This is a genomic window from Rubripirellula lacrimiformis, from assembly GCF_007741535.1.
GTDB lineage: Bacteria > Planctomycetota > Planctomycetia > Pirellulales > Pirellulaceae > Rubripirellula > Rubripirellula lacrimiformis.
The window spans coordinates 6,286,179-6,343,849 of sequence record NZ_CP036525.1; the positions used below are offsets into that span (position 1 = coordinate 6,286,179).

At 58.2% G+C, this 57,671-nt stretch carries 42 protein-coding genes and 1 tRNA gene (1 of these 43 only partly in view); 20 read left to right on the top strand and 23 right to left on the bottom strand.

Features of this window, described 5'->3' with window-relative positions:
• Positions 1-190 precede the first annotated feature (190 nt).
• Positions 191-484, top strand: a complete 294-nt coding sequence (locus K227x_RS22005) for a lipopolysaccharide assembly protein LapA domain-containing protein (RefSeq protein ID WP_145172955.1) — start codon at positions 191-193, stop codon at positions 482-484.
• A 133-nt stretch (positions 485-617) separates the two neighbouring features.
• Here K227x_RS22005 and K227x_RS22010 read toward each other — a convergent pair whose 3' ends face one another.
• Positions 618-905 (bottom strand): hypothetical protein, encoded by a 288-nt coding sequence (locus tag K227x_RS22010; protein WP_218933441.1) that lies wholly within the window; start codon positions 903-905, stop codon positions 618-620.
• Between the two features lie 442 nt (positions 906-1,347).
• Between K227x_RS22010 and hflX the strand changes: the two genes are divergently transcribed.
• The 3 genes from hflX (at position 1,348) to K227x_RS22025 (ending at position 4,758) form a co-directional block, all read left to right on the top strand.
• On the top strand, positions 1,348-2,760 hold the full coding sequence (gene hflX / locus K227x_RS22015; protein ID WP_145172961.1) for a GTPase HflX: 1,413 nt from the start codon (positions 1,348-1,350) through the stop codon (positions 2,758-2,760).
• 108 nt (positions 2,761-2,868) lie between these two features.
• Positions 2,869-3,645: an SDR family NAD(P)-dependent oxidoreductase gene (locus K227x_RS22020; protein ID WP_145172963.1), complete on the top strand. Its 777-nt coding sequence runs from the start codon at positions 2,869-2,871 to the stop codon at positions 3,643-3,645.
• 117 nt (positions 3,646-3,762) lie between these two features.
• Positions 3,763-4,758, top strand: a complete 996-nt coding sequence (locus K227x_RS22025; RefSeq protein ID WP_145172965.1) for an NADPH:quinone reductase — start codon at positions 3,763-3,765, stop codon at positions 4,756-4,758.
• Between the two features lie 63 nt (positions 4,759-4,821).
• Here the strand turns inward: K227x_RS22025 and K227x_RS22030 are convergent, their stop codons facing one another.
• The 4 genes from K227x_RS22030 to K227x_RS22045 form a co-directional block, all read right to left on the bottom strand.
• Positions 4,822-6,879, bottom strand: coding sequence for a sulfatase-like hydrolase/transferase (locus K227x_RS22030; protein ID WP_145172967.1), 2,058 nt, complete (start codon positions 6,877-6,879; stop codon positions 4,822-4,824).
• 182 nt (positions 6,880-7,061) lie between these two features.
• Entirely contained in the window at positions 7,062-8,036 is a 975-nt protein-coding gene (locus K227x_RS22035; protein WP_315854362.1) for an RluA family pseudouridine synthase, read from the bottom strand.
• Positions 8,037-8,136: 100 nt separating this feature from the next.
• On the bottom strand, positions 8,137-9,030 hold the full coding sequence (locus K227x_RS22040; protein WP_145172972.1) for a YfgM family protein: 894 nt from the start codon (positions 9,028-9,030) through the stop codon (positions 8,137-8,139).
• A 266-nt stretch (positions 9,031-9,296) separates the two neighbouring features.
• Positions 9,297-9,656 (bottom strand): DUF2237 family protein, encoded by a 360-nt coding sequence (locus K227x_RS22045; protein WP_145172974.1) that lies wholly within the window; start codon positions 9,654-9,656, stop codon positions 9,297-9,299.
• 168 nt (positions 9,657-9,824) lie between these two features.
• Between K227x_RS22045 and K227x_RS22050 the strand changes: the two genes are divergently transcribed.
• Entirely contained in the window at positions 9,825-12,185 is a 2,361-nt protein-coding gene (locus K227x_RS22050; protein ID WP_145172976.1) for an ATP-dependent helicase, read from the top strand.
• Between the two features lie 20 nt (positions 12,186-12,205).
• Positions 12,206-12,598, top strand: coding sequence for a hypothetical protein (locus K227x_RS22055; RefSeq protein WP_145172977.1), 393 nt, complete (start codon positions 12,206-12,208; stop codon positions 12,596-12,598).
• 265 nt (positions 12,599-12,863) lie between these two features.
• On the opposite strand, the gene K227x_RS22060 is transcribed toward K227x_RS22055, so the two are convergent.
• Positions 12,864-15,551, bottom strand: a complete 2,688-nt coding sequence (locus tag K227x_RS22060; protein WP_145172979.1) for a hypothetical protein — start codon at positions 15,549-15,551, stop codon at positions 12,864-12,866.
• Between the two features lie 329 nt (positions 15,552-15,880).
• Between K227x_RS22060 and topA the strand changes: the two genes are divergently transcribed.
• Together topA and K227x_RS22070 are read left to right on the top strand one after the other, a co-directional pair.
• Positions 15,881-18,586, top strand: coding sequence for a type I DNA topoisomerase (topA, locus tag K227x_RS22065; RefSeq protein ID WP_145172980.1), 2,706 nt, complete (start codon positions 15,881-15,883; stop codon positions 18,584-18,586).
• A 90-nt stretch (positions 18,587-18,676) separates the two neighbouring features.
• Positions 18,677-18,856: a DUF6800 family protein gene (locus K227x_RS22070; RefSeq protein ID WP_145172981.1), complete on the top strand. Its 180-nt coding sequence runs from the start codon at positions 18,677-18,679 to the stop codon at positions 18,854-18,856.
• A gap of 340 nt (positions 18,857-19,196) precedes the next feature.
• Here the strand turns inward: K227x_RS22070 and K227x_RS22075 are convergent, their stop codons facing one another.
• Both K227x_RS22075 and K227x_RS22080 read right to left on the bottom strand, forming a co-directional pair.
• Positions 19,197-20,102, bottom strand: coding sequence for a hypothetical protein (locus K227x_RS22075; protein WP_145172982.1), 906 nt, complete (start codon positions 20,100-20,102; stop codon positions 19,197-19,199).
• Between the two features lie 76 nt (positions 20,103-20,178).
• Positions 20,179-20,598: a hypothetical protein gene (locus tag K227x_RS22080; protein ID WP_145172983.1), complete on the bottom strand. Its 420-nt coding sequence runs from the start codon at positions 20,596-20,598 to the stop codon at positions 20,179-20,181.
• A gap of 110 nt (positions 20,599-20,708) precedes the next feature.
• Between K227x_RS22080 and K227x_RS30765 the strand changes: the two genes are divergently transcribed.
• Positions 20,709-20,891, top strand: coding sequence for a hypothetical protein (locus tag K227x_RS30765; RefSeq protein WP_218933442.1), 183 nt, complete (start codon positions 20,709-20,711; stop codon positions 20,889-20,891).
• A gap of 89 nt (positions 20,892-20,980) precedes the next feature.
• Complete coding sequence (locus K227x_RS22085; protein ID WP_218933443.1) at positions 20,981-21,415, top strand: DUF695 domain-containing protein; 435 nt, start codon at positions 20,981-20,983, stop codon at positions 21,413-21,415.
• Positions 21,416-21,606: 191 nt separating this feature from the next.
• Here the strand turns inward: K227x_RS22085 and pyrE are convergent, their stop codons facing one another.
• A complete protein-coding gene (gene pyrE, locus K227x_RS22090; RefSeq protein WP_145172985.1) occupies positions 21,607-22,161 on the bottom strand; it encodes an orotate phosphoribosyltransferase in 555 nt (184 codons plus the stop codon).
• Positions 22,162-22,353: 192 nt separating this feature from the next.
• Complete coding sequence (locus tag K227x_RS22095) at positions 22,354-23,667, bottom strand: L,D-transpeptidase family protein (RefSeq protein ID WP_246146035.1); 1,314 nt, start codon at positions 23,665-23,667, stop codon at positions 22,354-22,356.
• Between the two features lie 290 nt (positions 23,668-23,957).
• Here K227x_RS22095 and K227x_RS22100 point away from each other — a divergent pair, with 290 nt between their 5' ends.
• The 3 genes from K227x_RS22100 (at position 23,958) to K227x_RS22110 (ending at position 26,980) form a co-directional block, all read left to right on the top strand.
• Complete coding sequence (locus K227x_RS22100) at positions 23,958-24,188, top strand: FeoA family protein (protein WP_218933444.1); 231 nt, start codon at positions 23,958-23,960, stop codon at positions 24,186-24,188.
• Between the two features lie 152 nt (positions 24,189-24,340).
• Entirely contained in the window at positions 24,341-26,722 is a 2,382-nt protein-coding gene (gene feoB, locus K227x_RS22105; RefSeq protein WP_145172988.1) for a ferrous iron transport protein B, read from the top strand.
• Between the two features lie 51 nt (positions 26,723-26,773).
• On the top strand, positions 26,774-26,980 hold the full coding sequence (locus K227x_RS22110; RefSeq protein WP_145172990.1) for a hypothetical protein: 207 nt from the start codon (positions 26,774-26,776) through the stop codon (positions 26,978-26,980).
• Positions 26,981-27,164: 184 nt separating this feature from the next.
• Here the strand turns inward: K227x_RS22110 and K227x_RS22115 are convergent, their stop codons facing one another.
• Positions 27,165-28,913 carry a S41 family peptidase gene (locus tag K227x_RS22115; protein WP_246146036.1) on the bottom strand — a complete coding sequence of 583 codons (1,749 nt, stop codon included), beginning with the start codon at positions 28,911-28,913 and terminating at the stop codon, positions 27,165-27,167.
• A gap of 555 nt (positions 28,914-29,468) precedes the next feature.
• Between K227x_RS22115 and K227x_RS22120 the strand changes: the two genes are divergently transcribed.
• Together K227x_RS22120 and K227x_RS22125 are read left to right on the top strand one after the other, a co-directional pair.
• Positions 29,469-31,271 carry a peptidylprolyl isomerase gene (locus K227x_RS22120; RefSeq protein ID WP_246146037.1) on the top strand — a complete coding sequence of 601 codons (1,803 nt, stop codon included), beginning with the start codon at positions 29,469-29,471 and terminating at the stop codon, positions 31,269-31,271.
• Positions 31,272-31,620: 349 nt separating this feature from the next.
• Positions 31,621-32,922, top strand: a complete 1,302-nt coding sequence (locus K227x_RS22125; protein WP_145172994.1) for an aminotransferase class I/II-fold pyridoxal phosphate-dependent enzyme — start codon at positions 31,621-31,623, stop codon at positions 32,920-32,922.
• A gap of 125 nt (positions 32,923-33,047) precedes the next feature.
• Here K227x_RS22125 and K227x_RS22130 read toward each other — a convergent pair whose 3' ends face one another.
• The 4 genes from K227x_RS22130 to K227x_RS22145 form a co-directional block, all read right to left on the bottom strand.
• Positions 33,048-35,276: a protein kinase domain-containing protein gene (locus K227x_RS22130; RefSeq protein ID WP_145178282.1), complete on the bottom strand. Its 2,229-nt coding sequence runs from the start codon at positions 35,274-35,276 to the stop codon at positions 33,048-33,050.
• A gap of 298 nt (positions 35,277-35,574) precedes the next feature.
• Positions 35,575-38,058, bottom strand: coding sequence for an efflux RND transporter permease subunit (locus K227x_RS22135; RefSeq protein ID WP_218933445.1), 2,484 nt, complete (start codon positions 38,056-38,058; stop codon positions 35,575-35,577).
• Positions 38,059-38,120: 62 nt separating this feature from the next.
• Complete coding sequence (locus tag K227x_RS22140; RefSeq protein WP_145172998.1) at positions 38,121-39,275, bottom strand: trans-sulfuration enzyme family protein; 1,155 nt, start codon at positions 39,273-39,275, stop codon at positions 38,121-38,123.
• Positions 39,276-39,413: 138 nt separating this feature from the next.
• Entirely contained in the window at positions 39,414-40,724 is a 1,311-nt protein-coding gene (locus K227x_RS22145) for a trans-sulfuration enzyme family protein (protein ID WP_246146038.1), read from the bottom strand.
• Positions 40,725-41,131: 407 nt separating this feature from the next.
• Here K227x_RS22145 and K227x_RS22150 point away from each other — a divergent pair, with 407 nt between their 5' ends.
• Both K227x_RS22150 and K227x_RS22155 read left to right on the top strand, forming a co-directional pair.
• Positions 41,132-42,544, top strand: a complete 1,413-nt coding sequence (locus tag K227x_RS22150) for a hypothetical protein (protein ID WP_145173000.1) — start codon at positions 41,132-41,134, stop codon at positions 42,542-42,544.
• A gap of 348 nt (positions 42,545-42,892) precedes the next feature.
• On the top strand, positions 42,893-43,600 hold the full coding sequence (locus K227x_RS22155) for a DUF1559 family PulG-like putative transporter (RefSeq protein WP_218933446.1): 708 nt from the start codon (positions 42,893-42,895) through the stop codon (positions 43,598-43,600).
• 69 nt (positions 43,601-43,669) lie between these two features.
• On the opposite strand, the gene K227x_RS22160 is transcribed toward K227x_RS22155, so the two are convergent.
• The 5 genes from K227x_RS22160 to K227x_RS22180 form a co-directional block, all read right to left on the bottom strand.
• On the bottom strand, positions 43,670-44,017 hold the full coding sequence (locus K227x_RS22160; protein ID WP_145173004.1) for a histidine kinase: 348 nt from the start codon (positions 44,015-44,017) through the stop codon (positions 43,670-43,672).
• Positions 44,014-44,862 carry a sugar phosphate isomerase/epimerase family protein gene (locus K227x_RS22165; protein WP_145173006.1) on the bottom strand — a complete coding sequence of 283 codons (849 nt, stop codon included), beginning with the start codon at positions 44,860-44,862 and terminating at the stop codon, positions 44,014-44,016. Before K227x_RS22165 ends, K227x_RS22160 begins: the two co-directional genes overlap by 4 nt.
• A gap of 76 nt (positions 44,863-44,938) precedes the next feature.
• The gene (locus tag K227x_RS22170) at positions 44,939-45,619 is read right to left on the bottom strand and encodes a hypothetical protein (RefSeq protein ID WP_145173008.1); all 681 of its coding nucleotides are present in this window, start codon (positions 45,617-45,619) and stop codon (positions 44,939-44,941) included.
• A 68-nt stretch (positions 45,620-45,687) separates the two neighbouring features.
• Positions 45,688-47,184 carry an oligosaccharide flippase family protein gene (locus K227x_RS22175; protein ID WP_145173010.1) on the bottom strand — a complete coding sequence of 499 codons (1,497 nt, stop codon included), beginning with the start codon at positions 47,182-47,184 and terminating at the stop codon, positions 45,688-45,690.
• 223 nt (positions 47,185-47,407) lie between these two features.
• The gene (locus tag K227x_RS22180; protein WP_246146039.1) at positions 47,408-49,831 is read right to left on the bottom strand and encodes a DEAD/DEAH box helicase; all 2,424 of its coding nucleotides are present in this window, start codon (positions 49,829-49,831) and stop codon (positions 47,408-47,410) included.
• 554 nt (positions 49,832-50,385) lie between these two features.
• Here K227x_RS22180 and K227x_RS22185 point away from each other — a divergent pair.
• Positions 50,386-51,477, top strand: a complete 1,092-nt coding sequence (locus K227x_RS22185; RefSeq protein WP_145173014.1) for a hypothetical protein — start codon at positions 50,386-50,388, stop codon at positions 51,475-51,477.
• Positions 51,474-52,511, top strand: a complete 1,038-nt coding sequence (locus tag K227x_RS22190; RefSeq protein WP_145173016.1) for a hypothetical protein — start codon at positions 51,474-51,476, stop codon at positions 52,509-52,511. The genes K227x_RS22185 and K227x_RS22190 overlap by 4 nt, the downstream gene beginning before the upstream one ends.
• 225 nt (positions 52,512-52,736) lie before the next feature.
• On the opposite strand, the gene K227x_RS30770 is transcribed toward K227x_RS22190, so the two are convergent.
• From K227x_RS30770 to K227x_RS22200, 3 genes are all read right to left on the bottom strand, one after another.
• Complete coding sequence (locus K227x_RS30770; protein WP_218933447.1) at positions 52,737-52,874, bottom strand: hypothetical protein; 138 nt, start codon at positions 52,872-52,874, stop codon at positions 52,737-52,739.
• A gap of 431 nt (positions 52,875-53,305) precedes the next feature.
• A tRNA-His gene (locus K227x_RS22195) sits at positions 53,306-53,381 on the bottom strand.
• Between the two features lie 412 nt (positions 53,382-53,793).
• Positions 53,794-55,470 (bottom strand): sigma-70 family RNA polymerase sigma factor, encoded by a 1,677-nt coding sequence (locus K227x_RS22200; protein WP_145173018.1) that lies wholly within the window; start codon positions 55,468-55,470, stop codon positions 53,794-53,796.
• Positions 55,471-55,769: 299 nt separating this feature from the next.
• Here K227x_RS22200 and K227x_RS22205 point away from each other — a divergent pair, with 299 nt between their 5' ends.
• Positions 55,770-57,671, top strand: partial view of a [protein-PII] uridylyltransferase family protein gene (locus K227x_RS22205; RefSeq protein ID WP_145173020.1) — the 5' portion only. It continues 1,269 nt past the right edge of the window; 1,902 of the gene's 3,171 nt are visible here — the first part of the coding sequence; its start codon is at positions 55,770-55,772; its stop codon lies off the right edge, out of view.

Genomic DNA, 57,671 nt, shown 5'->3' on the forward strand with positions numbered 1-57,671 from the left:
AGCGGAGGTTAGATTGATGGACGCCCGAAACGGAGCGTTCAACGAGATGCTCTTGGTGTGCCAGTCTTCCCTTGGTGGGAACATTGGCCGCTGGCAGGGCTCCGTACCGGCTGGCCAACGACATCATCAATGCTAGCAAACCAATGCACCTGCGTACAGTAATTTAAAATCGGCTCTTGGGACAATTCGCATGCAGAAAATTCGCTGGTTCTTCCTGATCGTTGGCATCGTGCTGGCCTTAGCGATGGCTCTCCAGAACAACGAACCCGCCGACATTCGGCTACTTTGGCTCGACGCCCAGTTCCCGCTTTCGGTGCTGTTGATCGTGGCGACGGCGGTCGGATTCCTGTTCGGGGCTCTGTTGACCGCGTCGATGCTGCGTAGCCGAAAGGCGGCTGCGAAAGCCAAAGCGGCAGCCAAGCCAGAATCAAAGCCAAAGCTGGAACCATCGCCTTCGAATCCATCAACCGATTCGCCGCTGTAATAAGCCGCTGTAATAAGCCGCTGAAACAAAGCGGTCCACCGACGGGCTCAGGCAGGCGAGTTGGCAACGATCCGGATCAGCCGAGTCCGGTTCAGACACCGGTTTTGCTGGGATTTGGCGTTACCGATCCGGATTAGCGAGCCTTGCGACGGGCAGCAATTTCCTCGCGCCGCTTGGCAGCCAACTCGTACCGCAGCAGCACCAAACGGGCCAGATCGCCCATGTGCTGGACTCCGCCTTCGCTGCGAAGTTGGTTCTTCCGATTGGCCGGAATCGATTCAACCGAGGAACTGCTGCGGGCCTGGACCGCGGCAGTCTTGGAAACTCGTTTCGGCGAAGTGGGTGGCATGGTGGGGACCACGGGCACGATCGCGGGCGAGCCAATTTCGGTGGTCGCATCGAACAACAACATTTGAGTCATCGGTAAGTCTCCGGCAAAAATTTCGTGACCGCCAAGCCACCTTTGGCTCGACGGAACCATTTTTCGCACGCCCCCATGACACGTCTGGTCACAGGGTCAGGTGAAAACTTTTCCGGATCGACGGGATCCCTGGCACCGTGGGGCTGGCCAGAACACCTTTCCAGCAGGGAATTCTGGCGAATCCCACTACAAAAGGATCTTTCCTGGAATCGAACTTCCCCCGCACGGCGTGCGATGGAGCGACAAAATGGGGACCGCCGACCGAACCTGATCGCCGGGAAAATGTCCTGTTTTCCAGTCTGGAACTCGAAGCCCAACGCAGGTGCGTTTTTCGAACACAGGCTATAATGAAGACCGGCTGGAAACGATTTCAGCCTGACACGTCCCGGGACCCGCGTTGGAATTGATCATCGCGGCCAAAATAGGAGCCCCCCTTATCACTGTGCGTGAACCTCACAAGGTCCAAGACGACTCGCCCGAACGCAGTATCTTGGCGCGGCTGATCATGCTTGACGAACCCGTCGAAGCCGATCCGCTGGAAGAACTTCATGGACTGGCAACCACCGCCGGAACCGAGGTTGTTGACGAATTGGTCCAACGCCGACAAACGGCTGACCATTCGACTTATCTGGGCAAAGGCAAGGTCGAAGAACTGCGGCTGATGGTCGAACGCCATGAAGCCGACATGATCATCTTTGACAATGACCTGTCGCCTGCGCAAGTTCGAAATCTAGAGAAGGCCACCGGCGTCAAGGTGCTCGATCGCACCGAGTTGATTCTGGATATTTTTGCGGCCGGTGCTCGCACCCACGAATCCCGGCTGGCCGTCGAATTGGCTCAGTTGGAATATTCGTTGCCACGGCTGAAACGAATGTGGACTCACCTGTCGCGTCAAGCCATGGGCGTCGGCATGCGTGGCCCCGGTGAAAAGCAATTGGAAGTGGACCGCCGGATCGCGCAGAAACGCATTCACGATCTGAAGGCCGAATTGGCTCAGGTCGAAAAACGTCGTCAGCGACAGGTCGCCGCGCGGAAAGAGGCGCCCACGGTATCGTTGGTCGGGTACACCAACGCGGGCAAGAGCACGTTGATGAACGCGCTGACCGAAGCCGGCGTGTTGGCACAAGACAAACTGTTCGCGACTTTGGACACTCGCACCCGACGCTGGCAGTTGCCCGGTTGGGGAACGGTGCTGCTAAGTGACACGGTCGGCTTCATCCGCGACCTGCCGCACTCGTTGGTCGCCAGCTTCAAGTCGACGTTGGAAGAAACACGTCAAGCGGAACTGCTACTGCACGTGGCCGACGCCAGCAGCCCGACGGTGTTCGAACAGATCACGGCCGTCTACGAAGTGCTGAAAGAACTCGGCATCGAAGAAAAAGATACGCTGTTGGTGCTGAATAAAATCGACGCGATCGAAAACCCGGCGGTGCTGAACCGCGTGCTGGACCGCTATCCCAATGCGATCCCGGTCAGTGCACGCAGCGAAAAGGGACTGCAGTGTTTGATCGAATCGGTGGGCGAAGCGCTCGGCCGCGAATTCTTGGACATCGAAGTCGATGTGGACGTTGCCGATGGCCGACTGCTGTCGTATCTATCGGCCAAGGGCGAAGTGCTTTCCCGTGACTTTGGCGACCACATCACGACGGTCCACGTCCGTATGCCCGTGGGTGCCATGGGTCCGATCCACAAATCGGCCAAGGCGATCCGCCCGATCCCACGCGAAGATGGCCAGCCGATCGTCCGGGATCCCAAGGACGTTGACGCGATCGGTCCCGAAGCGACGGATGCGGAATCCAGCGATCAGGATCCCAATAGCCCGGCATGCAATGATTCGACCAGCGACGTCGCTTAGCGCCGCGTCTGGATTGGCCCCGCGAGTTTGCCGTTTCGGCGCTCGCGGTCGGTTGATCGAGTGAGCCGACGGTGGTGGTATCAGTCAATTTCGATGGAGCGGTCTTGTATGCGATTCGACCCCAACGGTGCTGTCGCGGTCGTGACCGGCGCTAGCAGTGGAATTGGGCGATGCTTGTGCGAGCGGCTCTGTGATGCCGGCGCATCGGTTGTCGCCGTGGCGCGGCGCTCGGATCGATTGGCTGAACTATCCAATCGATCTGCCCCCGGATCGATCACCCCAGTCGTTGGTGACGTCACGTTCCCCAAAGTCAGGCAGCAGATCCTGGATGTGGCGAATCAGATTCGCGGCGGGGAAGTCGACCTGTTGATCAACAATGCGGGGATTGGCGCGATCGGTGCATTCGCCGACGCATCCCCCGAACGTCTTCGTCAGGTGATGGAGGTCAATTTCTTTGCACCGGCCGAATTGACTCGCATCTTGATTCCCAGTTTAGGGCGAGGTCGGGCGCCGGTGATTTGCAATATCAGCAGCGTGCTGGGGCATCGCGCGGTCGCCAACAAAAGCGAGTACTGCGCCAGCAAGTTTGCGATGCATGGATGGAGCGATTCGCTGCGGGCTGAACTAGCCCCCGACGGCATCCAAGTCACCTTGGTCAGCCCCAGCACGACCAAAAGCGAATTCTTTGATTCGCTGGTCCACACATCCCCGGATCAGTCATCAGCCAGCATCGGCAGCTGGTCACCCGACCGGGTCGCACGGGCTGCGTTGGCCGCCATCATCGCTCGCCGCAGCGAGGTGATTCTAAGTCTGGGTGGCAAAGCGTTGGTGTACGCCGATCGCTTGTCGCCGCCATTGATGAACCGGATTTTGCGTCGGCGATAGCGCAATACCGGATGCATCGGAAATGCTCGCCGCCGTATAGTATCGGGCGGCATGCCCCTGCGGTTGGGCGGTGCCATTTTGCCTTCCATCCGTCTTCCGAATCGAACTGCGAACGCCATGAAAGCTGCTTACATCGAATCGACTGGTCCTGCCGACGTGATTCAGTACGGCGATCTTCCCGACCCCCAAGTCGGCCCTGGCCAAGTGCTGATCGCCGTGCGGGCTGTTTCGGTCAACCCGATCGACACCTACGTTCGCAGCGGCGCGGTGGCGGCTGATCTGCCGCGACCATTCATCCTTGGGTGCGATGCCGCAGGCGTGATCGAAGCGGTCGGCGAAGGCGTTCACCATGCATCGGTGGGAGACCGCGTCTGGTGTACCAATCAGGGCTTGCTGGGTCGCCAGGGGACGTTTGCAGAGAAGATCGTGATTTCCCAGCAGTGGTGTTTTCCATTGGCAGACGCGGTGTCGTTCGAAGACGCTGCGGCATGCGCGCTAGTCGGCGTGACCGCTCACCTTGGCCTGTTTCGTGAAGCCGAACTACAGGCCGGGGAAACGGTTTTGGTGATCGGCGGTTCCGGCGGTGTCGGGTCGATGGTCGTCCAAATGGCACGATCGGCCGGGGCCCGCGTGATCGCGACCGCCGGCAGCGAAGCGAAGTGTGATGCGGTCCGCAAGATGGGCGCAGACGTCGCCATCAACTACCACACCGAATCGATCGAAGAAGTCGTCAAGCGGGAAGCTCCCCGCGGCGTGGACGTGTTCTGGGAAACGCGCCGCGAACCCGACTTTGACATGGCCGTTGACTTGATGGCAGGACGCGGGCGGATGGTATTGATGGCCGGCCGCGATGCTCGCCCGCCGTTTCCCGTTGGCCCGTTCTACGTCAAAGAATGCTCGCTGCATGGATTCGCGATGTTCAAAGCAACAGCCGTTGAAATGCGAGCCGCCGCCGAAGACATCAACCACCATCTAGCGATGGGAAAAATCAAGGCAAACATCGGCCGCACCCTATCGTTAGCCGACGCTGCCCAAAGCCACCAATTGCAAGAACAAGCGACGCTGCACGGCGGCAGTGAACTGATGGGCAAGATCGTATTGACCGTCAACTGATCACAGCCGCCCAAACGGCCCCATGAACGGATTCACAACTGTCCGCGGAAGATTGCCGCGGCTTTACAGTTGGCGATACAGGGCGTCCGAAAGATCGCCGCCGGACCAATCCAGTTTCACCTGGGGCATTTGGCCGTCGGTCACCAAACTGGTCATCCGGATGGGATGCAGTCCAGCGGCCAACCGAATTGTGGTTGACCTTGTTGCATCGGCTTCATGCCCGAAATCATGGTCGATCAAAATTGCATCGTGAATTCGAACGAACGAAGGTGTCGACGAGGTCAAGTCAAACGTGTAATCACCGGTCTGCGGCACCTTCACGAAGCCGGACCACTGGATCGCGCCGGCAGCGGGTTGCCCGTCCAGTTTTGCCATCGACCGGTCCGCGGTGAACGATGCTGACGTTCCCACTGCGATTTGCTGCAAAGATTTGACTTCGGGAACGTAGGCGAAGTTTCCGGGAAAGAAGGATTGGTCCAGCCCTGGAACCACCGACGCAATTTCAACCGCGGGGATCGCGACATCGTCATACGGACGGGGCGCCGAAGGGTTGGGACGGCGGACCTGCAACACGCGGTCGTGCATTGTCTTTTGCAGGGCATCGAATCGCGGGGAAGTGCCGGCCAGGTTCGTTCGTTCGCCTGGATCGCGAACGACATCGTAGATTTCAAACGGATCATCATGGCTTTGGATGTCGACACGGACGCCCTTCATTCCATCGACAAAGATCGCTTGCTGTTGGCGACGCCGGTGTCCTTGCCGCGACTTCTGAAACGCGTCGTAGTTGGGCGTGCGACCGCTTTGCTGATATTCGACATAGACCTGACCGCCGTGCGAATCGGCTTGCCCCAACAATAGCGGTTGCAACGAAACACCATCGCACCGGGCCGGCGGTGTGGCGCCAGCGATGTCGGCAAAGGTCGCCAACCAGTCATGGAATTGGCTGGGGTTGTGATCGATCGTCGCGGCCGGAATGTGCTCGGGCCACCACGCCAAAGTGGGAACGCGAATCCCGCCTTCCCAAAGATCGCGTTTGATTCCGTCCAATGGTCCAAACGAATCAAACGCCGTCGGTTGGTAGGGCTGATCTTGCAAATACGATTCGGCGTGCGGACCATTGTCGCTGCTGATCACGACGATCGTGTTCTGATCAATGTTCAGATCACGCAATGTCTGCAGCAGGTCACCAACGCAATCATCGATCCGCCGCACCATGGTTGCGAATCGTTCATCCACATCCTTCCAACCGTTGCCGGTGTAATCAGGATGTCGGTACGAATCAATTTCACCATGGGCGGTGTTGATCATGCGTCCCGGTTGGCCGGTCCACTGCACACCCCCGGTCAGTCCGCCACCGTCGGGATAGGCGCCCGTGGGAACCTGAAGAGCGGCATGCGGAGTGTCGTAGGCCAGGTACAAAAAGAAAGGTTGATCGGGTTTCGATTCAGTGTGCTGTTGAATCCAGTGCTTGCTTTTGGCGGTGAACAGGTCCGTCGTGTAGCACTTCGCCAGGTCGGCAGACACTTCGTCATCGTTGGACCAAACCTCTTTGGGGGCACGGTGCTTTTCGCTGTCGCCAAGTGGCCATGATTCGTGCGGATAGTGGATGTGCCCGTCCACGTGGCGAACGTAGCCAAAGAAATCGTCAAAGCCACGTCGGGTTGGATAGGCCGGCCAGTTTTTCGCCGAGTCACCCTCGCCCTGCAGTCCATACTTGCCAACCAATGCGGTGCGGTATCCAGCCTGCTGCATGACCGATGCAATCGTGTGGTTGGATTCCAGCATCTTGTCGAACTGGTTGTCGCGAACCTCGGCATGTCCCTGGTGGGTCCCGGTCAGCAGCGAACTGCGACTGGGGGCACAAACCGGAGCCGGGCAATAGTGGTTGCGAAGCTGCATGCCTTCGGCCGCCATCTGGTCGATGTTCGGCGTATGGATGCGTTTTTCGCCCGCCGCTTCGTTCTGATAGAAGACGCCGAAGTCACCCCAGCCCAGATCATCACAAAGGACGAAAATGACGTTCGGGGCAGCGGCATCCTTGTCGGCAGCCTGCACGCCCGCAGCCGGCAAGAGCAAGACGCTTAGGAATAAAACAGGCAGGACGCGATCGAGCAAACGCATGGTGAAATGACCGGTTTTCAGCGGAATCAGAGCAGTGCAACACAGTGTGCACCAGCATAATTCAAACGCTGATCACCCGGGGGACGGATGAAAAATTGGTCGCCGCCCGCACTGCACTTCGTTTCAGCGCGCGGCTCTGCGTTTCAGCACGCGGCTTCATCAAAGGCCAGGTTGCCCGCACGCTACGGCAGCATTCCGATGACTCGCTGGATGTCATCGGGCAGCGGTGCTTCGAAGGTCTGTGGTTTGCCGGTCTGCGGGTTGATGATCGTCAACTTTCGCGCGTGCAAAGCTTGACGGTCCAGCACCACAGGATCCTCGTCTCCACCGCGACGTCCGGTCTTCAACAACGCCTCGGTCACTTCACTGTGCCCACCGTACAACCGGTCGCATAGGATCGGTGTTCGCAGGTGCGCCAGGTGAACGCGCAATTGGTGCGTTCGCCCCGACTTGGGCACCAGTCGCACCTGGGTGTACCGACCGTGTCGCGAGATCACTTCGTAGAACGTCGACGCTGGCTTGCTGGTCACATGGCCATCGCGGATCGCCATTTTGTCCCGCTGATACGGGTGACGTCCAATCGGCAGGTCGATCACGTCGCGGTCGCGATCGATCGGTGCGTTGGTGATCGCAAAATATTCCTTTTCCGTCGTCCGGTCATGGAACTGTTGCGACAAATGATTGTGGACCGCATTGGTTTTGGCGATCACGATCACGCCGGACGTATCACGGTCCAGGCGGTGGACGATACCGGGGCGAGTAGGCCCACCGACGTCCGACAGCGAATTGAAACGATAGGCCAGCGCGCTGGTTAGCGTTCCTGTCCAATGGCCGCGAGCCGGGTGGACGACCATGCCAGGCGGTTTATTAACGACCACCAATCCATCATCTTCGTACAACACGTCCAGCGAAATATTCTCGGGAACCGTGTCGTCAGTCGGCAGCGGCGGAACCTTGAACCGGATTCGTTGACCCTGTTTCAGTTTCAAGCTGGGCCGACAAACGCGCCCGTCCACTTCGGCGCCATTGTTTTGAACCGCCGCACGAATCTGTGTGCGACTGAACCCGTCGCATGATTGGGTCAGGAACAGATCGATCCGTTCGCCTTCGCCCGATTCGGGAACAACGAAATCCCGGTAGACCGTTTCGGCAACGATCGCTTCGCCATCAACGCCGTCACCGAGTTCATCATGGGTGCCCGCGTCAGCGGAATCACCCGTGGATCCTGGATCGCCCGGCGAACCGTCACCGCGTGGACTATTCGTCACTGGCGGCTTCTGCTTTTTCGGTTCCTGCTGCATCGGACTCTGTCGAATCGGTTTCGGCAGGCTTGGTTTCCGCAGGCGAATCGGTTTCGGCAGCTTCGGTTTCCTTGACGCCTGTTTCGGCACCATCGTCGGCAGGCAATTCCAGGCCGTCTTCGGCTTCCATCACGTCGGAATTGCCACCACCTGGGAGGTTCAGGTCGGGGAGATCCAAATCGGGCAGATCGGGAAGTGCCGAACTGCCGGGCAGTGCGGGTGGCAGGGACGGGTCAGCAGGCGAGAAATCTTGGTCAGCGAACCAAGCCAGGAAGTCCTTGGTCCCCGGTTTGCCGAGGTCGGCAATCCGGTCTTCGCAGATTTCCGTCATCTGCTTCGATTCGCCAATTCCGATTGTTTTTTTGTATTCTTCGATCGCTTCGTCCAGTTCGCCCAAGGATTCGTGGGCGCGAGCGAGTCCGAAGTGACCTCGCGAAAGGAGCAGTGGATCCTTGCTGCCGGCCAGTGCGTTCTCGTACGCAATCTTGGCATCTTCCAGCAACGTGACCGCGTTATCGCGATCCGTGAACAGCGAATCGACGCCGTCGGACAAGAACTGGTTGGCTTGATAAATTTTTGCCCATTCGGCAGCCAAGGTTCCCGCAAAATCTTGGCTAACGCTTTCCAAAACTTCCGTATCGGGGCTATTCATCGCCTCAATCAGGTTCAGCGTCGCGTCGCTACGCTGGCCTGTTTGCTGGCTGGTGTAAAGCATCCAGCCGATTCCAGCGACGATCAGACCGCCAACCACGATGGCGATCAGGCGGGAATGTGGCTCAATCGCTTGGTTTACGCGGTGTAGCCAAATCGCGAGGTCGTTCTGCTGGAGTTCGTGACGTCGATCGTTCATGATCTTCCGTGGTCTTCGATCAGAATAGGCAAACGGGTGATTCGAGCCCGGAAGTATAGAAATGGCATGACTTTAGCGTCAAGGCGGAAGACGCCAGGTTCGCGGCCGGTTCGCGATTTCAACGCTCGTTGACACCCATTCGCTGCCTCGGGGGGGCAGTTCGGACGCCGGGGGCCCGATTCAACAGGGGATCAGCAGCGTTCTAGCCGTCGGCAACACCTCATCGGCATTCGCCAATCGGCAACAGCGAAATCCGTCGGCAGCAGCTAATCGACTGCATATGCCTTCAGTTCGTCCAGGCTTGCGAATTCGAGTGTCGATATGTGGCAGGCTTCCAGCACGACGGCGGGCGCGGCTCCGGCGTCAAAAGCCTCTTTCCAGCGTGCGGCACACAGACACCAACGATCGCCAGGTTTCAGGCCAGGGAAGCGATACACCGGCATCGGCGTGCTGAGGTCGTTGCCGCGTGCCTTGCTGAACTCGAGGAATTCCGCAGTGACTTGGCAGCAAACGGTGTGCAATCCGGAATCGTCGCCGCCGGTGTTGCAGCAGCCATCCCGGTAAAATCCCGTCATCGGGTCGGTGCTGCAGGTGACCAAATCAGTCCCAAGTACGTTTTTCGCCATAAGGATTTCTTCATTCGTCTGCGGGTGAAAAACGCATCGTAACACGTCGTCCCTATCGATTCGCCATGCGCGCCCATGGCGGCCCTAAAAACAATCGACTCACAGCGGTATAGTACCCATTGGATCACGCGGCGTTGTTCGGCAGCTAGGGGGACGAAGGGACCAAGAATGGATGCGATATTCGAAAATTTGACCGAGGCTCAACGAGAGGCTGTCGGTCATATCGAGGGCCCGATGCTGATTTTGGCTGGCCCGGGATCGGGAAAAACACGCGTGGTCACCCACCGGATCGCCAACATGATCCACCAGGGGGTTCCGCCGTGGCAGATCGCGGCGTTGACGTTCACGAACAAGGCGGCCGACGAAATGCGGCATCGCGTTGATTCACTGGCCCCCAACCAACCGGTCTGGATGGGCACCTTTCACCGATTCTGCGCTCAACTGCTGCGCCGCTATGCCACGATGGTCGGGTTGGCCGAGAACTATTCGATCTACGACACCCAGGATTCGAAACAGGCGATGAAGCGAGCCGTCATGGCCGCCGGCGTGTCCACCACACACGCATCGCCCGACCAGATCGCGTCGTCGATCAGCCACGCCAAGAACCGCTTGATGACTCCGGAAACGATGCAGGGCCAAATCCTGCGCCCGCTGGACGCGCTTGCGGCCAAGGTCTACCCGGTCTACCAACAGCAACTGTTGACCGCCAACGCGGTTGATTTCGATGACCTGCTGCTGCACATCGCCAATCTGCTCCGCGAGAACCCAGAGATCCGCAGCGAACTGGACAACAAGTACAAGTACATCCTGGTCGACGAATACCAAGACACCAACTTGGCGCAGTACGCCATCGTTCGTGCGCTGTCGATCGATCAGCCCAACCTGGCGGTCACCGGCGACCCGGATCAATCCATCTACGGATGGCGGGGTGCCGACCTGAACAACATCCTAGATTTCGAAAAGGATTATCCGTCCGTCAAAACGGCCCGGCTAGAAAAAAACTATCGCAGCACGCCCAACATCCTGCGTGCCGCCGATCAATTGATCCGGCACAACCGAAAACGCAAAGCCAAGGACCTGTTCACCGACCATCCCGAAGGGGACGCGGTGGTGCTGCGGATGTTCCAAGACGGCTATCAAGAAGCCGACGGGATCGCGGACGAGATCGTTCATGCGATTGCCGAAGAAGGCATGAAGCCATCGGACTTCGCAATTTTCTGCCGCATGAACGCGTTGACCCGGTCGCTGGAACACGCCCTGCGCAGCCGGTCGCTGCCCTACCAGATCGTCAACGGTGTGGAGTTCTATCAGCGACGTGAGATCAAGGATCTGTTGGCCTACCTGCACCTGGTCAACAACCCCAACCACGACGTGGCGTTGATGCGAGTGATCAATACACCGACGCGTGGGATCGGGGCCAAGACGGTCGAACGCATCCGGGACTTTGCCGACTACAACGGCATCCCGATGCTGGAAGCTGCCCGGCGGGCCAAGGACATCGAAGGGCTGGCCAAACGAGCCGTCACGATGATCGGCAAGTTCATCAAAATCTATGACCGCTTGGCGATCAAGGCGACCGCGCCGCTAGAAGATCTGATTCGATTCCTGGTCGAAGAAACCGAGTTCGAAGCCTACCTGGAAAAAACGGCGGTCGAACAGCAAGACGCCAACCCGATGTCCAACGTCGACGAACTGATCACGGCGGCAGTCGAGTTCGATCGACAACACCCCGAAGACGGATCGCTAGAAGCTTTCCTGGAACAGGTGGCGTTGGTGGCCGATACCGATGCGATCGATGGCGAAACCGACCGCGTGACGATCATGACGCTGCACGCCGCCAAGGGACTGGAATACCCGCGAGTTTACATCATCGCCGTCGAAGACGATCTGTTGCCCCACAAACGATCCAAGGAAAACGAGGCGCAGTTCGAAGAAGAACGCAGGCTGCTGTTCGTCGGAATCACGCGAGCCAAAGAGCGTTTGCAATTGAGCTGTTGCAAGCGACGCGCCGTGCGTGGCGATACGCGTCCGGTGATCCCCAGTCCATTTTTGAACGAACTTCCGTTGGACGAAATTCGGCGGATCGAAAGCACGGGCAATCGCGACTGGTTCGACGAAGAAGAGGACTATGACCAGAGCTATCCCGAGTCCTGGGATTTGCCAGACGAAGACGGATCGCCCGGCGGTGACCTGGATGCGGTTTCGGAAACGGCACCTGTGATCGCACCGGCTGGTTTCGAGATCGACGAAGTGTCCCAGCTTCCAGCCGAGGAACTCGCCGAGGTGATGAAGCCAAAAAAGAAAAAGAACATCGTGGTGGCGGGGCTGAAAACAGGCGCCGATCTGTTGACCAGCGGAACCACGCCGCTGATGTCGTACCGGGAAGGAGTGCTGGTACGACACTCCGAACACGGCGAAGGCACGATCATCGAAGTCACCGGCCGCGGCCCCAAGCGGACCGCGAAAGTGATCTTCCCCGACGGCGAATTCAGCTTCCGATTGGCGTTCGCAAAACTGGAACTGGTTTAGGCAGCGGACGCGAGTTGGTCGTGAGCGACGAAAAATCGAGGCGTTCTCGATGGTCGTCCAATGACCAATTTGCATTGTTCAATTTGCAATTTGCATTCTTCTCGCACGATTCGATCAGGGGAGATTGCAAATTGCAAAATGAACATTTCAAAATGCAAATTGACCGTGGCAACGAAAAAGAGGCGGAACACGCCTGCGGTGCTGGGACATTGGGCGATGTGGACTTGGGTGTCCGCTTTGCTGGTCTTTCGATTTTCAGTTGCCCGTTCGGTCGACCTACAAAAAAAACCGACCGACAACCTTTTCAGATTGCCGGCCGGCTTTATGGTTTGCTTCGATCGTTCGGCGGCAAAATGGAGCCGCTGGGAGAAACGCGAAGATCTCGACGTGCTTCTGCACAAGTCTTTAGTTGATCTTGGCGAACCCTAAAAATGATCCCTCTGCCGAAAACTACTGGACCGAAGCAGTGCAGGCTTTGTTCAAAGCCAACACTTAGATTTTAGACTCGCCTGGGCGGTCAGCAAAGAGCATCGGCGTTACTTTCGCCCAACATGAAGCCGGAATGCGAAAGTTTTTCGATCTTTCACACTCCGGGCAATTTCTGTCTCCCGCCATCGGCAGGCCCGCAGCACGACCCTAGGGGGCTGGTCAGGCGGCTAACCGGCTGATGATGGCCGACTATTCCTCGTCTCGCTTGATTTCTTCGAATCCAGCAGCTTCGTCGAGGGCTTCGTAGTAACCGCGGCGAATTTCGCCGATGTCGCTGGCCACCATGCGAGCCATCATGCGATTGACGGGCTGCTTGAACTGGCGGCGTAGTTCTTCGATCGAAGGGTCAAACTTCGTTGGCTCGACCACGTAGATCACTCGCCCCGGTTGGTTCGGAGCGACGCCGACCTTGCCTTCCTCGGTCTGGAACACAGCCTTCATGAACTTGTCGCCGACGGAATCGAGTTCAGGAACGTTCCCGATCGTGGCACCTTGGAAACCGAACGAATCCATCCATGTGAAGGGGCCGAGGCCCTCTTTGAAATTGTCCTTCTTGTCAGCCGGGACGACTTCGGCCAGCGGTTTGCCAGCCTCGGCCTTCTTGGCCAACTCGGTCGCAGCTTCGGTTGCCAACTTACGCGCTTCGTCCAAGCGGATCGCCATCACGACTTCATCGCGAACTTGGTCCAACGTCGGCGTGTAGGCTTCGGTTTCCTCGGTTTTCCATGTGACGTAGATCTTGCCCGACTGATCGTCGGCAGTCCGCACAGGCGAAAACAGCGGCTGTTTCGGCAACTGAGTCTGGCCGTTATCGAAGCCGTACATCATCACACCAAAGCTTGGTCCCCGACGTCCGAATTGGGTACCGACTTCGAACGAGTTGGAGATCGGTTCGTCAGCGATCGACACTTCGGTATGAGGCCCGATCGATTCGAGTTGCAGTCCCAATTCTTTGGCCAATTTGGCCAGGTCTGGGCGAGCTGGCGGATCGACTTCTTTGCCGATTGCCAGGTTGCTGCGGTGGATGCCCAAACGGCTGAAGTGGTTCCGCATGGTCGAGGTGACCGTCGTGATCGCTTTGTCCATTCGGTCGCGAGCAACCGGCCCGGCCAATTCGGCCGCGATGCTGTCCCGGACGTCTTCGAAGGATTGGATCTTAGGAGCGGTCGGCTTCGGTTCGTCTGCGGTTTTGGGTTCTTCCTTGGTTTCCGCAGCTGGCTCTGCTTCCTCGGCTGGGGCAGGTTCCGCTGCGGCTTCTTCCTGCTTCATCTCTGCCGGTTCATCGGCCGGCTCTTCCGACTTTGGCTCGGCCTCGTCTTCGGCTGCCTTGTCTTCGGCTGCCTTGTCGTCCGTTGCCTTGTCGTCCGTTGCCTTGTCGTCCGCAGGCTTCTCTTCCGTTGCCTTTTCCTCAGCAGGCTTGTCGTCGGCAGCTTTTTCGTCCGCAGGCTTGTCGTCGGCAGCTTTTTCGTCGGCAGGCTTGGCTTCGTCGGCAGGCTTCTGGTCGGCGGCAGCTTCGTCGGACTTTTCGTCGTCTTGGAACGCAACCAATCGGACTTCCGATCGGCGGGTAGCTTGCGACGAATCTTCCTTGGCGGGTTCTTCGGCGGCGGCTTCTTCCACGACTTCCTCAGCAGCTTCTTCCGCTTTCTTAGCCGTTTCTTCGGCGGCCTTTTCGGTGGTTTCCGCTTCTTCGGCAGCTTCTTCTGCCTTCTTTTCGACAGCCTCTTCCTTGGCCGTTTCAGGATCCGCCGTCATTTCTTCTTCGACGACTTCCTGGGTTGGCTTCTCTTCTTCCTTGGCCGGTGGGGCTTGTGTTTTTTCTTCGGCGGCCACTTCAGCGGTTTCTTCTTCCTTGATCATTTCGATCTCGGCGCTGGCTTCTTCCGTTTCGGTTTCCTTCATCAGATCACCGACGGTGGGCTGAGCGATTTCGTCGACGGGCAATTGGAAATCGCCGCCGCTGAGACGTCGCTCGTATTCAGCCTTGATTTCGTCTTCGCTTAGCTTGGCGATTTCTTCGTCCAAGAAAGTTTGGTAGTTGCCGACCAAGTATTCGAATTTGGACGAATACCGTTTGTGAAAACCGGCCTCGGTCGACTGATCGCTAGCGTCACGATCTTTTCCGTCTTCGTAGACTTCTTGGATTCGCGATTCCGGCGGCTCGGCGTCCGTCTTTTCGATGTAATCGTTCACCAGCACGCCGTAGGCGTTGATCGTGGCGTTCTGATTCAATTTCAGGAAATTACGCCATTGTTCATCGGGCGTCAGCAACGGCCCCTGTTTGCCGAACAGACCCGAGTTGCCGCGTCGCAGGTAGACATCGGCCAACAAGTGATTGCGAAGCTGTTCGTACAGGTGGGGCGGCCCCATGCGGTTGCTGGTCGACTGCATCAGCATCGAGGTTCTTTCGCTGGGGCTGAAGAGCCCGTCGGTGAACCGTTCCAGCCAAACGTCCAGAGCGTTGTCGTCCAGTTCGAAACCAGCTTTTCGAGCTTGGTCGGCGAACATAAACGTACGGATGGTGCCTTCGTCGCTGGGGTTTTCGTTGATTCCCAGCGATCGAATTTGCTTGGCTTGGGCGTCATAATCGAACCCCGAAGTGCGGGGGACACCGCCACGGGCGATCGTTTGATTGGCTAGGTCAGCCAGAAATCGCACCGTTGCGGCATGATTTTGTGTGAAATAACTGACCCGATTTTGCGTCAAATCCATCCCGTCGTACTTGGCGACGACGACATCGTTGCCGGCGCCGGCCTGTTTTTGCAGGTATGTTTGCAGGATCGGCAGCACGACGAACGAGACCAACGCGAGCAAAGTCGCGAAGATCATGAACGGTTTCAGGTTCCGTCGGAACAGTTCAAAAGGACTGGTGCTCATGAGAAAAAGAACTTTCGGCCGCGATGGTCTGGCGGTAACTGGGCAGGGGGAATACGGTTTCCGTCGATCCGGAGAGAAATCGGCCAGTCGGCTTGACAACTGGGCCGGACCGTTCAACTCTCTTTGGACACGGGGGACTGCCTCGGCTAAACACTGGGTTCAACAGAGGGACATGCCGACGGCGTGCACCGACACGAACCGGAAAGCGTATCGCCGGCGGTTTTGAAGGGTCAAGCCGAGATTGATGCTTTGCAGCCTGACTACCTCCAGATTCGTCCCTCCGGACATCCCGTCCACCCCATTCTCCTTTTACCTTTTGATGTGTTTGCATGGCCAAAAGCACGGGCAAAGCGTTAGTGATCGTCGAATCGCCGGCGAAAGCACGAACGATCGCTAAATTCCTTGGCGCGAATTACTTGGTCGAGGCCAGTATTGGCCACGTTCGGGATTTGCCGGCCGGTAAAAAGGAGGTGCCAGAGAAGTTCAAGGCCGAACCGTGGGCCTATCTGGGGGTCAACACGGACGCCGATTTCGAACCGCTGTACATCGTTCCGGACGAAAAAAAGAAACAAGTTAAAAAGCTGAAAGATGCTTTGAAACAGGCCGACGAACTCTATCTGGCGACGGATGAAGACCGCGAAGGGGAAGCGATCAGCTGGCACCTTCAGGAACTTTTGAAGCCCAAAGTCCCGGTTCACCGCTTGGTATTCCACGAAATCACCAAGGAAGCGATCCAAAACGCCCTGTCGGCTACCCGCAAAATCGACGACTCGCTGGTCAAAGCCCAGGAAACCCGCCGGATCCTGGACCGCCTGTACGGATTCGACATGTCGAACCTGTTGTGGCGAAAAATCGGCAAAGGAACCAGCGCCGGACGCGTCCAATCGGTCGCGGTGCGGTTGATCGTCGACCGCGAACGCGAACGAATCGCTTTCGTCGATTCGACCTACTGGGACTTGGGCGCGGTCTTTGCGACCGCCGCTGGCGAACCGCTGCAGGCGACGTTGTCGACCGTCGACGGGCGACGAATCCCGCGTGGAAACGATTTCGATTCGACAACCGGTCAGTTGAAAAACCAAGACCTGTTGCAGATGAACGAGGTCCAAGCCAACGAATTGGCCGAAAAACTTCGCAAAGCAGACTTCAAAGTCACCAAAGTCGAAGTCAAACCGTTCACCGAACGACCACGGCCGCCGTTCACGACCAGTACGCTGCAACAGGAAGCCAACCGAAAACTTGGCTTCACCGCAAAACGGACGATGAGCGCAGCCCAACGGCTGTATGAAAACGGTTACATCACTTACATGCGTACCGACAGCATGACGCTTTCGAAAGAAGCGATCTCGGCCGCACGGAACCTGGTGACCAGCGAATATGGCCAAGACTTCCTGCACCCTGACGTCCGCGTGTACAAGGGGAAAGTGAAGAACGCCCAGGAGGCTCACGAAGCGATCCGCCCCGCCGGTACGCCGTTCCGTGTTCCCGAAACCATCCGCGGCGAACTGGATTCGGATCAGTTCCGGTTGTTCGATCTGATCTGGAAACGGACCGTTGCGTGCCAGATGGCGGACGCCAAAAAGCAACGCATCAGCATCAGCATCGAAGGTGGCGGAGCAACGTTCACCGCCAGCGGTACCAGCATCCTGTTTGAAGGGTTCCTGCGAGCCTATGTCGAGGGCAGCGACAATCCGGAACTGGAACTGGCCAACAAAGACACGCTGTTGCCCAACGTCCAATCGTCGGACCCATTGGACGCCAAAGAACTGGAACCCAAGGGGCACACCACCCAGCCGCCAGCCCGGTACACGGAAGCCTCGCTGACGCGGACGCTGGAAGAAAAAGGCATCGGGCGACCGAGTACGTACGCATCGATCATCGGCACGATTACCGACGAACGACGCAATTACATCGTCAAAAAGGGTTCCGCCCTGGTCCCGACCTGGCGTGCGTTCAGCGTGACGCGATTGATGGAAACGCACTTCGGAACGTTGGTGGATTACGAATTCACCGCCGAACTGGAAGACTTCCTCGATTCGATCAGCCGCGATGAAGGGGACCGCGATGACTACCTTCGCAAGTTCTACTTCGGCGACGATTCGACCGACAAACACAACGTCGGGCTGAAGCACCGCCTAGTGGAAAAGCTGGACAAGATCGATCCCAAAGAATCGGCGATGTTTACTCTGGGCACGCCCACCGAAGGGGAACACCTCGAAGAGGTCTTCGTTCGCGTTGGCAAGTTCGGTCCCTACCTGGAACAGGGCGATCGGACCGCATCGATCCCGGACGGTTTGCCGCCCGACGAAATGGACCTTCAAAAAGGCTTGGAACTGCTGGAAGCCGGCCAGGTCGAAGAGGAACCGATCGGCTCGGACCCCGAAACGGGCAAGCCAATCTACCTGAAAGTCGGCCGGTTTGGGCCCTACATCCAACTGGGCGAACCGGACGATCCAGAGAAACGAAACCAAGGGCTGCTGCAGGGGATGGAGGTCGCTGACCTGACGCTGGAATTGGCGTGCAAGCTGCTGACGCTGCCACGCACCCTGGGCGAACACCCCGAATCCAAGGCACCCGTCCAAGCGTTCGATGGCCGCTACGGGCCATACATCAAGTGCGAGAAAGACACGCGTTCGCTCCCAGCCGGTGTTTCGCCGCTGGAAGTGACTTTCCAGGAAGCCTTGGACCTGCTGAAACAACCCAAGACCCGCGGCCGGGGAACCCCGAAAGAGCCGCTGAAGATGTTCGAAAAACCTTCGCCGATCACAGAAAAGGAAGTCAAAATCCTCGAAGGCCGGTTCGGCCCCTACGTGACCGACGGAGAAACCAATGCCAGCCTGCGAAAGGGCATGGAACCGAAGGAAATGACCTTCGAAGCCGCTTTGGACCTGCTGGCTGAACGAGCCGCCAAGGGGCCAACGAAGAAAAAGAAAAAGAAGGCGACGAAGAAGAAAGCGACCAAAAAGAAGGTTGCAAAGAAGAAAACCACGAAGAAAAAGGCCGCCAAGAAGAAGGGCGTTGCCAAAAAGAAGGCTTAGTGGCCCAGGGTCGCCAAAACGACCTCTTCCCGTAATCCACGGGGCCAATTACACTTCGGCCCCAAACTAAACCACTCGGAGATGATATAGATGCCGTCCGGAATTGAACGCGTTCGCGAAATCCGTCGTTTACGCACCCGCAGAAAGAAAGTTGCGAAGCTGTTGGCTCGCGCCAAAGCCGGAACGATGGAAAAGTCGGAAGTCGCACGCAAACTGCGTCGCATGACGACCGGTGCTGAAGTCATCATCGAGCGCGAAGGCTTGAAGTAGAACCCTTCCAGGTTCTCGCCCCGCCCCCCCAGCTATCTGTCCAATCGATCTCACCAGAGATCGGTTCATGCTGCGCGGCGACGATTCGGCCACCGAACACGTGACCACCGAAAGCATTGGCGGTTTGCCGATTCAATGAGCCGTTAGGCGATAGCCTCGGTTAGCGTCACCTGGTACCGGAAACTTCCGGCCAAACGCAAACGCCGCGAAGCGTTCACGCTCCGAGCAGCTCTTCGTAGCGCAAGTAGCGCAACTCGCCAACAGCTTCGGCCACCGGACACGCGACTACCGAAAGTCTTGGCGACATTCGCTACGAAACACTTCGACGCTAGCGGCCCGATCAGGGCGTGGGCTTCAGTCGAGCGATGATCTTGTCGCCTTCGACCTGGATGCTTTCGAAGCGACGGATGGCCTTGGCACCCTTTTCGTCTTTGTAGATCTCCTTGGCCAGATTCTCGCTCTTCATCGCCTCCATGAACGTGTCGGGCAACGGTTCGCCCTTCACTTCGGCGGATACCAACCGGACCATCAAAACCCCTTCGTCCAGCGAAACGTCAAACGTTCCCGAACCATTGAAGTATCGCCCCTTGGACCCTGGGATGAACGAATCGGTGGGGACACTGATGTCACCGGTGATTTTCCCATCTTCGATTCGGACCAGCAGTTTGCCGCGAAGCTGCTTCTCTTTGGCGATCAAGGCATTGATATCGTCGGCGGTCAGCACCAATTCACGCCCTGGGGCGTCGGCATCAGACGGCTGATCCGGATCACCGGGCCCCTGCTGCGACGGCGAAGGCACTTGCTGCGGAAGCTGGCCGGACGGTTCGGCACTATCGTCGCTGGGGGTGACGTCCGCGACGGTGTCGCCCGATCCCGGATCCCCTTCGATCGCGGCTTCGGCCGCATCCTGAACCGCGGCGGTGCCGGCACCGCCGCTTTCCAGGCTGGCCTGAAACGCTTCGAGCCGCTGCTCCAGCTCCGCCAGCTTTTCCTCGGGGTATTCGACCGCGGGCAGTTCAAGCGGTTCGGTGTCGGTGAACTTTTCGACCTGTTTTTGAACCGCGAAATAGGTCCCGAAGCCGGCACACAAAATCAGAATCAGGCCGCCGACGAAGACGCCGATGCAGCCAAATAGCAGGCATCGGCCGTTTTTGGTTTCCGGTGGCCGGTCCACTGCCGGTCCGGCTGGAAAGACACCGCCGGCCGGAGCCTGGGTTTCGGGAGTGGGGTGATAGGCATCTGACACCGCGATGATTCTCCCGTTACTGCTGGTCAGGCCACGCAGCGCGCGCCTGCCGCAGCGATGACGTCAGTCGAGCTTTCTAACCCACCGACCATAGATTTTGGAACCATTCCACTCGGTCAGCCCGGCGAGGACTGTAGTTCGTGGTCGCGTTGAATTTTTGGTTCTCTAGGAAGCTCAAGAATGCCTGATGAGGCACTTCGGCGTGCTGAGCAACCAGGTCGACCATTTCGCTGTCGGCCTTCCACGCGTACAGGACCTTGTTGTCCTTTTCGAACTGCGAGTCCAGGTATTCTGCGTTCGTTGTACTGGTGACGACGAAATCGCAGCCCTTTTTGCATAGGAATCCTAGCAATGACGAAGCCAGTGCTCGCGTCAGCGTTAGGTCACCATCGCACGAAAACGATGCGATATTCCACACGCTGACGAATCCGTCCTCGTCCAAATCCTCCGGCGAAATTTTGACCGTGATGTCTTCTAAGCCTTCTCCAACCGCCATGGATTTTCCTTCGCGCACGTAATAAACAGTCGTTTGAGCACTGCATTATACCCTGCTTCGAAGTTTTCGATAAGGACCAGCAGCGTCGATCCCCAACACAGGCCCGGCACATGATCGACTCACGCCCGGCGACCACCCGGCGGACGTTGATGGCTGCCCGCACGGGGTGTGCCTGGATGCGTGACCGTTTGCTAGGCCGCGATCGAAAAGCCGCTGGCAAGTGGACGCCACGCGGCGACCACGACCGGGGCGACCACGACTGGGGGCCGTGTTCGGCTGCCACCGTGGCGTGATAGAATCCCGCCGCGGCGATGCCCCGGTCGACTTCGACAGAGGCGTTGGCCTGAAATCACCTCTCCCCCCCGAAATTGCGAGCGACCAGTTGGACAACCTCGATTCACTCAAAGGCAAGTGGACGCTTCGAAAAGTCCCGCTGAAACGGGGGACGCTGTTGGTCAGCATCAACGAGGCGGCGGTTCCATACGTCGGGAACCCTAAACTGGGAATCAAATTGGGGTTTGCCATCCCGTACAACCTGCCACCCGACGCGGGAGCCCCCGACCCGGAAGAAAACGACGACGTGTCCAAGTTGGAGGACGCGATCTGCGAGATCGTCGCTGCCCAGACCACCGGGATCCATGTGCTGACGCTGACGGCGCCGGACGCTAAAGAACTTGTGTTCTATGTCACCGAAGGCGTGGACGTCGCTCAACTGCACGAACTGGCACGCGCCAAAACGGACAACTACGACGTCCAGTGCATGGCCCAACGCGATCCACAGTGGCTGTCGTTTCAGGAATTCTTGCCCGCATCCTAAAAAGGCTGTCCGCTGCATCGGCTCCGTTTGTAGCACCGCCTCTAGGCGGAACGGGCACCGAGCGCCAGACCCGACCGAGCCGAAAAACGCCGGCTGAAGCCGGTACTACCAACGGAACGGACGGCTACCTTGATTCAGGGCACCGATGCTTGGGCGCTGGGAACCTGTGGCGCAGCGCCGCCACGACCGGATCACTCGGGTTCGATGCCAAAGTCTCGGATCGTGGTCAACGTGGTCAGCTCGATCCCTTTTTCTTTGAAGGCTTCGCGGCCGCCGGCCAATCGGTCGATGATGGCGATGACCTGGTCGACAACCAAACCAAACTTTCGGGCTGCTTCGACAGCCTGGATGGCACTGCCACCGCTGGTGATCACATCTTCGACGATGACCACACGTTGGCCGGGTTCGACGGGGCCTTCGACCTGCTTGCCGGTTCCGTGACCTTTGGGTTCCTTGCGAACCATGAACCCCTTCAGCATCAGATCACGCTGGCCGGCAATCGTTACGATCGACGCGGTGATCGGATCGGCCCCGATCGCCATGCCGCCGACTGCGGCCGGCAGTTCGCCCTGCGACTGCAGGACTTCTAGCATTCCCTCGGCGACGACGTTGGCGCCACGTGGATGCAGCGTCAGGGTTCGGCAATCCAGATAAAACGAAGCTTTCTTGCCGCTGGCCAGCGTGAAATCGCCTCGGCGCAGAGACTCGGATTGGATCAGTTCGATCAGTTCGTCGCGGTTGTACATGGGCGGCTAGCAGGTGGCAGGTAGATGACAAATGGTGACACGTGAATTTGATCACTGCGTCAAACACTGACAACCCGCCGTTTGCCCAGCGTCTGGTTACCCAGAGACTGTTTGCCCAGCGACTGGTTACCCAGAGCCGAATCGGCCTAGAGCTTCCTCGACACGCTGGGCCCACCCAACGACGGTGTCCCGTTACCGGATGGTCACCGACGAACCGAGCGAAATGATTCCGTACAGATCGTCGGCGTAGTCAGCCGCCAGACTGATGCAGCCCTTGTCGGTGGGTTGTCGACTTTTGGGGCTTCCGTGGATGCACATTTGCCCGCCCAGATCGATCCATGCGTTGCCGTAGGGATTTTCGGGGCTGCCCGGCGCGATGGGCGAACCGGCGGCGTCGTAATAGGTTCGGGATTCTTGCTTTTCCTGGACCGTGAACGTGCCCGGTTTCGGCACCGGATCGTTACCGACATCGATCGGGAAACGGCCAGCGTAAAGATCGCCTAGGAACAGCGTCAGCTCTTTGGCGTTTACGTCGACTTCGGCGCGAAACGGGCCGCGAACCACTTTCAGCTCTGTCCCGGGCAGGATCGTGACCGGGTCCTGGACTTGGTTGATGTTGGCCAGCAGTTGCCAAGGCACATCATACTTCTCTGCGATTTCGATCAGCGTCTCGGTCTGGCCGACACGATGGGCGCTCTCTAGCAGGTGACGTTGCGAATAGATCACGTCTGCTGCCAAAGGATCCAATCGCGAGATCAGTTCGCTGCGTTCTTCGCCGGTCAAATCCGGTGTGCTGTAAAAAATGCTTAGCGTCGCCAGCGCTTCTTTGCGTTGGTCGGCGGCGTATTGCCGGTCTGCGATCTGGATGGCGTTGGCGAGGCCAAGGTTGCGTTGGTCGCTGAGCGTCGCTCCGCGGTCCAAGCCGTCAACCGCTTGGTCGTTCATCTTGATTGCCGAAACCTGAGTCACGGGGACCTTGGATTCGTCGCTGCCCGACGCCTGAAACCGCTCGCCCGTATTTGGATCGAATTTCGATCGGGCCAATTCAGGGTCCGGCACGACAAACGATTGGTTGGTGCTGGGGTAGCCGTGGGCATCGCTGGCAACTTCCGCTGCCGCGGGAGCTGATGAAGCGTCGCTGATCGAAAAACTAGCGGCGCTGGCCGAGGTGCCACCGTCGAACGACGGAACACTCGATGGCACAGCCGCGGGCGAATTCATCGGATCGGGAGCCCCAAAGGGTTCCGGTTGCATCAGATTAGACGCGACCGAGTCGATGGGCTGAGTGATTTCAGGGGATCCATCGGCGATCCCCGTGTTGATTTCCAGTTCACCCAAGGATGGTGGCAGCACCGAATCCAGCATCAGCGTGCCATCATCGTTGATCACCAACATGTCTTCGACATCGGGCGGCAACGGTTCGGGAGGAGTCGTCAACGACACCCAACTGCCGTAGATGACGGTCATCAACAGCACAACGATGGCAGCGGTTTTCAGCGTTTGCACGACTGTCCTCCATGACTGGGCCGGCAAACACGACGAAGGCCCAGGTCTTTGATCCTATTTTGCGATAAGAACGGATCTTGTCCGCGCTTATCTTTTCCAACGACGAGCCTAGCGAATCCCTACCCAATCGATCCAGCCCAGTTCTGGTCCGGTCGAAATCGGTCTCGCAATCACCGCCTGCTGCCCCCTCGGGCGACATCCGCGATCTTGGCTGGATACCTTGACAAACGGCGTCGATGTGGCCAGAATTGCACTTGATGAGACTGATTCTCAACAAAGGAAACGAAACCTTGACGACCTTAGATCAGCTGTTGCCGGGCCAATGTGGAGAGATCGTTCGCATCGACGGTGTCGATGGGATCGCGTCGCGACTTCGCGAGATGGGATTCATCCCCGGCGAATCGGTCGAATATCTGCGTCGCGCACCGCTTGGTGACCCGGTGAAGTGTTCGATCCAAGGTTGTCGGATTGCAGTCCGCAGCGGCGAGGCACGTCGGGTACAGGTCCAACCGATCGGTTAACCCCGACCTTGGTTTCCCCGCCCACCATTTTCCCACCCCAACACCCTCCTGCATTCTTCGCTCGGCGCCCGTTTCGCAGGCGCTTGGAACGAGGCGTGTTTTTCAGGGCAACTTTCTCGTGAAGGGGCCGCTGACGTGGCCGCATGCGTTCCATGGCCACAGCCTCGGAAGACTCCCGTTCGAGTGAATCGGCCGGTCCCGGCCAGGAAGACGGCAGCAAACTCGGTGACCGAATCGCCCGAGTCGCGCTGGTGGGAAACCCCAACACGGGCAAAAGCACGCTATTCAATGCGCTAGCCGGATTGCACGTGCGCACCGGCAACTATGCCGGCGTCACGATCGAAAAGAAGGTCGGGCGATGCACTTTGCAGTCTCGCAAAATCGACTTGGTCGATTTGCCGGGCACCTATTCGTTGGCCCCGCGTTCGCCCGACGAACTGGTCGCGGTAGAAGTGCTGACAGACGACTTGGTCAACGAACCGCCGGTCGAGGTGGTCGTTTGTGTGGTCAATTCGGTCCAACTTCAACGCAACCTGTTCCTGGTCAGCCAGCTATTGGAACTGGGCAAGCCGACGATCATCGCACTGAACATGATCGACGCGGCCTCGGCACGCGGGATCACCATCGACGTGGAACGGCTGTCCAAGCAATTAGGGGTCGAAGTCATTCCCACGTCGGCTTCCAAACGACGCGGAATCACAGAACTGAAACAGGCGATCGAGCGTCATCTGTCGGATTCGCCCACGGGTCAAACAGCCCACATCCACCGCGAACAGACGCTGCCGAAAAACTTCTACAAAATTTGCGACGAGCTGCGGGAAGGATTGCTACAGCATTCTTGCATCAGTGTTTCCGCAAGCGGTGAATCCGGCGGCCAGTCCGGCAATTCGACCCGTCCGGGCATGCCAAGCCTTCCCGACGATTATCTGATTCAACGGATGCTGCTGGACCGGGGCGGCGAATCCGAGCGACGATCGATCCGGGAACTCGGTGGCGGTGTGCTGCCGGTTTTGTCGGCCGCCCGGCAAAAGGTTGCCGATGAAATTGGCGACCCGACCGACATGGAATGCAACGCTCGCTACGCGTGGGCTCGCGAAAAACTAAACGGCGTCTTGGGCCAATCGGGCCAAGGATCGTCGTCGGCGACCGATTGGTTGGATGCGGTGCTGACCAATCGCTTGGCCGGGATGTTCCTGTTTGCGGCTGTCATGTTCCTGATCTTTCAATCGATTTATGTCTTGGCTTCGTGGCCGATGGACATCATCGACGGATGTTCGGGATGGGTGACGGACTTGGTCACGTCGTGGATGGCGCCTGGCATCCTGCGCAGTTTGATCACCGATGGCGTGATCGCTGGAGTCGGCGGCGTATTGATTTTCCTGCCGCAGATCGCCTTGTTGTTTTTCTTTTTGGCGGTCCTAGAGGACTGCGGTTACATGGCGCGAGCAGCGTTCTTGGTCGACCGCGTGATGGCCATGTTCGGATTAAGCGGCAAGTCGTTTCTGCCGATGATGAGCTCGTTTGCCTGTGCGGTGCCCGGTGTGATGGCGACTCGCGTGATCGAAAACCGGCGCGATCGATTGGCGACGATCATGGTGGCACCGTTGATGAGCTGCAGTGCTCGGCTGCCGGTGTATCTGCTGTTGATCGGTGCTTTCATCCCGGCCACCGGCGTGCTTGGCGGGTGGTTGTCGTTGCCGGCACTGGTCTTGATGGCGATGTACTTGGTCGGCGTCGTGACGGCGATCCCGGTAGCATGGATTTTGAAGAAGACGATCTTGCGAGGCGAAGTAGCACCGTTCGTGCTGGAACTTCCCGAATACAAAATCCCGTCGATGCGAGTCGTGTTTTCACGGGTCTGGGAGGCCAGCAAAGCATTTGTGATCCGAGCCGGAACGCTGATCTTTGCAGCTTCGATCTTGATCTGGTTTGCCGGCTATTGGCCGGGCGATCATTCGCGTCAATACGCGTTGGAAACTCAACAGGAATCGCTGGAAGCCCGATTGGAAGCGGCGACGGGTGATGACGATCAAGATGCGGTTGAAGACGTCGCAGCGATCAACGCAATGACGACCGAATTGGAATCGGTCCAATCTGAATTGCAAATTGTAAGCGCGGGACTGCTAGAGGGCAGTTCGCTGGGGCGGGTAGGACATGCGATTGAACCGGTGGTCCGTCCGCTGGGATGGGACTGGAAGATCGGCGTTGGTGCGTTGGCGAGTTTTCCGGCTCGCGAAGTGATCATCGCCACTCTGGGCACGATCTATTCGCTTGGTGGCGATCCGGACGAAGAAGGTTTGGCCGGTGCAATGCGGGCGTCGACGCATCCCGATGGATCACCGGTCTATTCGATCCCGGTCGCGTTGTCGGTGATGGTGTTCTTTGCCTTGTGTGCCCAGTGCGTCAGCACGCTGCTGGTGATTCGCCGCGAAACGAATTCTTGGTTCTGGCCGATCTTCAGTTTCACTTACATGACGGTGCTGGCCTATGTGGGTGCACTGGTCACCTACCAAGTCGGGTCCCGGTTGTTTTGACGTCTGCGGATGGCGTCGTGATGCAGTCATCAGGTTTCCCACTACAGTTCCATGGACATTCAATCGATCATTGTTGGCTTCGTCGTTGCCGTGGCAGCCGGATGGCTGTTGCGCCAGATCTGGTTGACGGTGGCCAGCGGGCTTCGCGGCGGCGGTTCCCGCAGTTGCGGAAGCTGTTCCCGCAATCCTGAAACGACCAAAGACAAGGCACCGTTGGTGCAACTTGGAACACGAGAGAAACTGAACAAAGACGATTAGCTGATCATGTCGTTCAAGCGATGGGCGGCCGCGATTCTGCCAGCGGCATCCGATGCCGGCACACCATATCGGGATCGGCATCATTCATAGTCTCGGGCTCGGCATCAACATCCCGGCATCAGTGTCTCTGCCCGGTGTCTCTGCACCGGATTTCGCCTCGGTCCCGTTCTCGGGACCGTATCCGCTACGGTAGGCGGCTGATCATGTTGCGACCGCTAAGCTGCTCGGCGGCTTTTTGCAGCACCGCGTCTTCGTTGTCTTGGACCAAGCGGCCCTCGTCGTCCGGTCGGGCGGCGATGTGAGTCGACGCGACGGGGACGGTCGGAACCACACCGTTGTGACTGATTGCTCGTCCGCTGGGCGAATAGAACTTGGCGGTGGTTAGACACAAACCAAACTTGGCCGACTGCATTCGAAAGATTCCTTGCACACTGCCTTTGCCGTAACTGGTTTCCCCCACGATGATGCCTCGTCCGCTATCGGCGATCGCACCGGCAAAGATTTCACTTGCACTGGCACTGCCACCGTCGATCAAGACAGCTAGGGGAACGTTCCAGGTGTTGGGACGGTGGGCGGCGTAGTCAAAGTTTTCGCGGACGTTTCGTCCACGAGTGGTCAGGATTCGGCCATCGCTGAGGAAACGGTCAGCGACTTCCACGGCGGCGGACAACAGGCCACCGGGATTGCCACGAACGTCGATGATCAGTGACCGCATCTTTTGACGGTGCAGATCCCACAGGGCTCGTTCGATGTCTCGCGTCGTTGTTTTCTGGAAGTTCGTCAGACGCAGGTAACCCACTCGGTTGACCGGGTCGACGAAGTGCACGTTTTCGACACAGGGGACTTCCACGCGGCGACGGGGAACCCGAACTTCGCGGGTCACGCCATCGGTGTTGGCCACCATGATCATGGCAAAACTGTTCTCGGGGCCTCGCAGCAAGTCAGCCACGTAGACGGGTTCTTCGACGTCGGTTCGGACACCATCAACAGCGATGATTCGTTCGCCACCCCGGATGCCCATTTCCTCGGCCGGTCCCTTTTCGATCACCGACAAAATTTGCAGGTAGTCGTCTTTGGCTTTCAGTTCCAAACCCAGACCGACAAAGTTGCCTTCGATGTTCGAGAACATTTCGTCCAACTGGCTGGGCGAAAGCAAGCGAGTGTAGGGGTCCAATGTCGACACCGCACCACTTAGGAATTCCAACACAGTGGCGGTTCCGGACAGGCCCAATTCGTCTTCGGCTCGTGCAGCGACAAAGGCGGCACTTGCACGCAGATCGAAGCGTGTTGCCGTGCTGCGACCCTGCAATTGATGATGGATCGATTGACGAAACGCTTCCACCTTGGCTGGATCGGCATTGGGCAGCAAACGATCGACGAACTTGTCTTCGACCAATGCGACTTCCAAGGCCGCGGTTCCGTGAATTTGGACACGTGCCCAATCGACGTTTTCGACGTAGTGCGTCTGCAGGTTGGCAAGGATTTCCGAGTACACATCCAAGGCCTGCGATGTGCTCAATTCACGAACCGAAGCGAGGTAGCTTTGGTCGCTGAATCGGCGGTTGACGTCGTGGTGCAGTCGACTGATCACCATTCGCTGATACAGCGATGTGCTTTCAGGGAACTGACGCGACGTTTTCTCGTAGTGGCGAATCGCATCGCCCCACATCCGATTGCTTTCCAGTTCGCGGCCTTTGACCAACGCGGCGGTTTCGCCGTCGATCGGTGCAGGAGCCGAATCAAACGCGATCGCTTCCTTTGCCACAACGGTAGGGGCAGCGTTTCGCGGTTGCCATGAATCCACGTCGACCGGTGCCTGAGCCGAGGCGATGCCTGCGGTCAAGAACGATGAACAGAATAATAGAACAGTCCGCCGCACGAATGAACGAGGGTGTGCAAGCGATTGACCGGCGAGGTTGGCGACAAGATCCATGCGCGAAAAATCCATCGGCATCGTTGGGAAGGCTCACAAGTGCAAGGGGAGTCGCACTCGTTTCGCGGCCGAGCGAATGATGCTGGAGGCTTGGCCACGGAAACATAGGTCACAAAGCATGCCTGGTCAAAAAACCAATCTGGCGGTATCCCGGAAAATTAGGTGCGACCGTCCAAGCCGACAAAGTCGCAGGACAATCACTCTGGTTGTTCCGGTGATCCGAGCAAATGAACCAAAAAAAGTTTTGCTCGAATCGGGTGAGGTTCAGAAACGAATGGGGTCTTCGTCTCGGTAGGCTCACACCGCAGCGCTTCCCAGCGCGGATCACGGCTCGCATCAAGCAAGCCGCGGCGTCGATTTCACGATAGGCCGTGTCCATGTGACGGGCAACTCTTGGGGGCCCCCACTGCGGCGATTCGCGGTGTTCCACGGCCGCCGGACCGGATGCGGGGGCCGGTAATCGGCGGCTGGCAGGATTGAACTTGAGTGAAACTCGAAATTTTTCTAATGTCGCCACTATCGAATCCCACCTTCGGTTCAAAGGAGTGACCGACGATGCCTGTGACCCCCGCCCGCCAACGTCCATTGATGACCCAAATGTTGCGTTTACCTTGCGCTTGCGCCCTGTCCGCCGCCATCGCAGTAGGATCCTTGGCCATCGCCATGCCCGCGAAGGCGGTCGCTGATTCGCCTAGCAACGTGGTCGCGGTCGTCAACGCAGACCCGATCACCCGCAACACGCTGTCGGCACAGTCGGTCCAACGCTATGGCACCGAAGTGATCGACAACATGATCAACCGTCACCTGATCATGCAGGCTTGCCAACACAATGGCATCGAAGTCACCAAGGCCGAAGTCACCGACGAAATCCGTCGCTTGGCATCGAAGTTTGGACTGTCGATGGATGCCTACCTGAAACTGTTGCAAGAAGAACGAAACATCGATCCGAACCAGTACAGCCGGGAAATCATCTGGCCCATGCTGGCGCTGCGTCGGTTGGTCGCCGAAAAAGTCGAAGTCACTCAAGAAGAATTCAATCACGCTTTCGTGGCTCAGTTCGGTGAAGCGGCCAAATGCCGTTTGATCATGAGCGACGATGAAGCGAAAATCCGACAACTGCAGGCCCGTGCAAAAGCGGACCCCAGCCAATTCAGCTCACTCGCCAAACAGTTCAGCGAAGACGAAGCCAGCGCCAGCGTTGGCGGTCTGATTCCACCGATTCGTCGCTACAGCGGTGATTCGCGATTAGAAGAAGCCGCGTTTTCACTCAAAGACGGCGACGTTTCCGAAGTTCTGGAACTGGGCGATCAGTGGATTTTCTTGCAGGCCGTTCGCCGCATTCCAGCCATGACGCCAAGCCCGCAAGCATTGCCAGCGATCCGCGAACAGATCAGCGACCGGATTCGCGACGAAAAGATGCGTTCGGCAGCATCCGAACTGTTCGCCAAGCTGCAACAGGAAGCCAACGTCATCAAGGTGCTGGGGAACCCCGAACTGGAACAACAGTATCCCGGTGCCGGTGCGATCATCAATGGCGAGCAAATCACGCTCAGCTTGATCGGCGAAGAATGCATCAAACGCCACGGCGAAGAAGTGCTGGACGGCGAAATCAATCGCAAACTGCTGACACAAGCGCTTCGCAAAGCTGGCAAACAGGTGACCGATGCCGACCTGCAAAATGAAATCGACCGCGCCGCGATCAGCTATGGCATCGTCCGTGGTGACGGAACGCCGGACGCCGAAAGTTGGATGAACCAAGTTTTAGAAGGCGGCAACGTCACCCGCAGCGTCTACATGGCCGACTCGGTTTGGCCCAGCGTGGCTCTGACCAAATTGGTCGAAGACGAAATGCAACTCAGCGAATCCGACCTTCAAGAGGGGTTCGAATCCGCCTATGGGCCGCGAGTTGAAATCCTGGCCTGCGTTTTGTCGGACCAACGAAGTGCCCAGAAGATCTGGGAAATGGCTCGCGACAACCCGACCGAAGACTTCTTTGGCCGACTGGCTGAACAGTACAGCGTCGAACCTGTGTCATCGAGCAACATGGGCAAGGTTCCACCGATCCGAAAATATGGCGGACAACCGGCTGTCGAAAAGGAAGCGTTTTCGCTGAAACCGGGACAACTAAGCGGTATCGTCGCGACCGGTGGCAAATACATCATCATGCGTTGCCAGGGGTTCACCGAACCCGTCGTGACCGATCGATCGGCTGTCCAATCCGAATTGGTACGAGACCTGACCGAAAAGAAGATGCGTCGTTTGATGGCCAAAAAGATCGAATCGCTTCGCACCACGGCCGAAATCGATAACTTTCTTGCCGCCACCGCCAACGTGCCTCGCGAATCGAAGACACGTTAACGGGGCCAAACGGTCCACTTCCACCGGCTTACCAGCGTTTCATCGTGCAATCACCATTGCCGGGAAACGAAAGGACCGACCCGGGCGGACCCCAATGCTGATTTTGGAAGCCTCGGTACCCAGCGTGCCGAGGCTTCTTTTCGTTCCAACCGACCGCCCGGATGCCGCCGCCAAACGACCCCGGATGATCCAAATTCCAATCGTGTGGCGGCCGGTGCGACGATCGGGCCTGAAAAAACGTGGTGACTTTCGCCGCTTACCCCTGGGCTAGATTTGGTGTCTGGTCGAGAATATCTGTCAGACTCCGCTGTTGAGGAGTCGTTGCCTTCGAGCCCCCCCTGATCCTGACATGACCGAAAACCGCGAAAACGAACCGAACCAATTCTCCGATACGCCCAATATTGATGCCCCGGCGATCGATATGCCGATCACCGACCCGGTACCGGAGCCGTTTGCCGTCAAGTTTGCCTCGCGTGTCGATCGGTTGCCGCCGTACATGTTCGGTCGGATCAACAATTTGCTGTATCAGAAACGTCGCGCCGGCGATGACGTGATCGATATGGGCATGGGCAATCCCTCGGACCCGCCTGAAAACACGGTCGTCGAAAAACTGACCACCGCTGCGCACGATCCCACCAATCACGGGTACAGCAAGTCCAACGGGATCACGAACTTGCGCCGTGAAGTCGCCAGCAAGTACAACCGCAAATACGGCGTCCGCCTGGATCCAGAGAACGAGATCATTTCCTGCTTGGGCAGCAAAGAGGGGTTCTCGCACATGTGCCTGGCGCTGATGGGGCCCGGCGACACCGCGATGATTCCGTCGCCCTATTTCCCAGTCCACATGTACGGCGTGATCTTGGCGTCCGGAAATGTGGTGTCGCTGGACGTTGCCGATCCAGACCTGTTTCTGCGGAACGTCGCCTACACCTGCGAACACATGGCGCCGCGGCCCAAGGTTCTGATTGTTTGCTATCCCCACAATCCATCGACAGCCGTCATCGAACCGGATTTCTTTGTCGAAGTGGTTCGGCTAGCGAAACGATATGGTTTCATGGTGATCCATGACTTTGCCTACGCCGATATCGCGTTTGACGGTTACGTCCCACCCAGTTTCTTGTCAGCCAATGGCGCCAAGGATGTCGGTGTCGAGTTCACCACGATGAGCAAGGGCTACAACATGGCCGGATGGCGAGTCGGATTCTGTGCCGGCAATGCGGAAATGATCCGTGGGCTGGGAACCATCAAGGGCTATTACGATTACGGCATGTTCCAGGCGATCCAGATTGCCGCGATCGTCGCGCTGCGTGAAACCGAAGCGGCCGTCGAAAAGCAAAGCCTGGTGTACCAAGGTCGACGCGATGTTTTGGTCAGCGGTCTGCGTCGTTTGGGATGGACCGTCAATCCGCCCAAGGCAGGCATGTTCGTGTGGGCCGAGATTCCCGAGCCATGGAAGAGTGCGATGTCGACCATGGACTTCGCGATGAAGTTGCTAGAGGAAGGCAACGTCGCGGTCAGCCCCGGCAGCGGATTCGGCGCTTCCGGCGAAGGCTACCTACGAATGTCGTTGGTGGAAAACGAACAACGGCTACGTCAAGCGGTTCGTCAAATCGGCAAGTGCCTCACCCCAGCTCCGGCAACCGCCAAATAGTCGGTCAAACCGACCGCTAAATCGATCGATCGCCAAATCAACCGAACGCTGGTCTGACGATTGCGGCCCCAGCCCACATCCGGGCGGCGGCCCGATCGCGTGACTGATCGGATCGGATGCAACGATCAATCGCGATCGCTGGTTCGCTCGACCGTGCGTTGGGCGCGTTCGAGCACGACGCCGTAAATCTCGATCGTCTTGCCGGCTTCGTCAAAGATCGGCTGCCCGCGAACCAACACGTACCGATACTCCGATCCGCGGCTTTGTTGCCGCACCGAAATCTCGTACGCAGCCCCTGATTCCAACGCCAAGTTGATGGCGTTTTTCAGCCGATCGCGATCCTCGGGATGGATCATTTCGATGTACTCTTCGCGGGTCGGCGCGCCCTGCTCGCGATCGCGACCGGCCAGTTCAATCGCTTCGGTGTTCCAGGAAAGTTCGCCTGACCGAACGTCGTAGGACCAGGTTGCCAGCCCGGCCATCCGCTGCAGGTCGCGAAGTCGCGACCGACTCTGTTTCAGATCGTTTTCGGCCTTCTTACGCAGCGAGATGTCTCGCATGGTCGAAACCAGCATCTTTTCGCTTTGGACCTCGACAACCTGCGCACCGATCAGGACATCGATCACATGTCCGTCGGTGTGCCGAAACTGAGCTTCGAAGTCATCGATTCGGCCGTTCAGTTTGATTCGGTCGACCATCAATTGACGCCGCTGCGGACACACCCACAGGTTCAATTCACCGATCCGTTCACCGACGACCTGATCGCCCGTGTAACCGAACAGTTTGGCGAACGCTCGATTGGCTTCGACGATTTTCTCGGTCGACATCTGCACCAGCAGTCCCGCATCGGGCGAAAAGGTGAACAGTGCCGAGTACCGTGATACTTGTTGCTGGCTTGCGTCGCGCCGCATGCGATGGAACTGGACCATAACGGCTTCGTCCGATTCCAGTTCACCGGCCGCTTCATAGATGTTGGTGGCCAGGTCATAGTCGCCGCGTTCGGTCGCGATCCGAGCGAACTCCAATTGCAGCCGCTTGCGAATCTCGTGCGCCTTCGGATTCTCGGGCCACATCTCGATCGCTTCGCCCAGCAACGCGTCGGCGATGCCATAGTTTTTGTAGGGATCGGCGTTGTCGGTCGGGGCCGGCTGGGTCACTTGGCGGATCGCACGCCGGACCAAACGAACACTTTGGTCGTGCGTGCGTTGGTCCTTGATCGCGGCAATGAATGCGTCCACATCTTCGAACCGCTCGGCTGGATTGGACGCCATCGCTTTCATCGCGATGTCCATCAATTCGCCTTCTTGTTCCGTTTGGACGATCACATTATTTGCCGCCGCTTCGATGCACTGCAACAGCGTCTCGCCCCGGTGCGGTGGATGCCCGGTTTGAATTTGGTACAGGATCGCTCCCAACAGGTAGACGTCCGTTCGAAAGGTGATGTCGCCCGAGGCGGCCGAAGCAAGTTCTGGCGCCATGTAGGCTGGGGTGCCACCGATCGACGCGCTCATCTGGCTCTCGTCAGCGGTCGGTGGATAGTGAATCGCCAATCCCCAATCTGCCAACAAGACTTCGCCGAATCGCCCCAGCATGACGTTTTCGGGTTTGATGTCGCGATGCACCAGACCACGTGAATGGGCATAGCGAATCGCATCGGCAATCCGCATCAGAGTTTCAATGTTCTGATCGAAGGTCAGTTCACCAATCTGTTTGTCCCAACTGGTCCCATCGATGCGTTTCATCGAATAGAACAGCGCGCCATTTTGATCGGCATAGACTTCGTGCAACGCGATCACGTTGGGGTGATCCAGCCCACCGATCACACGTGCCTCGGCCAAGAACCGTTCGCGTGATTGTTGCTTGCCGGCCAATTCTTGACGCAGCATCTTGACGGCGACTTCGCGATCGACGGCCCGTTGGTGGGCCTGAAAGACGACCCCGGTACCGCCGGCACCAAGCCGACCAACGATCCGGTAATCAACATCGGTGCCGCTGCCTTTACCGACATTCGCGATCACCCGCCGGGGAACGAAACCGACGTTGGTGAACAGCCCATCGCTAGCGGTTGACCGGTCCGCCAATTCACCACCGCTGGGGAGTCCCACAGGCGAATGGTCGGCGCATAGCTCCATCGTTTCCAGCAAGGAACCCTTGGTCGAAATCATGCTCTCGGCCGGCCAGTTCAGCCCAGTCCCGTCTTGGTCCAGCATGTCCGGCGATAGCGTGATCGTCTTTTCGTCCGATGGCATTCCGCCCAAACGCTGGCGCAATTGCGGATTGTTGTTGATCGAATCAAGCAGACCAATCGGCGCAGCCACAGCGGCGGGCGACGGTGGGGGGGATTCTGGAAACATGGCGACGACTGGAACGTACGTGGTAGACGGCATCGCGGCAGACGTTGAACTATAGCCCACATTGGCGGCCCAGGCGGGATTCAAAACGCAGCGATCGCACCCCGTCCACACCACGATCGACAATCATGCAGCCGTTTGCAGATCGTCGTTTGACGCATCGCCAAGGCCCTGGATTGGTTTGTGACGATTGTCCCGATTGAATCAGCCGATAGCCTCGGCTGCGTCACCCAGGAACCGGGGCAATCGCGCATCGGCGGGCTGTCGATACCCCCGAATTTGCCCGCGGGTTGCGAAATCGCTAGGTTCGCTTTTGCTCGTGATGCAGCGGCAGCCGGCGAACGTCCGACGGTGGCGTTTGGTTGGGGGGCCCATCGGCGTACACGCTGGCCGACGCATCGGCACCGATCGTATGGGCCAACCAACGGCCCAGCACGCTGGACATCATCGCCGGCAATAAGAACACGACTCCCAACAGGGCACTGGCCAGCAACCCGAACATGAATAACGAGAAATTACTGGTCGGCACAAAGTCACTAAACCAATACGCCATCAGCGATGTGCCGCACACCAGCGTCGTTTGGAACATCGCCCACCCACACTGCGATAGAGCTCCAAACGCGGCCCGGATCTGGCCAAGTCCGCGAGCCCGCCGTGACCCATATCGGCTCAACAGGTGCACCGTATCGTCCACCGCAATCCCCAATGCAACGCTTGCCGACATCACCGAACCGATGTCCAGCGGCAACCGGATCAGGCCCATCAGCCCGAACAGTGCGACGGTTGGAAACAGGTTGGGGATCATCGCGATCAGTCCGCCGACCACGCTGCGAAGCATCAGCATCATCACAATCGCAATCACGCCAAAGGCTGCGACGAAGCTGCGGAACAGATCACGCAGCAGCACCTCTTGCGATTTGTGAACGATCACGATGCCGCCCGAAAACGACACCTTCGCCGGAACCTTGGCGTCGGCGATGGCAAGATGGACGGCCGATTCTAAGCCGGCGATCTGTTCCCCCAATTGGTCTTCTTCGCTTTGAGGCATCCGAACGCTGATCCGCCAAATTTCGCGATCCGGATTGTGGGAAATGAATCCCAGTTCGCCCAACGACGATTCCGGGTCACGGATCAACTTGCGTACCACGCTGCGTTGGGCCGCAGCCGACAACGACCGACGGCTGGAAATGGGCGGGACGAAAGTCATCGCTGAAAGCGCGCCGCCGACACTGTCTTGGGCGATCGCAGCGGAGTGGGCGCGAGCGACGGTCGACAACCTTTGCAGCGGGTCATCGTCCTCGGTAAGCGGTGGGAAGGTCAGCAACAATTCGCCATTGACCGTCGGGCCAATGTGACTTTCAAACCACGCATACTGTTGACGAATGTCACTGTCGGGCAGAAACATGCGCGGAACATTGACGCTGCTTTCCAGTCGTCCCAGCCCGATCGACAAGCCGCCCGCCACGGTCAAAAACAAGATGATCATCGGCCACGGTCGCGTCAGCCGTCGCCGCATCCACTGCGCGGCCTTGCTTCGCAGCCGGTCACGCCATGCCCAAAGGCCGCCGGCGGAACCATGATTGGATCCGGGCGGCAATGGGGATCCACCTTGGGTGCGTGATCGCCGTGGTTTGGTAAGCACCATCGCACCGGGCAGGATCAAAAACAACAACAGCAAGGTCAACGTGACGCCAATCGATGCAACGCCGCCGAAGACACGCACCGGCTGCAATCGCACCAGCATCAACGAACTGAGCCCGATCACGGTGGTCCCGGTGGCCAGTGCACAGGGCGCCATGCCGGCATGCATCGCACGCTTGGCGGCATCCGACAACGACACTTCCGGAAACTCGTGGACAATGTCCAGGTAGTAATTGCTAAGGTGGATGCCAGCCGAAACGGTCAGCACGAACACAAGCGGCGGCAGCACGATCAGCACCGCGTTCATCGGTGTGCCGGTGTAATAGACCGCCGCTAGGACGAGTCCTTCGCCGATCACGGCAACCGCAACGATCGATGCGGTCAAAGGAATCGAACGCAAACACAACAGACACAGGATCGCGGCAACAATCGCCGATGGTGGCGAAAACATTTGGATCGACCGAATGCTTTCAGTGTCGACGACGGCGCCTTCGAACGGACCGCCGACTACCGCGATTTCCCGGGGCGTCTGACCGATGACATTGGCCGCCATCAATCGAATTTCGGGGATCAGGAAACGTCGTTTGGTCAGTCCCGCTTCGTCCAACGAAATCACCAAACAGGTTTGGCTTGCATCCGGTCCGATCAACGTGCCCTGCAATCGCTTGATGGCCGACTCGCGCGTCAAACTGGTCGACGACATCAAGTGATCGAGCGTCTCGGTCCCGCTTTGGGCCCAGTGAAGCGGCGTCGGCGTATCGCACATCAAGCGAACAGCGGCGATCCATTGGGCCGCCTCGTCGGATAGTTCCGCGATCGTGCTTGCATCCGATTCGGCATCGTAGCTTTCGATGCAAAGTGGCTGCAGGATCGCAGTCACGGTCGCCAACGACGTTGAATCAAGATCCGAATCTTCCCAGCCAACCATCACCAAATCGGCGACCGAAAAGTGCGCAAGGAAGTCGTTGAATTCGGCTTTTTCCGGAAGCGAATCGGGCACCCAGTCCGCAGGCCGGTTGAACAACGAGTGGATGGCAGCCTGGGAATGGATGATGGCGGGAATCGCCAACAACACCAACACGCCAATGCCGATTTTGAACTGGCGAAGGTAACGCCGTCGCAGCGGGTCTTCGCCGTTGATCATGTTCGTACCTTGGTCAATTTCGTCGCTGGATTGGGGGCGATGCGTTGGTTGCTGCACGTCGACTAACCGATCGCAGCGGTCAGGTCGTCACGCAAGTCGTCGAACGATTCCAGTCCAACCGACAATCGGATCAACCCGTCGGTGATCCCAAATCGGGCTCGATCCGCCGCGTCATAGCTGGCGTGCGACATCGTTGCCGGTTGTTCGATCAACGATTCGACCGCGCCCAGACTGACGGCTAGATGAAACAGCCGTGTCGATTCGCAAACCCGAGCGGTTTCTTCGATCGATCCGTCCAATTCAAAGGTCACCATCCCTCCGAAACCGCCTTGCAATGTCTGTTTGGCCAGCTGGTGCTGTGGATGCGATTCCAACCCAGGGTACAAAACGGATTTGACCTTCGGGTGCGATTCCAGCCACGTTGCCAATTGCAGCGCCGTACCGGACTGTTCGCGGACACGAAGGTCTAGCGTTTTGATTCCGCGTGCCACCAGATGGCAACTCAGCGGATCCAGGACGGCACCGGTCGCGTTCTGGATGTAATACAGTTCATCGTGGATCGCCTTGGTTGCCGATGCCAACGTGCCGCCCAGACAATCGCTATGCCCACCCAAGTACTTGGTGGCTGAATGCATCACGATGTCGACGCCATGTTCGATCGGACGAACCAGCGCCGGAGTCCCGAAGGTGTTGTCGACGCCCAACAGAGCGTTCTTGGCATGGACGATTTTGGCGAGCGCGGGCAAGTCGATGATCGTCATCCGCGGATTGCCGATCGTTTCGCCCCAGACCAATCGGGTCTTGGGGCCGATCGCGGCGTCGACCGCAGCAAGATCCGTCATGTCGACCAAGGTTACTTCGATCCCTGATCGACTACAGATCTTGTGCAGCAATCGATACGCACCGCCGTACAGATCGCATCCTGCTACGACATGATCGCCGCTGGAGAGCATCATGGTGACACAGTGGATCGCTGCCATTCCTGACGAAAACGCCAAGGCGCCGGCAGCATCGTCCAGCGACGCTAGCGTGGACTGCAGATTCGAACGCGTTGGATTGCCGCTGCGTGAATAGTCGAATTCGCCCCACTCCCCCGCGCCGGGTTGCTTGAACGTGCTGGCAAGGTGAATGGGCGGAACCACCGCGCCGGTTGCCGGGTCGATCGCGTTGCCGACATGAATGGCGCGAGTTCGGAAGGAGTGTTTACGGGCAGACATTCAGATCGGATGTGTAGAAGGAAAAGCGGTTTCGTTGAGGAGCATGCCAGAAAAAAGTGTCCGCATCCCCATTCGCCGGGAACCGGCCCTTCGGGTGCATCGCACCCAAGAGGTCGGACAATTGTTTTCCGCTTTGTCCTAAGCGTCCAATGCCTGTTTCAAATCGCTGATCAGATCTGCGGTATCTTCGATTCCACAGGACAGACGGATCATGTTGTCCGCAATTCCAAAACGCTGGCGTTCTTCGGGCGTGCAGTTGTAATAGCTCATCACCAGCGGCTGTTCGATCAACGATTCGACGCCACCCAAACTAGGCGCGATTCGAGCGATCTTGGCGGCATCCACCACTCGTGAAGTTTCTTTCCAATCTGCACCTTTGACCGTGAACGTGATCAAGCCGCCGAAGCCACGCATTTGGGCTGCGGCAATCGAATGGGACGGATGCGATTTCAGTCCCGGGTAATAGACTCGTTCCACCCGATCGTGAGATTCCAGAAACTCTGCGACCGCCATTCCATTCTGGTTGTGCCGCTGCATTCGCAATTCGAATGTCTTCAGCCCTCGTTCCAACAGGTACAGGTTGTGGCCCGAATTGATGCTGCCCAGTACGCCGCGCATCTTGCGAACAGGGTCCAGCAATTCGCGGCTGCCGGCGATCGTGCCAGCCAACAGGTCGTTGTGCCCGCCCAAGTACTTGGTTGCCGAATGCCACACGTAGTCGACGCCATAGTCGATCGGACGCAGGTTGTAAGGAGTCGCCAAGGTCGCATCGATCAGCGTTTCGACTTCGTTGGCTTTGCCAACCGCCACGAATTTCTCGAGGTCGACCGAGGTCAGGTGCGGGTTGGTGGGCGACTCGCTGACGATAATCTTGGTTCGATCGTTGATGGCTGCTTCCATCGCACCGAAATCGCCGGTGGGAACCTGGTGAGTGACGACGCCAAAGCGGGACATCGTTTTTGCACAGAATTCGCGGCTGCGGTGATAACACTGATCAAAGAAAACGATCTCGTCGCCCGAGTTCAGTTTGGTCATCAGCAGCCCGACGATGGCTGCCATTCCGGACGAATACAGAATCGCGTCCTCGGCGTTATCCAAGGCCGCTAGTTTGGCTTCGACACTTTTTTCGTTGGGACTGCCATAGCGACCATATTCTTCTCGCTGGTCTTCGCCATGGACAAAACGCAGCAGGTCGTCGGTGGACGCAAACGTGTAAGTCGACGCGGTGAAGATCGGCTGCGTGATCGATCCTTCGGGTTTCTGCCGAAGTTCGCCACTGTGCACGCACTGTGTCGAAAGCCCGCGGTCGGCAAAGGTCGGCCGCAAAGCCGGGTCCACGCTAGCCTGGCTACCCGGCGGCGGTGCGTCGTCGCCACAATGGGCGTCGCTGGAATTAGAATTGCGGCTCGGTTGGTCCGCATCTCGATTGGTCGTAATCTTTGTTGTCATGGCTCTTTAGCAGGTAAAGGCTGCAATCGGCCGCAAATCCCTCAACGGGACGCGTCTGGGCGAAACGTCTCGCCCGCGTCAGTACTCAAGGTTAGCCACCACTTGAATAATTGACAACTGATTTCGCCGCCGGTCGACGACCTTTGCGGGGACGACGGCGGCCAATCGAGAACATCGGCAAGCGTTCCCAAGACTGCCCGACCGGCCTGGGCATCAAAGTCGATGCCACCAAGGTGTCCCTAGCGGGGGATCATCTTGCCGCAGACCGCCACAGTGTGCCTGGAATGCACCGACTGCCCTGTTTCTCTTTCCTCGCCAACCACCGCAGGTGTAGAATGGGACTACGCCCACTATATGCACTTGTTCTTTGTCGCAGTGGAAACAGAGCCGCATCCAAAGGAAGCACGTTGATTCTTCGTAATCGTTTGCAAGTGACGATCGGCACTATCCGCCGACACACCATCGTTGGCTCTTGGGCCGGCGGCTTCCTCGCATTCTTGGCAATCGCGTCATTGGTTCTGGATTCCTCGGACATCAAGGCTCAGCAGCCAGAGTTTCGTCCAGCATCCGCGAGCCCCGCTTCGCCAGACTCGGGCGCCGGTAACCAGCAATCCGGTAACCAGCAATCGGGCAACAACCAATCCGATGCACTGGGTGATTTGGCCGAAGCCGAACTTGCCAACCCGAAAGATCCAAACGATAGCGACGCGGTGCTGCCCGAGTTGACCGAGGATCAGATTGGCGAACTGACTCGGCTGACAGACGATCTGGCCAGCGGTGAATTTGCACGCCGCGAACGGGCGGTCGCGGCACTGATGTCATTCGGTCTTGGTTCGGTTGAACCGCTTCGGAAAATCGCCGCCGACACCAGCGACGCCGAAGTTCGCCTGCGAATCAACCAAGTGGTTCGTCAGTTGACCCACGACGACATGCATACCCGCATCAACGATTTTCTAGCGGGTAAAGACGTTGGTTTTCAGGGTTGGGACATCTTCCGATCGATGCTGGGGGACAACGGTGCGATCCGAGAAATCTTTGTCGAACTGACCAACGACCATCCGGACGTGCTGGCATCCCTAGAAGGGTCCACTCGTGAACGCGTCGTCGCACTCGAAAAATCGATCGTCGCTGTTCAGCAACGGATCTTTGTGCAACGCGAATTCCCAACACGAGGCGACACCTTCGCTTTGGTATTGCCAACGTTGGATCCCAAGGTGCCCATTACGCCGAACTACGAAAGCGTTCTGCTAAGCACGCTGCAGAAGGAAGCGGCCAGTCAGATTCGAGCCGATGCACAGTTATCTCCTGCTTTCAAAGCATTGTTGGGACGTTGGATGATTCGCAGCACCCCCACCAGCAGAATTGATGTGCTGTTGATGGGAATGTCCTGGGGCGTCGAGGACACATTGACACTGGGGATCACCACGCTTGCCGATTCCGACGACCCTGAAACCCTGGCCACCGCGATGCAGGCGATCGCAAAGTTCGGTATCCGTGAACATGTGGTGTATGTCGAACCACTGCTGGAAGATACGCGCGCAGCATCCGACGAAGGCTTTGCTGATGGACAACGCGTCCGTGCTCAAGTGTGTGATGTAGCCATCGCGACGATCGCCGTTCTGATGGATGTCAAACTTTCCGATGTCGGAATGCCCGGCGTTCAAAAGCATCCGACCTATGGTTTCATTCGCGGTGACATTAGCTTCCCGGTTGATGATCCATTGCCACGCCAAAAAGCGCTCTCAAAAATCCGAGCCCAGTTCAAACGCCCGATGGAAATGTTCGAAGTTCCCGCCCAACGCAAAGCCGAAGGATCGTGATTGACGGTGTGCCCCACCGTCTCCGAAATGGGAAAACGTTTGGCTCATCCGTCGGAAGGGAGCGCCCGAGGTTTTTGCAGGCATGCTCCGATGTCCGAATGCTTAGTGATGGATGGCGTCCCTATTGAAAACACCCCACCGGCATGGCGAGCATGCCGGTGGGCCACGAAGCACCTTCGGCGCATCGGAGACCAAGCTATTCCTTGGCAAGTTGCTCCTCAGCAGAGCTCGCTTCCGCTTCACTTGGCAAATCAATTCTAACGCATCGAAATGGTCGGCTCAAATTTCGGACATCGGAGCAATTCCTCCGAAAACCTCGTCCCTGGGTACGGCGCACCCTTCCGACGGATGAGCCAAACCTTTTGGATTGTCATGGGGGCGCTGTTTGCAGCAATGTTGATTTGCGGCGGACTGCTGCCCTTGGTCGATCCGGCACCAGCGACATCCAATCTAGACGCGATGAAGAGAAATGAATCCAATCGGTTGAAAGTGATTGGATTCGGCATCCACAATTATCATGCTGTGTACCACCAATTGCCGTTCACGGTGACCGCGAACACCGCGGGGCAACAACGGCACGGATGGCGAGTCGCGATCTCGCAATTTGCCGAGGGCCCTTCGCAGTGGGACCGATACGATCGCAACCATGCCTGGGATAGCGTCGTGAATCTTGCGGTTGCCATCGATCCACCGGACGTGTTCCAGGCCACCGATGGCGACCCCGGCAAAACAAATGTTTTTGCAGTGGTCGACCCACGTGGCATGTTCCCACCTGCCCCGAACCGCACCGTCACATTCGCCGATGCGACCGATGGGATTTCCGAAACGTTGCTGGCCGTCTGGCTGCCGGGGCAACAGGCCATTTGGTCGTCCAATGCAAATCTGACCGCCGAACAGGCTTACGAAATGATCCGGTCCCTGCGACAAGACCAATTCGCATTGCTGTTGATGGGGGACGGCAGCATTCGCGATGTTGGACCGGACCTTTCGTCCGAAGTCTTCGAAGCCATGGTCACCCGAGACGGTGGCGAGGCAATTGCCTCGACCACCGATTGATGTGGCCACCGATTGATGTGATCCTCGGCCAACTTGGACGGGGACGAACCAGAACGACGGCGGCAAAAACTAGTCGAACATGGTCGACAGCATTGCGTCGAATTGGCCGTTGGTGATCACGCGTGGGATGCCGGCTTCGCGAGCCTTCTTGAGTTTCTCCACGTGCACGTGCGGACCATAGGCGATCAGGTTCGCATTCGCACATCGATCGGCGCACTGTGCCACGATCGTATCGACCACGCCACTGCGGGTGGCTAGGTCGACGATCACGTATCGCACGTCGTCGAGGTCACCATCCGGTAATCTTCCGCCCAGATAAAACTTCCATCCGGCCCGTTCGGCTGACGATTTTACTCGCGAACCGAACATCAAATCACCGGACAGCATTACGACGCGGTCGTTGGCATCGGCGTTCATGCTTTTCGCTTCTCGATTTCGCCACGCATGAACTTCAATCCGTTGGTCGCCAAGTCCATTTCGCTGCTGTACATGCGACGCCAGATCTTGGTGGCCGCTGCGATCTCGGGAAGTGACAACCCGAAGGCTTCGATCACCAACCAACCGTCGTAGCCCACTTCGACGATGGCGTCAAAGTTTTCGTCCCAGCGGATCGCGCCGGTGCCCGGTGTGCTGCGATCATTCTCGCTGATGTGAATGTGAAACAGCTTGTCGCCACCGGCTTTGACGGCTTCGGTGACGTTCTTTTCTTCGATGTTGCAGTGGAACGTGTCGTACATGATGCCGCACGAATCGTTGTTCACTTCGCGAGCAAAGCGAGTCGAATCGGCATGCGTGTTCAGGAAATAACATTCGAAACGGTTGAGCGCTTCGACGCCCAAACGGACACCTACCTTGGCAGCATGCTCGGCGACTTGCTGCATGCTTTCGACGCCCCATTTCCATTCATCGGCGGTCGGACCAGCACCGCTGAAAATACCGATCGCCGAATGGTAAGGGCCAACCAGGGTTTCAACACCGGCGGCTGCACAGCAATCCAGAGTTTGCTTGGTCAGCTGGACGCCCAGATCACGAACGCTCTTGTCGGGCGAAATCGGATTGTCCGGTTCGTTGCGAATCGTCACCGCCGTACGAGCCAAGCCGAGGTCATCCAATCGCTTGCCGAGGCTGGCGTAGTCCAGATCCAAGTTGAACATGGGCAGTTCAACGCCGTCAAAACCGGCTGTCTTTAGCTGTTCGCAAACCGGCAGCAGTTCGTCTGTTACTTCGCCGCTCCAGAGCAGCAGGTTCATTCCGTATTTCATCGCGATTGTTTTCTCTCAGAGGAAAAAATATTCGATTGTCGTAGGACCAAGCGGACACGTTTTTAGTGCACGATCCTTAGCCGCTGCCGAAACCGAACGGATCGGTCCCGTCCGGTGGCGTCAGCATTCTTTGTCGGCGAGATTCTACCAACTTGTCGGCTTCTGCGAGCCAGTCTACCAGCGACTCGGGCAATTGGCTTAGCCCCACCCGGGACATCACTTGGTTCAGCCGCATCAGCAGTTTGGTGGGGTCCGAATAGTCATACAGAAACGCGGTGTCGCAAAACCGCGTGATCAGCGGGGCCAATGCCACCACGGGTTTGCCCGTGATTTCGACCACACATCGCTGGACGGTGTTCGGGTCGGCGTCGGCGACCATCCGGTAGTAACGATGACCGATCTCGGGATCATCGCGGATCCAGTACGAATCCAACAACATTTCGATCAGGATGTGACCCACGAACATCGGGCGGAAACCAGTGTCACCGGGAAGCAGGTCACGCAATTGAACCGCTAAACGCAGATTCGTTTCCACGAACGCTTCGGTCCCGTGGAACCAACGATCATCCGCGATGTGACGCAGGATGCCGCTGGCCACCTGGGCCAATTCCGTGTCGGGACTGTCGGCGTGTACCGCCGCCAATTTCCCACGGGCGCGGACCTTGCGATCCACCACGCTCATCCAATCCGGTATCCCGGTCGAAATCGCCAGCAGCGGTTGATCAAAGTACGGAATCGCGTGGCATAGAAAATTCATGCCTTCCAGCCTAACCGGGACCCGAAAGTGCCACCATCGGGGCTGTGCCCTGGGCTAGGCGGCTCGGTTCAGCAGCCGGGGGTCGATTGCGGCCGAAGTCGCAATGTCAGGTAAGCCATCCCTTCGTCACACCAAGCCCGCACCTGCACGCTGCCTGCACATGCGGTCATGACGCATGCCATCGCGATGTACGGTCCCGCCAATAGCGTGGCCGGCAACAGCGACAGGATGAACGTCGTCAAATCCAACCGGTAACCAAACTTGGACATCGCAATCCACAACGCACCCAACACCACCGCATTGGCGACCAAGGTCGCGACAACCGCACCTTCCAGTCCCCACATCGGCAACAGCACAAAGTTCAACGCGACGTTCACCGCCAAGCCGGCTGCGATCGACACCGCGACCCATTTGCCCTTTTCGGCCACCCATAAATAGTCCTGGCCAATCGTCGCCAGCGACACCCAGATGCAGAACACGAACGTCATGGGCATCATCTGCAGCCCCTCGGCGTAGCGATTCTCTAGCACCACACGAAAGAACCATGGAGCCAACACGAGCGAACAGGCTGCACCGGCCGTGAACAGTGTTGATGTTGCAAAGAGGATTCGGCGTAAACTTTCGCGTACTTTGTCTTTGTTGCCGGCTTCCCAATCGGCTGTCAGATAAGGCATCAAAACGCCGCTGACCATCGTTGCCAAACTGATCAGCAATACAGGGATGATACGGCCACTGTGGTACTGGCCAACGGCTGCTTGAGTCTGCAGATCGTCACCGGGCAACATGTGCAAAATCATGTACCGGTCGGACAGTGCGAACACGTTGGACAACAAATTCATCGCCCACAATGCAGCCGCATAGGGCATCAGCCGACGCCACATCGGCGACGGTTCGAATGGCTCTTCGCTGACCGGCAACCCGGCCCAACCGCGAACCAACGATGTCATTCCGGGAACCATCGCCAACAGGGTTGCGGCGACAAAGGCGTACACCAATCCGGTCAGTCCGCCCGCTAGGCTTAGCCAAGCCACACCCAAGATGGTGAACGCCACCGATTGGACAAATTGCATGATCGACGCGACCCGAACTTGGCGGAGCGCTGAAACCATTTGGTAAACGAAGTTGAACGCAACGATCGCCACCACGCCCACACCAACGCTGTAGACCAGCGACATCCCCTGCGGCTGAAGAAACACCAACCAACCAAAGAAATCGGGGAACAACATGATGGCAATAAAGAACCCCGATCCCAGGATCACGGTAGCCGTCAACATCCGTCGAACCAGCGGTGAAAGATGGCCACGAACGCGATAGTGTTCCACGTATCGAGGCAGCGACCCGGGAATCCCCAGCAGCATCACGGGAGTGATCATCGTGATGAAGTCATACGCCATCGACCATTGACCGACGACGGCATCGTCCAGCAAACGGCAGAACCAAATGCCTCGGAAAAATCCTAACCCGCGCTGCACGATCGTCATGGCAAGCATGACCACCATCCCGACAGCGAGCGAGTCGGCGACGAAGCTGGATTTTTGTTCAGACGAAGAATTCGAGTCGGTCACAGATGTTCATCAAACGAGGGTGGCTTGATGAAATTTGGCACAGCAGACCGCTAGGGCGGACAACTTTTTGGCCCGCAGACCACAATTCGCTGCCGATTGACTCGAGCGCGACGGTTGTATCGGATGGTCCGGTGGGGAAACCCGACCACCCGATTTGCGGCATCGCCGGTGCGGACGCAGTCACACCTTGGGTGCGAATGACAGTCCTAGCGGGAGAGAACGACTAGCCCTGGGAATGATTGGGATTGCCGCCCGATCGTTTGCCGCTCTTCATCTTGCCCGGCTTGTGTTTGCCTGGCTTTGGCTTTCCGCCCTGATGACGGTTTCCAAAGCTACGACCGGCTCCGCCGGTGTCGCGGCTGATCCGAAGCTGTTTGCCCATCACCCAGGTATTGGACAGAGTCTGGAAGATGTCGTTGGGCATGCCTTCGGGAAGATCGACGGTGGTAAAGTCGTTCTGGATGCTGATCGGCCCGATGAACTCGCTTTCGATCCCTGCTTCGTTGGCGATCGCACCGACAAGGTTGCCAGGTTTGACGCCATCGGTACGGCCGACTTCGACGCGGAAACGCTGCATGCCTGGACGGACGGGGCCAACGCGGCGTGGTGGACGATCGTCGCCGTAGGATTCACGGCTGCGGCTTTCGCGGCGATCACCACCACGGGCATCGTCAAAATCGCCACGCTTGGATCGTGGTTCTGCTTTCGGACGATCTTTGACCAAGAATGGACGCCCCGAATTGATTTGGTCGGCCAGTGCGGCGGCGACCTTTTCGATCGAGGTGCCGGTTTCTTCGACGTACTTGCCAATCAAGTCTTCGTAGAACGTCACGTCGCGATCGGCCAACGTGCGAGTGATCTTGGTCTTGAACCGCTCGATTCGCTTGTTGTTGATGTCTTCGGTCGATGGCCAGTCACAGATCTGGATCTGTTGGTTGGTCAGACGTTCGATCGATCGAAGTTTGCCACGTTGGGCATTGGTCAAAAAGATGATCGCTTCGCCGCTACGTCCAGCACGTCCGGTTCGCCCGATCCGGTGAACGTAAGATTCGTTGTCGTGTGGCAGATCAAAGTTGATCACGTGACTGATTCGCGGCACGTCCAAACCACGTGCGGCAACGTCGGTGGCGACCACGATGTCCAGCCGACCATTTTTTAGTTGGTCGACGGTACGTTCGCGTGCCTTTTGTGCCATGTCGCCGTTCAAGGCCGCGGCGTTGTAGCCCATTTGCACAAGCTTTTCAGCGACGACGGTGGTCGATTCCTTCGTCTTTGCGAACACGATCACGCCGTCGACTTCTTCGACTTCTAGCAGACGACGAAGCAGTTCAATCTTTTCACGCGGCGTCGCATAGATCGCTCGCTGATTGATCGAATCGGCCGTCATCGTCTTGGAACTGATGGTGACCGTATGGGGATCGGTCAGGTGCTGATCGGCGATCCGGCGAATCGGGTTAGGCATCGTTGCCGAGAACAAGGCGACCTGTTTCTCTGCGGGGCATTGCTGCAAGACGAATTCGACGTCTTCCAGGAATCCCATGTTCAGCATTTCGTCGGCTTCGTCCAGCACCAAGCATCGCAGGTGTTCCAGCGATAGCGATCCGCGACGCACATGGTCAATCACTCGGCCGGGTGTTCCGACAACGACAGAAACACCACGTCGCAATTGACGAAGTTGTGGTTCGTAATCCTGACCACCATAGATCGCGGCGATCGAGAATCCCTTGAGGTTGCCAGCGTAGGTTTCAAACGACTTGGCAACCTGGACAGCCAGTTCGCGGGTCGGGGCCAGCACCAAAACTTGCGGCGATGGCGAGCGGGCCTTCAATCGAGCCAGGATTGGCAGTGCGAAAGCGGCTGTTTTGCCAGACCCGGTTTGGGACTGCGCAACCACGTCGCGTCCGGCCAACATCGGCGGGATGATCGCCGCTTGGATGTCCGATGGAGTGACATAGCCTGATCGCACGATCGCTTCTTGGACGGCCGCTGGCAGGTCCATGCCCGCGAATGTGTTTTCCGTCGCGATCGCTTCGTCGGCGGTCTCGTCCCCGGAAGTCGCATTGGCTTCGGCGTCAGCGTCGTCGGTGGCGTTCCCTTCGCCATCGATCGCAGCAGCCAGTTCGGCAGCACGCTGTTTCTTCTTTTTCTTCTTCTTGGGTTTGTCGTCCGCGGTCAACTCGGCCAACATTTGATCGACAGTCTTCAATTCCGCGGCATCCGCTTGGACTTCCGCTTGGATCGAAACCGAAACATCTTCGCTCTGCGACGACGGGGTTGCCGGAGTTTCAGTGGCCTGAACTTCCGCAACCGGAGTCGCAGCAGCGGGCGTCTGAGCGACTTGAACCTCAGCGACTTGAACCTCAGCGACAGCCGGTTGTCCCGCGTCGACAGGTGCCTCGGTCGCAACAGGTGCTGGAGCGACAGGTGCTGGAGCGACAACAGGTGCTTCGGTCGCAACTGGCGCTACTGCGACAGGTGCTTGAGCAACCGGTGTTTCGGCAACTGGTGTTTCGGCAACTGGTGCTTCGGCAACTGGTGCTTCGGCAACTGGTGCTTCGGCGACTGGTGTTTCGGCGACTGGTGCAACTGCAACCGGTGCTGCAGGAACAGATTGCTCGACGGTTTCAGCGATCGCTGAAGTCGCCACTACCGGATTCCTAGGACGCGAGACTTCCGAGTCAGCGGCAGGACGAAGAACGACGCGACGCCCGTTGCGGGGGAAGTGGGCGGGAATCTCGGAGGTAGGCGACGAAGAGGACATGCAGTGCTTTGACCGGGGTGGGAAAAAATCCGCTGGGGTATCGAGGTGATCGACACAGAAGAGACGCGAGCGGCTGCCTAGAAAATAAGTGCTAGACGGGGTTTTCACAACTCAAACACAGCATTTCGAGGCAATCGACCGCTCGCCCAGCCCCCATTATGACGGTCAAGCAAAGCCCAGCGACCAGACACGGTGACCCCACGCCCCCTTAGTCGGAATCCCGCCGAAAATTGACGCGCCCATTTGATCGGGCAAGGCGGCCTATCGTATGCGGTATAATCCGGCAACCCGCCGACTCGGTTCCGCGCGGCGACCACTTCCGTTTCGCATGGCAAACCGGAGAAACTCAAATCGACGGTTCAACGAACGATCGCCAAGACTCGACGCTTTCGCCTCTGCCGGACAGGCCGCGAACACCTCCGCGGCCGTTCGTCATCGCCATGATCGGTGCCTTGATCGCAGCTGGCATGGTCCACTGGAACGCCAGTTCCCACCGCACACGGGGGGCCATCGCCCCACCGGCGACGCCCGTGGAACCCATCGTCGAAGCCCCGAAAATTTCGGCCGAAGAAGTCGCCAGCATTCGCCGGGCCCAGTTCTATGACCAGCAGGTCGAACCTCAGATCGCGGCAACCGATCAACTGAATCGCCAGGCAGCGGACCGATGCGTGCAGCGAATCGAACGTTTGGTCGAAGGCTATCACCGCGGGGTATCGCCCTTTGTGGACGATTTGACCAGCATCTCAACTCGCCTGGGGATCGTCGGACGCATGCCCGCAGCTTGGTGGAACGAAGACGACCGTGTCCATCAATACATCAGCCAGAAATTTGAAAAGCATCTGTTTTCGCAAACCACGTTGACGGACGACATCGTCGGCGTGCTGCAGCAATTTCGCGACGAAGTGGATGCGAACCAAAAACGATTGCTGGTCGATATCCAAGCGTCGCTGACGACCGCCGACCTGCCGGATGTGAATCTGGATTCCTATCAACCGTTCTTCGAAAAAGTCGCTCGCGACCTACAGGACTATTCCACTCGGCAGGGGACCAGCAGTGTGGCCAACGGGCTGACCGCGATTCTGGTCAGCGAGGCTGGCAGTTACGTTGCGATATCGCTGATCGGTGGGCTGTTGGGGCGGATGGCGGCAACCGGTGCCGCAACCGCCGCGGTGGGCGCTGGTGCGGCGGCCACCGGTGGGGCTGCCGGTGCCGGTGGTGGCAGTGCCGTGGGTCCGGCGGGAACCGTGATCGGCGCCGTCATCGGTCTAGGTGTTGGACTGGCCATCGATTGGTACATGACCGACCAGTTCCAAGTGCAGTTGACGCGGCAGATGCGTGGATACATCGACTCGCTCTCCGGCACACTGCTGTACGGGACGCCTGTCGCGTCGATCGATGGACAACCGATGTTGGGCACCGCGTCCCAAGATGGTGGCATGGTGGCCGCGCTGCCGATCGTCTGTGACGACCTGCGTTCGGCCTATCGCGAGCGATTCTATCAGCAAATAGTTCAAACCGAGGTTTCTGAATGAACACTGTCCCCAGCCTGCTCCGGTGCAATCCAAAGCATTTCCTGCGGACCACTGCGATGGCGGCCGCGATGATCGGTGCCACTGCCATCGGCCCCGCCGCTGCGCTGGCTTCCCCGTTGCCTGCAGCCGCTTTCCCAGTGCCCGCGCTGGTGTACCCGGTACCGGCGTTGGCTTCGTCCGTCGCCAAAGCGATCATGAAGTACTTTGGAAAAGAAGGGGCAGGCGAAGCCAGCGAATACCTGACTCGCCAGGGCGGCAAGGAACTGATGGAACGAGTCGCCGCCAATGCAGCGCGTGACGGCGGCGATCAAGCGGTTCAGAAAGTCGCCGCGTTGGCGGGGAAGTATGGACCAGACGCGTTGGCGGCGCTGGACAATGCCCCTTCGGTGGGACCGATCCTGAAAGCTCTGGATGATTTGCCAGCTGATCAAGTGGGCGCTGCGATCGCCAAACTTTCCGCCGGCGCAACCGGACGCGAACTGGCCGACGCCACAATTCAATTCGGTTCCAAGGCGCTGACCAGCGAACTGAAACATCCCGGCGTCGGCTTGGTGATGGTCCGCAGCCTAGGGGATGACGGAGCCGAACTTGCTTCGCGGATGAATTCGGACCAAGCGATTGCGGTCGCGCGGCATGCCGAGGATCTGGCAAAGCTGCCGCCGACTCAACGCGATGGCGTGCTGGCCGTGATGCGGCAGGACACCACTCGGATGGTCCAGTTTCTAGGTCGTTTTGCGGAGGCAAACCCCGGCAAAAGTTTGTTCACCGTCGCGACCACCACGGTCATCTTGGCCCAGCCCGATCGGATCCTAGGCGGAGACGAAATCATCTTCGACGCCGATGGAAACCCGATCGTGGTCAGCAAATCAGGACTGGCCGGCCGAACCTTGGCGGCCGGAGGCAGCGCCGTGGCCCATGTCTCCGAGTCCTATATCCGCCCGCTCTACCTGACGGCGCTGGCATTCTTCACAACGTTCGCAGTCCTGTGGGCGGGACTGAAACTGTGGCAGATCCATCGCACGGTCCCCAAATAGCCGGCTGATCTGGTGACCTTCTCCCGGGCGATCGCGGCCTACGGATTCCGTCATCCGGTTAGCCGCGAGCCTCGGATGCGTCCCCCAACAACCGGGGCTATCGCCCGGCGGCTCAAAGGCCTGACGACAAGCACCCAAACTCCAACCTCCAGTCGATTGAGCCGCTGGGCGATAGCCCCGGTTTTCAACGAAGATAGGTCAAGGGGGCAACTTCGGCGCCCGGCACTAAGGCGTTTGAGTCCCATCTTGATTGCGGTCATTTGCACGCACCGATGATCGCTGTCCGCTCGCCAATCTCGTGTCCGCGTCGCGTCGCTTCAGGATGCTCTGCTTGGGCGAATGCCGTCGTCGTTTCTTGCTCATGGAAACTCTCCGTGCCCTCCACTTTGAAAAAATCAAAGTTGTCTTACTCATGCTGGCACAGAGGGCAATCGATAACAGGTGCGCCAAAGAATTGTCGCTAACGAAAATCCATCACACAGAGTGCCGAAAGACCGGCCTCGGCCGCTGGCCAGATCTTCAGCAAGGATCCGGTCGCGTTCGCGGATCGGTGCTTTGGAATTCCGCGGGCCTAGAAGATCGTGGCGTCCATGGATCGTGGCGTCCATGGATCGTGGCGTGAGCATTGCAGGAAGAGTGCTTCCGTTGCCTGGACCATGACTTCGTGAAGATGGGCCAGAGAGCACCTTTCAGCCACCAACCGAGAAAGATCCCGTTTGGCTCGTGACGAAAGCGTGCTCGGCAAACGCTCGCCGGACGCGGCCTGGGGCCGCAAATCACGGTAATTTGAAGAAGGGTGGAAGACGGGGCTCGAACCCGCGACCTTCGGTACCACAAACCGACGCTCTAACCAACTGAGCTACATCCACCGTCAGAAACCCCGGATCCGTGCGATTTTGCCCTCCGTCCAAAGGACAGGGGGCCGCCGGCTCCGCGATTGAATTCGAAATTTAACGCCGTCGGCTCGTCCGGTCAACGGCTCGAATCATCGACATTGTTAAAAGTGGGACACGGGCTGGCGAAATGGGTTCACATTGTGCCGATCACGCCAGCGGGCCGGCGTTTGGGCAGCCAATGCATGGATCCGCTTCGACGCATCTCCGCCACCAAGCCACCAAGCCACCAAGCCACCAAGCCACCAAGCCACCAATCGCGAAATGCGATCCGCGGCCCCGCTATCCCGCGTATCCCCGAAAAACATCTGTAAAAACATCGTCCGGGGCGAAACAGGCCCCGATCCGGCTTGGGACTACCTTGCCGGGGGGGCGTTCAAAGGCGACCGCTACAGAGCTTCGCTGCCTTCCATGACGGCCACTTCGGCACCGTCGAGGAAACTAACCAGCGATTTGGCGCGGTAGGGCTGCTGCAGTTTGCGAACCGCTTTGCTTTCGATTTGGCGAACCCGTTCGCGGGTGACCTGGAAGATCCGGCCAACCTCTTCCAGCGTGTAGGTGTAGCCGTCTGCCAGACCGTATCGGAGACGCAAGATTTCGCGTTCGCGATAGTTCAACGTTTCCATCGCGAAATCGATCTGAGCCTTTAGGGCTTCGCGATTGGTTTCCATCAAGGGGTCGATGTTGCGATGATCTTCAAGGAACTCGCCAAAGACGCTTTCGTCATGGTCGCCAATCGGTTGATCCAACGACAATGGTTGACGGCTCATCTTCAGAATGATCCGCGTGTCGTCGATCGAAAGACCGCTGCGGGCACAGACTTCTTCGGGCGTCGGTTCGCGGCCGTTTTCCTGCACCAGGTCTCGCGTGATCTGACGAACCTTGTTCATCGTGTCGATCATGTGAACCGGGACACGAATCGTGCGGCTTTGATCGGCGATCGCACGGGTGATCGCTTGCCGGATCCACCATGTCGCGTAGGTGCTGAATTTGTAGCCGCGAGCATGTTCGAACTTGTCGACCGCTCGCATCAACCCGGTGTTGCCTTCTTGGATCAGATCCAGGAACGACAGCCCGCGGTTGCGATACTTTTTAGCGATCGAAACGACCAATCGAAGGTTCCCGGCCGACAAAACTCGCTTGGCGGCATCGTAGTCATCGCGATAGGCATCGCAACGTCGGATCCGGCGAGTCAGTGTGGCGGGCGTTTCGAAGGTCAAACGCATCAGGTAAGTCAGTTCGCTTTTCAGCTCGGCTTCGGTGGGCATGCCAGGCATTTTCAGCGACTCGCTGTCAGCCAACAATTTGCGGACTTCGCCCATTCGTTCGCTGGCACGACGCAGCTTTTCGAATAGCGGTGCCAGCTTGTTGGTTCGCAAGTTCATTTCCTCGATCAATCGCACCGCTTTGTTGCGGCGAATGACCAAGTTTTTCCAGGCAGCCCGTCGTTGCCGCATCGGCAATTTTTTGTTGACCGCTTTCATGTAGTCGCTGCGGTTCTGCGACAGCAGGTGCTGCAGCGTGCGGACATTGGGCACGATCCGCAGCATGATGGCCTTCTTTTCAGCCGCGTTGGTCACGCTGACTTCGATCGTGCGGTCGAGGCGCAGATTTTTGTCGCGGACCTGTTCCAGCAGTTTCAGGGCACCTTGCAGCATGAAATCGGTCGCCAGCATCGTTTGGCGGTATCGATCCCGTGTTTTTTCGATCTGCTTGGCCGCAGAAACTTCTTGGTCGCGGGTCAGCAATGGGATCTGGCCCATCTGCATCAGGTACATTCGGACCGGGTCTTCGGTCGGGTCGGCCGTCATTTCGTCGCGGCGGCGAGGACGATCATCATCGATCGGAGTCTCGTCGGCGATCGAATCGGCTAGTTCCTGTCCCATGACGCGATTACGGCGGCTGACAGATTCGTCAGCATCGAACGCATCGTCCTGTAGACTACGGCGGCTGATTTTTTTTCCCACTTGCGGCTCCTCGAAACCCAGGTCGTAGCGATCGGACAGGTCAGACTGAAGCCAAGCAGGAGCGGTGCCATCGCTCCATGAGGGTGACGCATATATCATGGCAAGTTGTTTGGGGCAAAGAGGTTGCGCGAAAAGTAACCGAAAACGCCGACCCCTCGTGCGTTGCGAATTCGCCACACGAAGGTGTTGCCTAAAAACCACATCTGTCGTGCTTCGGATTCACGGCGACGTACCCACTGTGGGTGTTCACGTCGCCTCAGTACCCAAGGTTAGGTTACGTTCGCGGCCTACACGGTTTGCCTCAAGGGATTTACACTGTTTCGGACAGCGGCCGCGTCCAAGTAGTTCCCTTCGCTTCCGCAAATCGTCAATGCAAACCGCTCGAGCCGATTCCAAACATGGACGATGAAACTCGCTATTCGGCCGACTCTGATGCGGATATCGCTCGCCAGATTGACTGGCTCGATGAATCCAAATTTAGTGACATTCCGTCGGCTCAATCGCATCTTCGACAAGTCATCGAAGCGATCCGGGTACGCTCGACAGCGCCTAGCGGGGACCACTGCGAAGCCCCCCCGTCGGGCGAAGTCGATGACATCCACCCACTGACATTTCTGCGCGATGCGATCGTCCCGCTGGCCGGTTTCATTGCCGATCCGGATCGAACGCTGCGACTGACCTGCCGCTTCATTGCCGGTGCAGAGGATCCGCAAGGACTGGTTTCCCTGTTCCGCCGCGAACCTGGATCCCTATCGTCGCTGGTTCAATTGTTTGGCACCAACCCGGGGCTGGCCGAACGGTTGATTTCCGATCCCACCACCTTTCACCTGGTCACCGCCAGCCATCATCGTTCGTATGATCGCAGCGAATTGATCGGCGAATTGTTGGGCCAATTGAAATTGATCGACCAGCCAACGCGAGCCGCTCTGGCGATTCGAAAATTCCTGTCACGGCATGTGATGCGAATTGCGTACGGCGAGTTCGTGCGGGGCGACACGCCGGACATTGTGGGTCGGCAACTGGCCCATCTAGGCGACGCGATCATCGAAGGCGGGCTGCAGTTCGCCCTGCGACGGTTAGCCGATCGGCGCGGGATGCCGGAACGGGCGGATGGTTCGGTGCCCCAGGTCACCGTGATCGGGCTGGGCAACTTCGGCGGCGAAGAACTCAGCTATTCATCGCCGATGAAGGTCGTGTTCTTGTACGACGCGATCGATCACAAAAACATTTGGCACAGTCGGTTCTTTGCGGCCTTGGTCGACGACGTGGTGGGATTGTTGTGCGGCGATGCGTCGCGACGAGACGGCGTCGACCTGGATCTGCGTGACGGTCCCCGCCACGAGGTCGGAGTCCGCATCTGTGGCTATCGCGAAGCGGCCAGGATCTACGAGACCAGCGGACGCACCTGGCAGCGATTGGGATTCGTCAAAGCTCGCGTGGTTGCCGGTTCAACATCGCTGGGGAAAGCATTCCTGGAACGCATGGAACCATGGGTGTATCGCCGTTTCGTCAGCCGGGTTGAACGATCCGAGATCGAGATGCTGCGTCACAAACTGCAGCGTCGGGCTGATTCCCCGCTGGCGCCGACGGGGCTGGAAGAAGACGTCGTGCGAGCCTCCGGTGGACGGTCCGACCTAGAACTGACGATCCAGTTTCTGCAGCTGATCCATGGCGGTCACGATCGTTCGGTCCGCAGCCGCAATACTCTGGACGCGATCAACGGTCTGCACCGGGGTGGTCACATCAGCGACAAAGACCAGGCGCGATTGGCGGGCAACTACGCCAAACTTTGCCGACTGCAACACCAAATCAATATCGCGTTTGATCGCGGATCGTCGATGATTCCGGCCGACCCAAGCGATCGCAGGATGTTGGCATACCAGTTGGGCATTCGCGACGACGATTGCGACAATCGATCCGGCGGTGACGCAGCCAAGTTCGAACGCATCTTTGCCGAAACGTTGGCCAAGAACCGGAGCTTGATGAAACGCGTGCTGGCCGATTCCAGTAACGATGCCACCGATACGTCCGCCGAAACGGACTTGATGCTAGACCCGGATCCCGATCCCGATTTGGTCGATCGCACCCTGCGGCAGTATCAACTGCAGCACCCACGATCGGCGATGCGTGACTTGGCTTCGCTGTGTACCGAAACGGTCCCGTTTTTGTCGCCGCTGAGGTGCCGGCACGTTTTTTCGTCGATCGCCCCGAAATTGCTCGCAGAAGTCTCGCGGACTCCCGACCCAGACGCAGCCCTGCATTCGCTGGTTCGAGTCACCGATTCGTTGGGGGCAAAAGCG

What these genes read in the sequence shown, in the direction of transcription:
- K227x_RS22005 (WP_145172955.1), top strand. Translation starts at nt 191, where the DNA reads ATGCAGAAAATTCGCTGGTTCTTCCTGATCGTTGGCATCGTGCTGGCC.
- K227x_RS22010 (WP_218933441.1), bottom strand. Translation starts at nt 905, where the DNA reads ATGACTCAAATGTTGTTGTTCGATGCGACCACCGAAATTGGCTCGCCC.
- K227x_RS22020 (WP_145172963.1), top strand. Translation starts at nt 2,869, where the DNA reads ATGCGATTCGACCCCAACGGTGCTGTCGCGGTCGTGACCGGCGCTAGC.
- K227x_RS22025 (WP_145172965.1), top strand. Translation starts at nt 3,763, where the DNA reads ATGAAAGCTGCTTACATCGAATCGACTGGTCCTGCCGACGTGATTCAG.
- K227x_RS22030 (WP_145172967.1), bottom strand. Translation starts at nt 6,879, where the DNA reads ATGCGTTTGCTCGATCGCGTCCTGCCTGTTTTATTCCTAAGCGTCTTG.
- K227x_RS22040 (WP_145172972.1), bottom strand. Translation starts at nt 9,030, where the DNA reads ATGAACGATCGACGTCACGAACTCCAGCAGAACGACCTCGCGATTTGG.
- K227x_RS22045 (WP_145172974.1), bottom strand. Translation starts at nt 9,656, where the DNA reads ATGGCGAAAAACGTACTTGGGACTGATTTGGTCACCTGCAGCACCGAC.
- K227x_RS22050 (WP_145172976.1), top strand. Translation starts at nt 9,825, where the DNA reads ATGGATGCGATATTCGAAAATTTGACCGAGGCTCAACGAGAGGCTGTC.
- K227x_RS22060 (WP_145172979.1), bottom strand. Translation starts at nt 15,551, where the DNA reads ATGAGCACCAGTCCTTTTGAACTGTTCCGACGGAACCTGAAACCGTTC.
- topA (WP_145172980.1), top strand. Translation starts at nt 15,881, where the DNA reads ATGGCCAAAAGCACGGGCAAAGCGTTAGTGATCGTCGAATCGCCGGCG.
- K227x_RS22070 (WP_145172981.1), top strand. Translation starts at nt 18,677, where the DNA reads ATGCCGTCCGGAATTGAACGCGTTCGCGAAATCCGTCGTTTACGCACC.
- K227x_RS22080 (WP_145172983.1), bottom strand. Translation starts at nt 20,598, where the DNA reads ATGGCGGTTGGAGAAGGCTTAGAAGACATCACGGTCAAAATTTCGCCG.
- K227x_RS30765 (WP_218933442.1), top strand. Translation starts at nt 20,709, where the DNA reads ATGATCGACTCACGCCCGGCGACCACCCGGCGGACGTTGATGGCTGCC.
- pyrE (WP_145172985.1), bottom strand. Translation starts at nt 22,161, where the DNA reads ATGTACAACCGCGACGAACTGATCGAACTGATCCAATCCGAGTCTCTG.
- feoB (WP_145172988.1), top strand. Translation starts at nt 24,341, where the DNA reads ATGGCCACAGCCTCGGAAGACTCCCGTTCGAGTGAATCGGCCGGTCCC.
- K227x_RS22110 (WP_145172990.1), top strand. Translation starts at nt 26,774, where the DNA reads ATGGACATTCAATCGATCATTGTTGGCTTCGTCGTTGCCGTGGCAGCC.
- K227x_RS22115 (WP_246146036.1), bottom strand. Translation starts at nt 28,913, where the DNA reads ATGGATCTTGTCGCCAACCTCGCCGGTCAATCGCTTGCACACCCTCGT.
- K227x_RS22120 (WP_246146037.1), top strand. Translation starts at nt 29,469, where the DNA reads ATGCCTGTGACCCCCGCCCGCCAACGTCCATTGATGACCCAAATGTTG.
- K227x_RS22125 (WP_145172994.1), top strand. Translation starts at nt 31,621, where the DNA reads ATGACCGAAAACCGCGAAAACGAACCGAACCAATTCTCCGATACGCCC.
- K227x_RS22130 (WP_145178282.1), bottom strand. Translation starts at nt 35,276, where the DNA reads ATGTTTCCAGAATCCCCCCCACCGTCGCCCGCCGCTGTGGCTGCGCCG.
- K227x_RS22135 (WP_218933445.1), bottom strand. Translation starts at nt 38,058, where the DNA reads ATGATCAACGGCGAAGACCCGCTGCGACGGCGTTACCTTCGCCAGTTC.
- K227x_RS22140 (WP_145172998.1), bottom strand. Translation starts at nt 39,275, where the DNA reads ATGTCTGCCCGTAAACACTCCTTCCGAACTCGCGCCATTCATGTCGGC.
- K227x_RS22145 (WP_246146038.1), bottom strand. Translation starts at nt 40,724, where the DNA reads ATGACAACAAAGATTACGACCAATCGAGATGCGGACCAACCGAGCCGC.
- K227x_RS22155 (WP_218933446.1), top strand. Translation starts at nt 42,893, where the DNA reads ATGAGCCAAACCTTTTGGATTGTCATGGGGGCGCTGTTTGCAGCAATG.
- K227x_RS22160 (WP_145173004.1), bottom strand. Translation starts at nt 44,017, where the DNA reads ATGAACGCCGATGCCAACGACCGCGTCGTAATGCTGTCCGGTGATTTG.
- K227x_RS22165 (WP_145173006.1), bottom strand. Translation starts at nt 44,862, where the DNA reads ATGAAATACGGAATGAACCTGCTGCTCTGGAGCGGCGAAGTAACAGAC.
- K227x_RS22170 (WP_145173008.1), bottom strand. Translation starts at nt 45,619, where the DNA reads ATGAATTTTCTATGCCACGCGATTCCGTACTTTGATCAACCGCTGCTG.
- K227x_RS22185 (WP_145173014.1), top strand. Translation starts at nt 50,386, where the DNA reads ATGATCGGTGCCTTGATCGCAGCTGGCATGGTCCACTGGAACGCCAGT.
- K227x_RS22190 (WP_145173016.1), top strand. Translation starts at nt 51,474, where the DNA reads ATGAACACTGTCCCCAGCCTGCTCCGGTGCAATCCAAAGCATTTCCTG.
- K227x_RS30770 (WP_218933447.1), bottom strand. Translation starts at nt 52,874, where the DNA reads ATGAGCAAGAAACGACGACGGCATTCGCCCAAGCAGAGCATCCTGAAG.
- K227x_RS22200 (WP_145173018.1), bottom strand. Translation starts at nt 55,470, where the DNA reads ATGATATATGCGTCACCCTCATGGAGCGATGGCACCGCTCCTGCTTGG.